Source organism: Leekyejoonella antrihumi (genome assembly GCF_007845645.1).
Classification (GTDB): Bacteria; Actinomycetota; Actinomycetes; order Actinomycetales; family Dermatophilaceae; genus Leekyejoonella; species Leekyejoonella antrihumi.
The window spans coordinates 55,877-112,778 of record NZ_VCQV01000004.1 but is presented as its reverse complement, the minus strand read 5'-3'; the positions used below and the strand labels follow the sequence as shown (position 1 = coordinate 112,778).

Sequence of the window (56,902 nt, the reverse complement as noted above, 5' to 3'; positions counted from 1 at the left end):
CCGGCGCGTTCGCCGACGCTGCCAAGTCACCCGAGTTCGTCAGGCAGGCACTGAGCTCCCATGTGCTGCTGCAGTCCGGCGGCACGGTGGTGCCGAACACGAAGATGTTGGCCGGGGTGCAGAACGACTCGGCGATCATCGGCCAGCTGCCGACGATCGTGGCTCACCCGTTCAAGGTCGGCTTCGCGCAGTCGATGGATCTGGTCTTCATCACCGCAGCCGCCCTGATGTTCATCGGATTTCTCATCATGCTGCTGATGCCCAAAGTGACCTTGCGCGAGAAGTCCGCCATGGCCGAGGCCGCCGACGCCAGCGCTGCCGAGGCCTCGGCAGCCGGAACCGGCAGTCCGGCAACCGAAGAGCGCGAACTCGCAATGGCCGGTGCGAGGGTGGGTCGGCACGCGGCCGCCGCCGAGTCGTCCGACGAGGATGGCGAGGTCTGGCGGGACACCCCCAGCGTGATGGACGCGATCACGCACACCAGCGCCGGCATCAGCGCCGGTCATCTCCGCGACGAGGTTCCACCGGAGTCGCGCAGGTCAAACGAGGGCGAGCCCGCCGACTACCGCCCCCGCCACGGCGGCTAGCAGCTGAAGAGAAACGCAAGAGGGGCCGGGTCGGCTGACCCGGCCCCTCTTGGCGCACCGACGTCACTGCCGCGGTGCGGGTGCGTCACCTGGTTGGAGATGGTCGAACACCAGAGTCGTCTGTGTGTTGACGAACGCCTGGTTGGATCCCAGGTGGGCAGCGACGAACTCCCGCAGCGCATCGGTCGTGGGGCAGGCGACATGGATCATCAGGTCGCGGTCGCCGCCGAGCACATAGACGTCCAACACCTGCGGCAAGGCACGCAGCTCATTCGCAAGATCCATCATTCGGTCCCGAGCCTGGGCGTGCACGTTGATGGAGATCAAGGCGAACACGTCCAGCCCGAGCGCACGCAGGTCGAGGTCGGCGTGATAGCCGCGGATCACCCCGGAACGACGCAGCAACCGCACTCTGTTCAGGCAGGTCGATGGCGCCAGACCGGCACGCTGCGCCAGGACGTTGTTCGGGATCCGCCCGTCCGCCGCGAGCTCGCGCAAGATCGTCAGGTCCGCCTCGTCGAGCTGAATCTGGTTCGAACGATGCTGATATTCACGGATCAGCTCCGAATTCTCCATGGCCATTACCCTCTATCACAGAATACAATTCAGCTCGTACCGTCTAGCATGACGCATCCTTCTAGTCTGTGTCGCACATCACTGAGGCGAGTCCGCCCATCCGATAGGCCACAGGAGCAGGCACATGGTCAGCACCACCCAGTCCGTCGATCGTCAGTCGTGCGCAGCCGCCGATGCGCGGGACGACCTGATGCACTTCAAGGACCGTTTCGACCTTCCCTCGGACGTCATCTACCTCGACGGGAACTCGCTCGGAGCGCTGCCGGTCGGAGCCCTCGAACGCGCTCAGGAGGTCATCACTGCCGAGTGGGGCAACGGGCTGATCCGCAGCTGGAACACCGCCGGTTGGTTCGACCTGCCACGTCGGCTCGGCGACAAGCTCGGCAGGCTCATCGGCGCTCGGGCAGGCGAGACGGTGGTCACGGACAGCACCAGCCTCAACCTCTTCAAGACCATCGCAGCCGGCATCCGGATGCAGCAGGTCGACCACCCCGTCCGGCGCGTGATCCTGACCGAACGCGACAACTTCCCGACCGACATCTATGTTGCACAGGGCATCAGCGACTTTCTCAACTCCACCCTCGATGACACCGGCAACCGGTATGAGGTGCGGTTGCTCGATGACGAGCTTCCCCTGGAGGACGCGCTCGACGAGTCGGTCGCGGTGGTCGCCCTGTCGCATGCGAACTATCGGACCGGCAGCCTGTGGGACATGGCCGAGGTCACCGCGATGGCCCACGAGCGGGGCGCCGTCGTCATCTGGGACCTGTGCCATTCGGCCGGTGCCGTGCCGATCGATCTGACCGCGGCGGGCGCCGACTTCGCGATCGGCTGCACCTACAAGTACCTCAACGGCGGACCCGGCTCTCCCGCTTTCATCTGGGTCAACCCGCGTCACCAGGAGCGCTTCTGGCAACCCCTGTCGGGATGGTGGGGACACGCCGACCCGTTCGCCATGGCCGATGCCTACGCACCGGCGGAGGGCATCAGCCGCTTCCTCTGCGGCACCCAGCCGATCACCAGCATGGCGATGATCGAGCCAGGGCTGGACATGTTCCTCGAGGCCGACATGTCTCGGCTGCGGGCCAAGTCGCTGGAGCTGACCGACCTGTTCATCGAGCTGGTCGAGCAGCGGTGCGGCGATCATCCGCTCGAGCTGATCACCCCTCGAGATCACGATCGGCGCGGCAGCCACGTCAGCTTCCGGCATCCCGACGGGTACCCGGTGATGAACGCCCTCATCGCTCGCGGCGTGATCGGTGACTATCGCGAACCCGAGGTGCTCCGGTTCGGCATCACCCCGCTATACCTCTCCCGCACCGACATCTGGGATGCCGTCGAGGCGTTGCGCGACGTGCTGGACTCCTGCGCCTGGGACACCGCGGAGTTCAAGAAGCGGCACGCCGTCACCTGATCGCGACCACCGGCGCAGCGGTATTGGCGCAAAGTCACGCCATAGCGTCACCTTTCGCCAACTCGCCGAAGGGCGAAGGCGGGTGCTGGGCAGAAGTCTCGTTATAGCGAGAGACCTCGCCAACACCGTCAGTCCCCACTACCTCACCTCACCCCGTAGGAGACCCTGATGTCCGACACCTTCGACGACATCCAGCAGCGCGAGCAGGGCCTGAGTCGCCAACTCAGCGCCCGCCAGCTCAGCATGATCGCGCTCGGTGGCGCTATCGGCACCGGGCTGTTTCTCGGCAGCAAGACCGCCATCGGCGAGGCCGGACCCAGCGTGATCATCAGCTACGTCATCGGTGGCTTCATCGCCTTGCTGCTGATGGGTGCCCTTGCCGAGATGACCGTCGCACACAGCACCACCGGATCCTTCGGGGCGTATGCCGAGCACTACCTCGGGTCCTTCGCCGGCTACATGCTCAAGTACCTGTACTGGTCGTGCATCGTGCTCGCCGTCGGCACCGAGATCACCGCCGTTGGTGACTATATGCAGTTTTGGCTTCCCGGCGTGCCATCCATCATCTGGGTGGTTCTATTTTCTGCGGCGCTGATCGGCGTCAACGCTTTCAACGTCAAGGCATTCGGCACGCTGGAGTACTGGTTCTCCACGGTGAAGGTCTTTGCGATCCTGGCATTCATCGTCCTGGCAGCGGGTTTGGTGGTGGGCGATCGCCACGGCGGCTACGGCGTGCACAACTACACCGCAGGCGGGGGCTTCTTCCCGCACGGCGTGTCAGGCATGTGGTTCGCGGTCGTCATCTCGATCTTCAGCTACCTGTCGATCGAGATGATCGCAGTCGCCGCCGGCGAGGCCAAGGATCCCGCAACGTCGGTCAAAAAGGCATTCAAGGTGACGGTGTTCCGCCTGTTCATCTTCTACATCCTGACCCTCGGCCTGATCCTGATGATCGCGCCGGTCAGCCGGATCCTCAAGGGCGGCAGCCCGTTTGTCACGGTAATGGAGATCGTCGGCATCCCCGGAGCGGACTCCGTCATCAACGTGGTGGTCATCGTGGCAGCGCTGTCAGCGATGAACTCACAGCTCTACATCTCCACTCGAATGATGTTCAGCCTGTCGCGCGGTGGTCAGGCGCCCGCAGTGTTCGGCCGTCTGCGAGCCAATGGTGCGCCGATCAACGCCCTGATCCTCTGCTCCGCAGGCATTGCCATCGCGGCCGTCGTCTACGTGCTCAGTCCGGACACGGCATTCACGGTCATGATGGCGCTGTCGATGTTCGGCGCAATGGCCACCTGGGGTCTGATCTTCGTCACCCACGTCGCGTTCCGCCGCGCCCTCAAGAAGGAGGGCACACCACTGGCCTACCGGTTGCCGTTCTACCCGCTCGGCTCCATCATCGGCGCGGTGCTGATGCTGTCGCTGCTCATCACCACGCTGTTCATGGACGACTTCAGGTGGACGCTGATCTATGGTGTTCCCTTCACAGCCGTCCTCGCCGTGCTCTACTTCGTGTTCAAGAGGCGTGACAGGACTCCGGACGCAACCGTGCCCGACCCGCATACGCCTCACGACGCCCTCGTCGAGTGAGCTCTGCGCGGGTGTTGGCGAAACGTCACGCTATAGCGACACTTTTCGCCAACACCCCGACTCGCTATCCCCAGACGAGCGCGCGGGCCGGATCCTCCAGCAGGGCAGCGATATCCGCAAGGAAGCGTGACCCCAGGTCGCCGTCGACCAGGCGGTGGTCGAAGGAGACGCCGAGCTGGGTCACCTGACGCGGCACGATCGTGTCATTGCCGTCGGCATCCGTCACGACCCACGGCATCTTGCGGATCTGCCCGAAGCAGACGATCGCCGACTCACCCGGGTTGATGATCGGGGTGCCGGTGTCGACGCCGAACACTCCGACGTTGGTGATCGTGATCGTGCCACCGGCCATGTCGGCCGGCTGCGTGCGGCCCTCGCGGGCCGTGCCGACGAGATCGCCGAGCGCATCGGCCAGCTCGCGCATCGTCATCCGGTCCGCGTCCTTGATGTTGGGCACCACCAGACCGCGCGGGGTCGACGCCGCGATGCCGAGGTTGACGTAGTGCTTCAGCACGATCTCCTGCGCGGCGTCGTCCCAGGTGGCATTGACGCCCGGGTTGCGCTTGACCGCGATGACCAGGGCCCTCGCGAGCACCAGCAGCGGCGTGACCTTGACGTCGCGGAACTCCCGGTCGGCCTTCAGCCGCTCCACCAGCTCCATCGTGCGCGTCATGTCGACCGCCACGAACTCCGATACGTGTGGCGCCGTGAAGGCGGATCCGACCATGGCCTGCGCAGTCATCTTGCGCACACCCTTGATCGGCACCCGGGTCTCTCGCTCGCCGTATGCCGCAGCGCCCCGAGCGCCCGCGCCCGCGATGTGGGCGTCCAGATCGGCGCGACTGATGACACCGTCCTCTCGGGATGACACGACCTGCGACAGATCGATCCCGTTGTCCTTGGCGAACTTGCGCACTGGAGGCTTCGCGAGCGGACGCCCGGGGGTCTCGATACGGCCCGCGGCAGGGCGCTCGCCTACTCGACCAGCCGGGATTGGGGCGGGCGGAGCGGGCTGGCTGGGCCTGGCGGGCGGGCGAGCCTGGGGGTACCTCCCGCTTGCGGGGGAAGAGCCGGCCCGCGGAGCCGGGCCCCCGGTCGACGCCGGCGCTGAGGTCTTGCGGGCGCGGCGCGTGCTGGAGCCCGCGGACGGACCGTAGCCGACCAGGTTGGCAACTCGCTCACCGTCACCTTCGTCGCTCGCGGGCGCGGGTGCGGCAGCCGGGGCAGCCGGGGCATCGTCCAGGGCACCCTCGACCTCGATCGCCACGATCGGCGCACCGACCTCGACGGTGGTGCCCTCCTGCACGAGCAGCTCCTGCACGGTCCCGCTCCACGGGATCGGCAGCTCCACCAACGACTTTGCCGTCTCGATCTCGACGACGACGTCGTTGGTCTTCACCGTGTCGCCCGGCTTCACCTTCCAGGTGACGATCTCCGCCTCCACGAGTCCCTCACCGGGGTCGGGCAGGTTGAACAGCTTCTTACCCATTGCGTAGGTGTCCTTCCCGGACGGCTCAGAAGGCCAGTGACTTGTCGACGGCGTCGAGCACCCGGTCGAGCCCGGGCAGGAACTCTTCCTCGAACCTGCTCGGCGGGTAGGGAATGTTGTAGCCGCCGACTCGCAGCACCGGCGCCTCCAGGTGGTAGAAGCACTCCTGCTGCACCAGGGCTGCCAGCTCGGCGCCCATCCCGAGGAAGGTGCTCGCCTCGTGCACGACCACCACCCGGCCGGTCTTCTTGGCCGAGGCAAGGATCGTCGGCAGATCGAGCGGCGAAAGCGACCGCAGGTCGACGACCTCCAACGACTTGCCCTCCTGCGCGGCGGCCTCGGCGGACTGCAGACAGGTCTTGACCATCGGGCCGTATGCCAGCAAGGTCACGTCCGTGCCCTGTCGCGCCACCCGCGCGTCGTGCAGTCCGAGCGGCGCTCCCGCGCTCTCGTCCAGCTCCACGACGGACCGCTCGTGGTAGCGACGCTTGGGCTCGTAGAAGATCACCGGGTCGTCGCTGGCGATGGCCTGCTGGATCATCCAGTAGCCGTCGGCCGGATCGGAGCAGGCGACGACCCGCAGGCCGGCGGTGTGCGCGAAGTAGGCTTCGTTGGACTCACTGTGGTGCTCGACGGCACCGATGCCGCCGCCGAACGGCACGCGGATCACGATGGGCACCTTGAGGTTGCCCAGCGACCGGGCGTGCATCTTGGAGACCTGGCTGATGATCTGGTCGAACGCGGGATAGATGAACCCGTCGAACTGGATCTCCACGACCGGACGGTAGCCGCGCAGCGCGAGACCGACTGCGGTGCCGACAATCCCGGCCTCCGCCAGCGGTGTGTCGATGACGCGGTCCTCGCCGAAGTCCTTCTGCAGGCCCTCGGTGATGCGGAAGACGCCGCCGAGCTTGCCGACATCCTCGCCCATCAGCACAACCTTGTCGTCGTGCTCCATCGCGGCCCGCAGACCGGAGTTGAGGCCCTTGGCCAAGCTGAGCTTCTGCTCACTCATGACTGAGCACCCTCCTGCTCGAACGACGCGTGGTAGGCGACGAATTCCGTCCTCTCTGCCTCGATCACCGGATGCGGCTCGACGTAGATGTCGTCGAACATGGTGGGCAGCTCCGGGTTGGGCATCTGCTGACAGGCGACGCGGATGCGCGCAGCCAGCTCGTCGGCCTCCTGGTCGATCTGGTCGAAGAACGTCGCGTCGGCGTAGCCCTTGGTCTCCATGAACCCGCGCATCCGCTTGATCGGGTCCTTCTCGCGCCAGATGTCGACCTCGGCGGCGCTGCGATACTTCGTCGGGTCGTCGGAGGTCGTGTGCGCACCCATGCGATAGGTGAACGCCTCGATCAGGGTCGGGCCCTGCCCGTCGCGGGCCGCGTCGAGCGCGGCCTTGGTCACGGCATACACCGCGAGCACGTCGTTGCCGTCGACGCGCACGCCGGGGAAGCCGAAGCCGCGAGCTCGCTGGTAGGGCGGGATGCGGAACTGCTTGTAGTTCGGCTCGGAGATCGCCCACTGGTTGTTCTGCACGAAGAAGACAAGCGGGGCGTTCGCGACACTCGCGAAGACCAGCGCCTCGTTGTAGTCGCCCTGGGCGGTGCCGCCGTCGCCGGTGAAGGCCATCACGGCAGCGTCCCGCTCGGGGTCGCCGGTGCCGACGTCGCCATCTCGCTGGATGCCCATGGCATACCCGGTGGCGTGCAGCATCTGGTTGCCGATGACGATCGTGTAGAGGTGGAAGTTGTGGGAGTTGGAGTCCCAGCCGCCGTGGTTGACTCCGCGGAACATGCCCAGCAGGTTCTCCGGCGGGACGTCGCGGCACCAGGCCACGCCGTGCTCGCGGTATCCGGGGAAGGCATAGTCCTGCTTGCGCATCGCGCGGCCGGCGCCGACCTGCGCGGCCTCCTGGCCGAGCAGGGACGGCCACAGGCCGAGCTCGCCCTGGCGCTGCAACGCGTGCCCCTCGGCGTCGATCCGCCGCACCAGGACCAGGTCGCGATAAAGCCGCTGAGCGTCGTCGGGCGTCATGTCCTCGACGATCTTGGCGTAGGGCGCGTTGGCCTCGTCGGTCTGCAGGCGGTTGCCCTCGGCGTCAAGGAAGCGCACGGTGTCGGGCCCGCCGTCGGTGAGGACGCCTTCCGCCCGCAGGGGGACTTCATGCTCCGGCCGCGATGCTCCTGCGCGAGCGGCAGGCGTGCCTACCACGGTCTCGTGATGGTGCACGGCATCTGGCTCTCCACTCGCGGCACGCTCGGCGGTGGCCGCATCTTCGAGGTCGCTCACTGGCTCTCCTTCGGTCCAGGGCGAGGGGTGGGCCCCGGAGTTCGTCGTCAGTGCACGGGATCACCGTGCCGGTCACAGTGCGGGCCGCGGACTATGACGCCGCTCACACCGCCAACAAGTCGCAGATTACCCGTGCTGACGGTCACTCCCATAATCGGGCCCCTCCCGCCGAGAGGCATACAAACGCACCGAGAGGCACACCTATTTGGTGGACCTCTCGGCGACATGTATGCCGCTCGGCGCTGCTGCGAGGCCGCTGGCGACCACGACACGGGCAGCCGCGGCAGGCTCAACCAGGCGATGCGCATGATACCGGAGAATGCACAATGACAATCGGAATGAAATCAGAATGAGTTGCGAACAATTGTCGCCATTTGCCGTTAAATCGATCATCCGTAATGTGCTCGATCGTGATTTCCGTGCCATAGAGTAAAACGTCCGATCCAGCCAAGATCTGGTCCGATCGGACTACCGTCAGCACTCGACAACACCTAGGAGCAACCATGATCGTGCTCGGCATTGTCCTTATCCTGCTCGGCCTTCTCGTGGCCAGCCTCAAGATCCTGCTCTGGATCGGCATCGTGCTCTTGGTCGTTGGCGTCGTCGTCAACCTGGTGCCGATCGGGGGCAGCCGGCGCCGAGTTTGGTAACGGCAGTAAAGGCGCCCGTATCCACGAATGGCACGGAATGGACTCGTCGAGCAAAGGATTTCTCTGTGCTCAACGAGTCCATTTCGGCGAGCGGGCCGCTCAGCCGTCGCGGAAGTCGTCGGCCACCTGCAGCAGGCGGTCGTTGGCCTGCGTCTCGGCGATGGTGCAGCGCACCCCGTCCCCGCCGAACGGCCGCACCACCAGGCCGGCCTCCTCGGCGACCTTGGCGAACGAGGTGGCGTCGTCGCCGAGGGGCAGCCAGATGAAGTTGGCGTCGCTGTCGGGCACGTCCCAGCCCTGCGCGCGCAGCCCGGCGAGCACGCGCGTGCGCTCAACGACCAGCGCATCGACCCGCTCCTGCAGCTCGCCGAACGCGGCGAGGCTGGCCACTGCGGCCTCCTGCGCGATCGTGCTGACTCCGAAGGGAACGGCCGCCTTGCGGACGGCCTCGGCAACGGGCTCGTGCGCCACGACATACCCGACGCGCAGGCCGGCAAGGCCGTAGGCCTTGGAGAACGTGCGCAGCACCGCGACGTTCGGGTGCGCGCGGAAGACGTCCATCGCCCGCGGTGCCTCGGTGTCGGTGACGAACTCGAGGTAGGCCTCGTCGATGACGACCAGCACGTCATGCGGCACCTTTGCCAGGAAGGCCTCCAGCTCGCCCGTGTGCACCGCCGGACCCGTGGGATTGTTGGGCGTGCAGACCAGCACCAGCCGCGTGCGGTCCGTGACGGCCGCAGCCATCGCGTCCAGGTCGTGGCGTGCGTCGGCGGTCAGCGGGACCTGTACGGACGTGGCGCCGGCAAGCGCCACGACGATCGGGTAGGCCTCGAACGAGCGCCAGGCGTAGACCACCTCATCACCCGGCTCGCAGGTGATCTGCAGCAGCGAGCCGAGCACGCCGACGCTGCCGGTGCCGGTCGCGATCTCCGCCGGGGTCACGTCGAGCGAGTCGGCCAGCATCCGGGTCAGCCCGGTGACGGCCATGTCGGGGTAGCGGTTCATCCCGGCGGCGGCGTCCTGCACAACCTTCAGCACGGACGGCAGCGGTGGGTAAGGGTTTTCGTTGGAGCTGATCTTGTAGGTCGTGACGCCCTCGCGCCGTGGCGCGGGCTTACCGGGCTTGTAGGCCGGCACGGCGTCGAGAGTGCTCCGCAGCCGAACAGCGTCGGTCGGCACGGTCTGATCTGTCATACCCGTCACTGTAAGGCGTGCCGTCGACGTGGCACAGCGGGCTCTGTCAGGATGGGGCCATGAAGGCCTTTGCGATCAAGACCGGCATCAACGCCGTCGCCCTGTGGGTCGCCGCCATCGTCCTGCAGGGCATCACCCTGACCGAGAGCGGCGCCACCACCTCCAGCAAGGTGCTGACGATCATTGTGATCGCCATCATCTTCGGTCTCATCAACGCGATCGTGCGGCCGATCGTGAAGCTGTTCTCGCTGCCGTTCCTGATCGTGACCCTCGGGCTGTTCACCTTTGTCATCAACGCGATAATGCTGGAGCTGCTGTCGTGGCTCTCGGGCAAGCTCAACCTGGCGTTCCACGTCGACCACTTCTTCTGGAGCGCCGTCCTCGGCGCGCTGATCGTGTCGTTCGTCAGCCTGATCCTGCACATTCTGATCCCGGAGAAGCAGCGCCCCCGTCGCTGAGCCGGCGAGCACCTCCCCGCTGATCGAGTAGCGCGAGGAACGAGCGCGTATCCCTCACCCGCTGATCGAGTAGCGCGAGGAACGAGCGCGTATCCCTCACCCGCTGATCGAGTAGCGCGAGGAACGAGCGCGTATCGAGATCCAGCAACCCGCGCCCCAAGACTCGAATGTCATACTCCTGAGTCATGTCCGCTTGAAGCGCATTACGACAGACCCGGCGATCTGCCATGGGCAGCTGACGGTGCGTGGCCTGCGTTATCCGGTGCAGCTGCTACTCGAGCGGCTGTCGTCAGACATGACGATCGACACCATCCTCGCCGACTACCCGGATCTGGAACGGGACGATCTTCTCGCAGCACTTGAGTTCGGTGCTCTCACGACAGGTGATCATCGGGTAGTCCCCCTCGACGCCGCGTGAAGTTCCTGGTCGACGCGCAGTTATCGGCTAGGTTGGCCGACTTCCTGAACTCTGCTGGCCACGACGCGGTCCACACCAGTTCCCTTCACAACGGAAGCCGATCGTCTGACCGTCAGGTCGCCGCCGCCGCAGATGCCGAGGATCGAGTCGTGGTCACCAAGGACAGCAACTTCCGTGACAGTCATCTCCTGAGGGAAACTCCGAGCAGACTTCTGATCATCGCGACGGGCAACGTCACCAACGAGACGCTGCTCGCGGTATTCGAGCGAAGCCTCACCGCAAATTGCCAACGCCTTTTCCAGCAGTGACATGGTTGAGATTCACAAAGCCTCGATGATCGTTCATGAGAGGCACGCAGACTAGTCCAGCCCGCACCCCTCAACCAGCCCGACGAACACTTTCACCGCTGATTGAGCCGGGCGAGCGCGAAGCGCGAGCGCGCGTCGATACCCACCAAGACACCCAGCGAACCTCACCAGGTTTCGATACGCACGGACTCGTCCCTCGCCGCGCTACTCAACCAGCCGTAATAGTGTCCAGCGCCCACCCCCCGCTGATTGAGCCGGTCGAGCGCGAAGCGCGAGCCCGCGTCGATACCCACCAAACCTCACCAGGTTTCGATACGCACGGACTCGTCCCTCGCCGCGCTACTCAACCAGCCGCAAAAGTGTCCAGCGTTCGCCTACTCAACCAGCCGAGTCGACCTCACCAGTCGGGGTCGCGGCCGTCCTCCAGGTATGCCGTGCCGACGCCTTCGTCGAGCTGCTGCACCGCCCGCCTGACCAGCCGGGTGGTGTAGTCGGCCGCGTGATCGGCGAACTCCCGCTCGTCGCACCAGTGCAGCGCCTTGATCTCGCGTGGTTGCAGGACCGCTTCGCTCAGCTGCTGCGCCGACACCGTCGCCTCGAAGAGGAACAGCGTCGCGTCATCCCAGCCCTGCCAGGGGGGCAACCAGCTGACGACGGCGAGCTCACGGATCACCGCATCCACACCGAGCTCCTCGGCAATCTCCCGGACGACCGCCTGGGCCGGCGACTCGTGCGGGTCGACGACTCCGCCGGGCAGATCCCAGTAGTGCTTGTAGACCAGCTCACAGGCGAGCACCCGGCCGGCCTCGTCGCGGATCAATGCCTGCGCGATCGCGCGCTTGGTGGGCAGTCCGCTGTTCAGGCCGGCGATGAACGCCTCATGGGTTGCAGCGCCCGGGTCGCCGACAACCCGGGCCATGAGCACCACATCACGCCCCGCCGCGTACTCGCGGATCAGTCCCTCCTTGCGCATCCCGGCGCGCGATGCCAGACGCACCGAGGTGCGGTCGCCGACCTCGACATACGCCTCGACTCGGTGGATTCCCAGGTCGTTGAACGCCCGGTCGATCAGCATCCGCACGCCCTGGTGGCCGTACCCCTTGCCGCGGTGCTCGCGGCCGAGTGCCCAGGTCAGCTGTCCCGTGGACTCCCGTCCCGGCACGTGTCGCAGCTCGACCGTGCCGACCTCGACTCCGTCCGCCTCGATCACGAAGGCGGCCGCCCGCCGGCCCTCGGTGTCGTCGGCGGCGCTGGTGGCGCGCAAGGTGAGGGTGGGGACGGCTGCAGACGGCATACCCCGACCCTACGACGCAGCACGCGAGATCGCTGGCCGAGATGCCTGGTGGGACCGCCCGCGCGAATCTGTGCACTTCCTGAACAACCCAATGGGGTCCTCGGGCGTCTATCCCGGTGTAGAGCCTGCTTCGCGCGGGCAGACACAACTAGGGAGGCACACCATGAAGGGGACGCGACGTCACCAGACTAAAGCCACTGTCGCAGCAGGATTCGGCATCGCCGCGGTCGCGCTGCTCGCCGGATGCGGTAGTGGAGGTTCGGGGTCTGCCACCGGCGCCGCGGGAAGCAGCACGCCTCTGCCCAGCGCGGCAACATCGCAGACAACCACGGCCGGCGGAGCATCAAGCAGTCCGTCGTCCAGCACTGCCGGACCATCCGCATCATCGTCCAGTGCACCCAGCTCGAGCCCCGCGGCCGGCGGCACCGGGACCAGCAGCGCCGGCGCCGGTGCAGGCTCGGGTATGCCGCGGTGCACGACGGCGCATCTGCGGATCACCGTGCAGGGCAACAATGCCGACATGCAGGGGTCGCACTCGTCGCTGCGGTTCACCAACATCGGCAGCAGTGCGTGCGAGCTGACCGGTGCGCCCGGCGTCTCCTACGTCACCGGCAACAGCGGCACCCAGGTCGGCGACCCCGCCACCCGGGTGCTCGGCCATCAGGTGGTCACGATCAAGCCGGGTGCCACCGCGTCCGCCGGGCTGTTCCGCTCCAGCGCGCCGGAAAAGACCCCGAGCTGCCACCAGGTCTCCGTGCGCGGCCTGCGCGTCTATCCGCCGGACAGCAAGACGGCGGCCTTTGTGCCCAGCGCGGGCACGGCCTGCAAGGCGCCGATGAACGGCCCCTACCTCAAGGTGGGCCCGGTCCTGCCGGGTGCGAACAACACCATGTGATCCGGTGCGAGCCGACCGTCAATGTGCTGAGTCTGCGGCGTTGCCGTCGCCGTCTCGCCCTGACGGGTCGGCCTCCCCGGTCTTGGTCAGACTCAGGTCGGTCGTCTCCGGAGCCCACAGATGGGTGACGACCAAACCGACCACGCAGATCGCAGCCCCTGCCAGGAGGCTCGGGCCGATCCCGAAGTGGTCGATACCGATGGGCAGCAGGAAGGTCCCGGCCGTCGCACCGATGCGGCTCGCCGCGGCGGCGAGGCCGACCCCGCTGCCGCGCAGCTCGGACGGGAAGATCTCGGCGGGATACACCCCGGTGAGGTCGTCGGAGACCGCGTTGAAGAAGGCGAATCCGGCGAAGCACGCGAGCAGGATGACTGCCGGTGCGGTCCCCCAGATGCCCAGCACCGCCAACGTGACGACCATGACATAGAACGACGTGAGCAGCAGCGATCGGCGGCCGACCTTCTCGATGACCAGCATCCCAGCCAGCGCACCGAGGAAGGCCACCGAGTTGGTGCCGATGATGCTGGCCTTGGCGTCGTGGATGCCAATTGACGCGAACACCGTCGGCGCGAAGGTGAAGATGGCGAAGTAGGGCGTGACCAGGCAGGTGAAGAACACGCACGCGAAGGTCGTGCCCCGCCACATGTCGGCCCTGAACAGGTCCGCGAACCGGGTTTCGCTCTCGGTCTCGCCGCCCAGGTCCTCGTCCTCGTAGTAGTCCTCGCCGAGGTGCTCCGCCACGATCTCGCGCGCCTCGTCCTCCTTGCCCTGGCTGGCCAGCCAGCGCGGCGACTCCGGCAGCCCCTGCCGCAGCAACAAGGTGGCAAGGCCGGGGATGGCGCTCGTCGCCAGGATCCAGCGCCAGTCCAGCCCGGCCGAGTGCAGCACGTAGGCGATGATCACGGACAGGAGGAACCCGCCATACCAGGCAACCTGAAGGCTCGAGAGACGACGGCCCCGGCCCTCGCGTGGCACCATCTCGGCGAGCATGGTCTGGCCGATGGCGTATTCGGCCCCGATGGCCAGACCGAGCAGCAGTCGGAGGATGAGCAGCTGGGTGACGTTGGTGACGAACCCTTGCAGCAGCCCGATGACGACGAAGGCGATCAGGTCGAGGATGAAGATCTTGCGCCGGCCGAACCGGTCGGTGAGGTAGCCGAAGATCGGGGCGCCGAAGAAGATGCCGGCCAGGGTCGACGCCGCGATCAGGCCCTGCTGCACCGCCGAGAGCCCGAAGTCCTTGGTGATGAACGGAAGCACGACGCTGATGGCGCCCAGGTCATATCCGTCCAGGCCCTCCCCGAAGGCCGTGGCCGACGTCAGCCTGGTCAGGAATCCCTTGTCGGCGCTGCCGGACTTCTGCGCGCTCATATGGCCCCCCTCGTGTCGCCCGGGGCCCCGTGCCGATCCCCGACGATCTTTGCGCCGGATCAGCTGCACCGCAACCACCTGAGACGGGCAAGTGTGTGCAGACCGCGCTCCCGGACGAGTGGAAAGTCCACCGAACTTCCGAGGTGTTGGCTGAATCTGCCGCTATTACGTGGGCTTCAGCCAACACCGGGTATGCGGGACGCTACGTCACGCGTGGAAACCGGCCGATCGGTCGAGCGCCTCCTCGACCAGGGGTGTGCTGGCGGTGTCATTGCGCACGATGGTGAGCTGCCCGGTCGCTTCGTAGATCAGGTACTTCACCTCGTTGAGGTCACCGATGCCCTGCTGGCGCAGGTGGGAGGACACGTCGTCCTCGTTGATCCCGCAGCGACGAAGCTCGCCGTCCCGCAGCGCCCCGTCATGCACCAGGATGCGAAGGGGATGATCGAAGACCCTGCGCATGGTCGGGAAGCGTCGCAGTCCGCTCGCCAGCCGATGCATCACGAGGAGTGCCACCAGCGCGACCGCGCCGGTGATGAACGACTGCGTCGAGGCAATGGCTGTCCGACCGACGACGGCGCCAATGGCGACGGCCGCGACGAAGTCGATGATGCGCCACTGAGCCAGCGTGCGCCGCTCCCCGGCGCGAAGGCCAACCATGGCCACGGCATACATGAGGACGGCCTTGCCCACCACGCCGCCGAGGTGCTGCCAGTTGCCAATGAACCAGTTCACGATCAGCTCCCTACTTGGGGCGCCGAACCCGAGTCAGTACGAACTGGCTCACGACCGACGCCACGTGTGCGTCATCGTCAACTGTGCACCCTTGCCCACCCCCAGCACGTGGTAGGCACGGTGAGTTCGGCCACGACCCAATCACCGCCGAAGGCGCGTCAGAGCCAAATTTGAGGCGGGCGCCTGCCCCATCAACTCACGTAGCTGTCCCGTTACTCAGCGATCACGCAGTAGTCATTCGTGAGCGGTTGTAATACACTACCGGTGTGGACAGGTTCGATGTCGACCGGCTCGATGCTGACTGGCCGTTCGAGATCGACCAGCAGGCCAGCCACCTCTTCAAACATCCCTACCTGGGTTTGGATGACGTCAGCGACGTCTGGGGCAGCGAACCGTTGTTCTATCCCGCCAAGCCACCCGCCCACCGGCTCATGGTCGCCGAGGTCTCCGGACAGGTCCTGACGGTGCCGCTGGCACCATCGAACGCCGGCAACCCGAGCACATGCCGCCCCATCGGTTGCTACATCGCAGCCGACCACCTCGCCCGCCGCTACCGGGAGGACCGATGACAAACACGAATATGACCCCCGAACAAGAAAACGCCTACTACGCAGACCCGGACAACCAGACACCCCAGGGGCCCCCGGTTCGCCGTAGGGCCAAGCTCAGCCAACCTGTGCCAGTGCGGTTTCCAGAGGATCTCCTTAGCGAGGTCCGTAGCCGAGCCGCCGCGGACGACCGTTCGGTCTCCAACTGGATCCGACGAGCCGTCGAGCACGAACTCACACGCGGTGCGAGTTGATCATCGCCGCCACTCCTGGTCCGCGTCATACGTGTACGTCGTCTTCGACCACCATTAATCGTGCGGGAGGTCATGTTCCCGCCAGGTCATACGTGTAGTCCACCCGCTGGAGATCATCGGCCCGGGCTCGGCCCTGGGTCTCCTCGGAATCGCATGGTTCAGGTCGTGGCCTTGCTGCTCTGGTCCTTGACCGCTTGCTTCGCAGTGACCGCACCCTTGGGTGCCGAGATGTGTTGGGTCTTGCCGTAGTCGGTGAAGTCAAGCTGTCCCTTGCTGGACTTCGTGTTGACGATGCGCAGCGGGACCGGTGGCTTGGCGTCGGCGACGTAGAGCTCGCTCCCGTCCCCTTGGGTCAGCACCAGCGCCTTCTTCCCTTGCAATGACTCATGCCTCACGCCGGGTTTCAGCGGTGAGTCGCTGGCGTCGATACTCGCCGCGAGCCCCTGCAGAGTCAGAGAGCTCAGATTGCCCGACGTGCCAGGAGACTTGATCCACTTGCCTGCCAGCACTGCAGCCTTGGGGCCGGCCGTCTTCTTCCAGAAAGCCGATGGCGCCTTGAGATACGCCGTTCCACCAACCTTGACGATGTGCAGAACCATGCCGTTGATCGTCTCGGTGCCAGCCGAATCTGTCCCCTGAAACTGCAGATCCAGTTTCTCGTGCTGCGCGCCGTCGGTGACAGTGCCGGTCACGTGCACCGCCTTGGCATTGAACAACGCAGACTTCGCGTCAGCGAGCACCTGCTTGGCAGACTTGCTCCCCTCCCCGCCGCCGCTACTGGCCGACGATGGCGCGGATACGTGTGTGCTGCTTGAGTCGTTGTTGCTCGACCCCGCGCTGCTCGCCCCGGACGAGCCGCACCCGGCCAGTCCGCCGGCCAACAGGACCGTGACCCCGCAGACAAACGTGTTCCGTTTCGTGCTCATCAATCTCCTCCCCACTGACCCCCTCCACCGGGACCACTAGTTCGGACGCTACCAGCGTTGACCGGTGGCACGCGGGATTAGAGGCGGGGCCAACTTGGGCCGCAAGCGATGGCGTACATCTGTGAATCAGGCTCCATCGCACTACATCCCGCACGAGTGGCATGCGCATTCAATTTGGTGGCGAGGATCTCTCGCACCCCCTTGCAGTGCAAGGACAGAGGGTGTGCGCCCGTGTCGCTTCTGTCATCCGTGAGGACCGGTGTCTCGCGATCTATGCGCCTGTCCTGGACGGGCTGGGTGGTCTCGATACGCCCTCGGCTAGCGCCTCGGACTACTCGACCAGCGGAACGGGCCGGCACCCCGGACTACTCGACCAGCAGAGCGGGCTGGGTGGTCTCGGACTACTCGACCAGCGTGGAGACTTGAGGTCTCGATACGCCCTCGGCTAGCGCCTCGGACTACTCGACCAGCGTTGAGTGGTGGAGGTCGATGCGTGCGTCGAGCGCGATGAGTCCGTCATCGGTGACGGCGAGTGGATTCATCTCGACCGACATCGCATCTCCATCCACGCTGCGCCCAAGCACAACCATCAGGTCGGCGGCCTGCTCAAAGCTGGCGTGGTGACGTTTCTCCAGGAACCTGCCGATCGCGGTCCGGCGCAGCGCCGCACGCGCACTCGACGGATTCAGGAAGCGCACCGGGCAGACCGCAGCGTCCTTGAGCTCCTCGGCCGCGCCCCCGCCGCTGCCGACCACGACCACGGACCCGGCCTGTGGGTCGTCGATCGTTCCGATGATGAGCAGCGCCGCCGCCAGGACGGCCCGCTCCACGACGATCGACTCGGTGTGCTCGAAAAGTTCCCTCACCGCCGCGGACACGTCTTCGTCGTCGCGCAGCCCCAGCCGGATCAGCCCGGCTGCGGCCTTGTGCACGGTGCTCTCCACGTTCGCCTTGAGCACCACGGGATATCCGACGTCCCGTGCGGCGCGAACGGCATCCTCGGGGCTGGTGGCAAGCTCGGCCGCACCGAATCGGACACCGAGGCTTTCGAGCCACTGGCGCGCCTCCCAGTATCCGATCGAAGTGCTCAGGTGGGCACGGTTCGAGGAGGCGCAGGGAGACTCAAGGATCGACTCGAGCACCGGACGGGTGCGCGACCAGGCACCGATTGCCGCAACCACGCGATGCGACCCCGGCAGGATCGGGCCAGGGAAGTCTGCCAGGACGTCAACCAAACCATCGGAATATCCTGGGATATCCCAGTAGGACAGTGCGATCCGTCCGCCCGCACCCCGAAGCGTCGCGACGATCCCATCCAGCAGCCCACCCTCCGTTGGGGCGCTCTGGGCATTGAGCGACACCAGATGGGCGTCGAAGTCGTTGGTCGTGACGAACCCTTCGATGGCGGCCATACCGTTCTCGGGCCGCCCCATCGCCTCGCCGGTCGGGTCGAACGGATTGCCGGCCCCGGCGAGTTCGAGGTTGGCAGCGACCAGGCGCTCGAAGCGGTCCGACACCGGCGGCAAGTGCATCCCGGCATCCGTGGCCTGGTCGGCGATCAACGCCCCCTCCCCACCGGACAGCCCAATGACTCCGAGCCGCAGCACGTTATCCGGCGGCCGTCCCCAGTGGGTGGCAACGCTGGCGACCTCCCACAGCTGGTCCAGGTCGGACACGACCGTTGCGCCGAGCGACCGCAACATCTCCTCTTCGACAACCCAGTTGCCGGCCAGGGAGCCCGTGTGTGTGCGGATCGCGCGGCCCCCGACGTCGCTACGCCCGGTGCGCAGGATGACAACGGGTTTGCCGTGCGCAGCGGCCGACCGCAGCACCGACTCGTACTGAGCGGGCCCGCCCAACTCCTCCACCAGCAACGCGATGACCGTGATGCGGGGATCCGGCAGCACAGCGGCGACGACGTCCCACACGTTCAGGTTCGCCTGTATGCCGGTCGCGACCGCCAGACCGATTGGCACACCGTGTGACTGGGCGCGGTTGAAGACGGCGTTGTTGGCGGCGCCGGACTGCGAGATCAACGCGATCGGCCCGCTGTGCAGCCGTTCGGGCGGCAGGTGATTGGTCACCGCGCGGGGCACGTAGCCGTCGTTCAGGTTGACCAGCCCCGTCGTCGACGGGCCGAGGATCGGGATCGGCTGCTCGGACAGGAAGTCCGTCAGCTCTCGCGCGCGACGCCGGCCGGCGTCGCTCGTCGCGCCCTCACCGAAGCCGGACGAGACGACGATTGCCGAGGTCGCGCCTGCCCCGACACAGTCGTGGAGCATCGGGACCACCAGGTCGGCCGGCACGACGATCACCGCGGTGTCGATCGCGGTGGGCAGTGAGCGCACATCGGGAAACGCGCGCAGGCCACCGACCCGGTCACGGCGCGGGTTGACCGGATACACCTCACCCTCGAACCCGTGGCGCACGAGGTTGACGATGGTGCCGCCGGTGAACGCGGCGGTGCGATCGTTGGCACCGACCACCGCCACCCGGGTCGGTCGCAGCAGGCTGCTCAGGTCCCAGGTTTGCCTGCCCTGATCCATGGTTTGGTCGGCAATCACAGCTCACCAATTCCGTTCCGTCTCAATGGACGTCCCGGATTCCCGCGTAGGACAGGCGGGCCGCTAGGACTTGGGTGGGTCGTCACGTGACGCCCCCACGCCGCTGTCATCTTCTCCCATGCCGGTGTCGAGGTCGCGTGCGACGGGCCGTCTGGGTCAGCGGGGATTTCGCCGGGTCTCGATACGACCTCGGCCAGCGCCTCGCTCTACTCGACCAGCGGACGGGGCGGACGCGCCTTAGGTTCAGTTTTTAATGTCGACCGGGGTGCCGTTGGGAACGTTGCGCAGCGCATCCAGGGCGCCGCCGGGCACCCGCACGCAGCCGTGCGAGACGCCGCCGTGCCGGCCCGCATACGTCGGCCAGCCGTGGATGGCAATCGTGCCCGGCCCGCCCTCGAACGACGCCATCGCATCCGAGTGCGCGCCGAGCGCGAAGATCACCGGGCTGAACGACTGCTTCGGGTCGTGGAAGCGGGTCATCACAAATGTGCGGGCCGTCGGCGTCGGCAGGCCGGGCCGCCCGTGGCCCACGATCCAGCCACCGACGACGTGCCTGCCGCGGTAGATCGTCATCACGCCGGCGTGCAGCGACACGACGATCCGATAGCTCGTGCTCTTGGTGGGTATGCCGGGTGCCGGCACCCAGGCCACCACGCCGTTGGGACGGCTCGGCAGTCGCACTTCAAGCCACCCCGGCCTGACGGCAAGCACCGGCAACCAGGTGGCGACCCCGACCTCCTCGTGCGGAATCATCGCGACCGGTGTGCCACCCGGCGCACGGAAGGCGACAGTGTCACGTGCGATGTGCGCCAACTGGCCCGTGGGCTCCGCGTGGACGTCGATGCCTGCATGGCGAAGGCGAGCGTAGGTATCCGCGACCGGCAGCGCCCTGAGCTGCGCAGCGGTAACCTTCGGCACCGCAACCCGCTTGGGCGCGGTGGACGACGGCGATGGATGCGCAGTGCTGTGAGTCGGCGACGGGGCCGAAGATGTGGCCGGTGGTTTGGCCGCAGTTCGGGCGGTAGTCGGTGGGACCGTCTTGACCGAGCCGGGCTGCAGAGTCGCGAGCGCGACGGGCGCGTCACCATCCGCGCGCAGTGCCGTTGGCGCCGGGGCGGAACAGCCCACGAGGAGCACGGACCCGGCGGCAAGCACTGCAATTGCCCGACGAGGTGACGAACCCAGTCGATCTCTGAGCTCGCGGATCAGCAGCTGCATGAGGTCAAGTCGGCGCGTGTCGTCTCGAGCCCTCGCGAACGAGTGAACAAGGCGAGGACATCGAGCGGCGACAAGGCCCCCGGCTGCGGGCGCAACCGGGGGGCTTGCTCGTGCTCAGTCGACGATCAGATCAGCCGGTGACGGGCAGCGTCGTGGTCGTCGGAGTCGCGGTCGGCGGCTCCGTCGGCGTTGCCGTCGATGTCGGGCTACCGGTCGGCGTCTGCGTCGGCGTGCTCGTGCCGGTCGAGGTCGGCGGGGTCGAGGTCGGCGGGGTCGAGGTCGGCGGGGTCGAGGTCGGCGGCGACGTGGTCGCAGCAGCACAGTTCGCACCAGTCAGCGCGACGTAGTTGATGCTCCCGGAAGCACTCTGGTCGAGGTAGGCGCCGACGGTGAACCCACCAAGGGTCTTCGAGCCGAATGTGACGGTCCCTATGGCGTTGGGTGAGCCGAGGAATGTCGCCGCCGAAACCGACGTGCCGGCCGTGTGAGTGCCCGCGGCGCCGCCGCCGGTCACGGTGACCGAGGGCATACCGGCGACACAGGTCGTGGTGACAGAGACCGATGCCGAATGGATGCTCGACTCCTGGAAGCCGCTGACCGTGCCGGGCGACGCGGACGCGATCGAGGCGATCATCCCGCCCTCGCCATCATTCAGGGCCGTGCCCCAGCTGCTGCTAGCGCTCGTCACCGGAATGTTGTAGGCGATGCCGGCGAACGTGTTGCCGGGAGCAGCGGAACTGCCCGCGCTGGTCATGATCAGGCCAGCGGCGCCAAGAGCACCTGCCGCAAGCGAGGCTCCGAAGAGCGCAGCATTGCGCTTCATTGTTTGTCCCTTCCTTGGGTTCATGCGGTGATATCAATCGGTGTGCCCGAGGGCAGCTTCTTGAAGGTGGATAACGCACCAGCCGGGACTCGGACACAGCCATGAGAGACCTTGCCCTCGCGGCCCGCCTTCGTGGGCCAGCCATGCACGGCGACGGTCCCGGGCCCGCCGCCGAAAGTGTCGAGTGTGCGCGAGTGGGTGCCGAGGGCGTAGATCACCGGTGAGAACGTCTGCGTGGGGTCGACGAACCCGGCGAGGAGGAAGGTCTGTCCGGTGGGGGTCGGTGTGGCGCTCTGACCCTGACCGACGGTCCACTCACCCATGATCTTTCCCCCCTTTGTCACAGTCATCGTGCCTTGCTTCAGCGCGATCTTGACAGCCCAATCGGTCCGTGCCGTGCGCAGACCGTCCCCCGGAATCCATGCAGTGGCGCCATCGGGACGTGATGGCAGCCGCACGTGGATCCAGTTTGCATCACGCCCGATGATTGGCAGCCAGGTCTGGTCGCCAATCTGCTTGCTCGGGATCACTGTAATGGGATTTGCGCCAGGTTTGGCGAATCCGGCAATATTTGTTTGAATCTGCACCACTTCGCCGCCGCTTGGTGCGCTCTCGTTCACCGGCGCGCCCTTGACGGTCGTCATCGTTGTCGCACGGGGGAGCTTGGCCAGAGTTGCCACACTGACGGATGGTATGGCGATGTGCCGCGCTGCCGGTGCCGGTGCCGAGAGCCTGGTCTGCGCCGCCTCCGGGTGCGAGCTGCCTCCGCCGAAGAACTTGATGGCCAGCACGACGCCGAGTGCGATCAATAGGAATCCGCACGCCACGCCGAGCACCGTGGTGCCGATGCTTCGGGCAAGGCCCCGCCCGTTGAGCCGGTGTGCTGGCATAGCTCCTCAACTGCATTACCGACCCGGTGGCCGCGCATCCCCTGAACGGCCAAGCATAGCGAACGCGGTGACGAACCTCACGACCCCGGCACCGTCGCCTTGCCGACCGAAGTGATCGTCACCTTGCTGGCCACCAGCACGGTGTAACCGCAGGTGCTCATCGCGTGCGGAGCCACGTGCCCCACCACGGTCACCTCCGCCTGCAACGGCAGACGGTTGCCCTCCTGGAACCCCGAGTGCGCCACCTGGCTCAGCTTTGCGGGAATCGTGTTACCAGTCAGCGCGTAGCGATCCCCGTCGGTGGTCGTGAACCCGATGCAGGTCAGACCATGTCCCAACACCGTGCCGTGGAAGGTCCGGTCGGCTGGGGTGCTGCTGGCGCCGGCCGAGGTCGACGGTGTGGGCCGGCTACTGGTCGCGGGTGTGGACGGCTGCCCGCTTGGGGCGGCACTGGTCGGGCCGGCCACATTCGACGAGCTTCCTGCTCCGGATGTCGTGCTGGAACCACAACCCACGATCGTCACCATCCCCAGTGTCATCACCGCTATTGCCCCGAGCCGTGCTCGCATCAGCCCTCTCCTCTTGTGCGCGCCTGGACTCTCAGACTACGTCGCTCCCCCGGGGCGAGGTGGCTCGCGCACTGTCGGATACGGCTCTGCCCCCAGTCGCAGCTGTGACTGGGGGCAGAGTGTTGGGCGTCTGCGCCTGATGACTACTTGATGGCCTGGATGAAGGCTGCGCCGTGCGGCGTGCCGACACCGGTCACGTTGTCCCAGCCCGCCTTGGTGACCAGCGACTGGTGGTGGGTGTCAAAGCCGATGACCAGACCACTGGTGGTGGTCATCGGGTAGTAGACACCCGCCTTGTTCGGGCCGTTGACATCCGTGATCGCCGAGGTGCCCGCAAGCTGGTAGAGCTTCGGCGCGATGTTGCCGACCTTGTACTTGTTGGCCGTCTTGCCGAGGCCGACCAGCGCCGCCGTCACCGGTGTCGCCAGGCTGGTGCCACCGATCGGCTCGTAGGTCAGGCCGCCGTCGTTCGTGTAGATCGTGTAGCCGGTGAACGGGTCGGCAACGGCTGCAATGTCCGGCACCACGCGCATCGTGCTGGAGTAGCCGCCGACCTTGCCCTTCTGCCATGCCGGCATGGACCAGGTCTCACTGATGCCGCCGCCGGCGCCGTAGGGCGGGTAACTGTTCGTCACATCAGGGAAGGTCGTGGCTCCCGGACTGGCCTGCGAGTAGAAGCCGTCCTCCCAGCCGGTCAGGGCCGAGAGCGAGCCTGTCGACTTCATCCCCACGGACGTGCCACCGACCGCGGCGACGTAGTAACTGGTGGCCGGGTAGCCGATGTGCGGCTTGCCATCGTTGGTCTTCGTCTTCCGGGAGTTGTCGCCCGAGTCACCGGTTGCGGCAAAGACCGACATGCCGGTCAGCGATGCCTGCAGCAGCGGACGATCCCACGAGTTCTTGTCCGCCGTGGTCAGGCCCTGGTCCGATGACGTGCCGAACGACATCGAGATCGTGGTCACCTTGTGCGCGTCCACGGCCTTCTGCAGCATCGCGGTCAGATCGCTGTCGTTGCAGCTGGCCGCGCCGTAATACGTGATCGACGCGCCCGGGGCGATGGCATGGCTCGACTGGACGTCGAGGTCCTGCTCGCTCTGGGCTCCGGCGCAGGCCGGGTCGTTGGTGTACGGGTTTGTGACCGCGGTGTAGCTGGCCAGCGTCGGGTAGCCGGCCTTCTTCATGTAGGTGTTGGTCTGGGCCAGCTCGTTCTTGTTGTTGTCCCACAGCAGAATGCCCAGCGAGGCCTTGGTGGTCTTGTAGGCCGCGGACCCGTACATCTTTTGCAGGTCGGCCGGCATGTAGCCGCACATCACGTTGGACTCGTTGCTGTACTTCTTGGATTTGGGGTAGAGGTGGTCGCCCCAGTACGCGGAACAACTCGTGCTGCCATCCGACGCACCGTTGGCAAGCGGCTTCATGTTCTGGCCGAGCCCACCTGTGTGCACCATGCCCTTGGCGGACGCTGACTTCTTCCAGTTCGGCTGCACCACGTGGTCGGTGGTCATGTGGTGCACCGAGTTGAGTCCGGCGATCCCGCTCAGGCCAAGACTGGCTGGCACCGAGGGAGAGGCATTGGTGGTCAGCCCACTCTTGCCGTCCAGCGTGGCGCGGTGCATCTGCACCTTGAACGCCTTGTTGACGTGGCTGACGGTGCCGCTGACCGTGACCTGGCCGGAGTCCCGGCTGATCTGGGTCACGGTGAAGCCCTGCGACTTCGCCCACTTCGACACCTTCGTCAGCTGCGCCGCGCTCGGCGCGAAGTAGGTGCGGTACTGAGCCGGCGACAGCACGACGCTCTTCTGGACGAGCCTGTTCGCCAGGTCCTGGTTGCGCAGTGGCAACTGGAAGGTGAAACTCATCGGCTGCGTGCTCGCGGCCGCCCCCTTCACCGATAGCCCGCTGGCGTGGACAACGCCAGAGTTGGGCAGCACGGTCCTACCATCATTGCCTGCGGAAGCTGCCAACGCACCCGCGGCGGGGATCACCGCCACGGCCGTTGCAGCTGCCGTGAGGGCAGCGAGGTTTCGACGCTTCATCCGAGTCGCTCCTTGGTCTGGTCACATCTGTGTGATGCACGGGATGCTCCGTAGCCGAACGACAGTCACCCTTCCGACTGACACCAGCACTCCTGATAAACCCCTGTGCGTGCTACACCCTAGCCGGACGATCGGACCAGGGCGAGGGGATGGGACAAGAATTTGTGCGGCTATCCCCCGTACGGACGTCAGACGTGTCGGCGCGAGGTGATGACCCGGAACCGGCCGGCGACGAAGGCGGCATCGGCATACGCCGCGTTGGCTGCGGGGTTGGCGCCGGTGCCGTGGTAGTCGCTGAACGCCGCGGTCTGGTTGACGAACACTCCGCCGGTCAGGTTCTCCGAGAGCGCCACGCCCGCATCGGCCGCCGCATCACGGGCGTCCTCCAGCACCGGGTAGGACGTGGAGTAGACCGACGCCGTCATCGCACCGTGCTCGGTGATGGTGTCGCGCAGCCGTTGCAGCGACTGGTCGGTGGAGTCTGTCGCGATCAGGAAGGCCACCGGCCCGAAGCACTCCTTCGTGTAGGTCGCACTGTCCGTCACGTCCAGGGCAACCAGGCCGGGAGTGCGCACCACGGCGTCCGGGAAGGACGGGTGCTCGACCTTGCGGCTGTCCAGCACGAGCCGCCCGCCCGCATCCTGCGCCAGCTGTGCAAGGGAGGCCGCTCGCTGCCGGACGCCGGGGTTGACGGTCGCACCGAGGACCTCGACGGCCTTCGCATCGTCGGCGGTGAACTTGCGGATCGCCTCGGCCAGAGACGATCCGAATTCCTCGAAGCCGAGATGGCCCTGGTCGGTGTCCAGTCCGTCACGCGGCACATAGACGTTCTGCGGCGCGGTGCACATCTGACCGGAGTAGAGCGAGAAGGAGAACGCCAGGTTGCCGAGCAGCCCCAAAAGGTCATCAGTGGAGTCGATGACGATCGTGTTGACGCCGGCCTTCTCGGTGTAGACCTGCTTGCCGGCGGCGGCCCCTGCCTGCTCCAGCCAGTTGCCGAACGTCGGACCGCCGGTGTAGTCGATGATGCGGACCTCGGGTCGCTCCGCGAGCACCTTGGCCAGGCCCTCGCCGTCGGCCTCGGCGGCGAGCTGCACCAGGGCCGGGTCGAAACCGGCCTCCGCGAGCGCCTCGCGCAGCACCTTCACGGTGATCGCCAGCGGCAGCGTGGCGTGCGGGTGCGGCTTGACGACCACCGGGTTGCCGGTGGCCAGCGACGCGAAGATGCCCGGGTAGGCGTTCCAGGTCGGGAAGGTGTTGCAGCCGACGACCAGCGCCACCCCGCGCGGCACGATCCGGTAGTCCTTGCGCATCCGCAGCGGCTCACGCTTCGCCGGCTTCTCCCACACGACGGATGACGGGATACGCTCCTGCTCGACCAGCGCCGTTACGACCGCCTCCAGCCCGCGGTCCTGCGCCTGCGGCCCGCCGGCCTGGAAAGCCATCACGAACGGCTGACCCGAGGTGTGCTGCACGGCGTTCGCCAGCTCGAACGAGCGCACGCCCAGCCGGTCCAGCCCCTCGACCAGCGCCGCTGCCCGCACCAGCGCACCGGCATCGCGCCAGGCGGGCAGCGCCTGCTGGGCCGCGGTCATCGCCGCGTCGACGTCGAGGTGTGGGTAGGTCACACCGAGCTCCGGGCCGTAGGGCGAGACCTCCGCGCCGACCCGGGTGCCGTCACCCGGCTGGTCGGCGAGGTCGAACGGCCGACCCAGACGCGCGTCATACGCTGCCTTGCCCTCGGCCGCCGCGTGCTCGCCATAGACCCGCGGGGACGGTGACTCCGGGTAGCGGGAGTAGTAGCTGCGGGCAGCCAGCGCCTCGCGAGCCTCCTGCAGCGCCTGCGCGTGCTTGCCGACGAGTGGGTGGTCCTGGTGCAGATCTGTGGTCGTCACACGACCAATGGTAACCATCCGTGTTACACCGAGGCGACACATCTGCAAGCATGTGTCACATGACCGATGATGCACTCGAGCACGTGAGACGTATGTGGGACGCCGACGGCGCCTCCCAGGCCTTGGGTATCGAGCTGCTCGACGTCGGAGTCGACGAAGGCCTCGGCCACGCGACGACCCGGATGACCGTCACCGACACCCAGGTGAACGGTCATGCGATCCAGCACGGGGGGTACATCTTCACCCTGGCGGACTCGACCTTCGCCCTGGCGTGCAACGCGACCGGCCACACCACGGTCGCCTCGGGCGCAGAGATCAACTTCATCAGCTCCGGACGCCTCGGCGACACGCTGGTCGCCACAGGCCACGAACGAGCACGCTATGGCCGCAACGGAATCACCGACGTCACGGTCACTCGGCAAAGTGACGGCGGCGTCGTTGCCGAGTTCCGCGGTCGGTCCCGCACCCTGCCACCGCGCTGACCAGCGCCGTCCTCACCACGCTCGAGACTCGCCACGCAAGAAAAGAGAAGCTCATGACCACCCCCCTCCCGCAGATCCCCGACGGCAGCCACCTGCTCGACGACGCCGAGCGCTGGTCGGTCGACGAGCTGCGCAGCCGCCAGCTGGAGCGGCTGCAGACCACCGTCACGTCGGCCTATGACAACGTGCCGCACTATCGCGCGGCCCTGGACAACATCGGCGTCCATCCACGCGACATCCACGCGCTCGAGGACGTGCGGCACCTGCCGTTCACCACGAAGGCGGACCTGCGCGACAACTACCCCTTCGGCATGTTTGCCGTGCCTCGCGAGCAGGTCGTGCGGGTCCACGCGTCCAGCGGCACCACCGGCAAGCCCACCGTGGTCGGCTACACCCGCGCGGACATCGACACCTGGGCATCGCTGGTCGCCCGCTCACTGCGCGCAGCGGGTGCCCGACCCGGCGACGTGGTGCACGTGGCCTACGGCTATGGGCTGTTCACCGGCGGTCTCGGAGCGCACTACGGCGCGGAGAAGCTGGGCTGCACCGTCGTGCCGATGTCCGGCGGGCAGACCGAGAAGCAGGCGCAGCTGCTGCGGGACTTCGGCGCCCGGGTGATCATGGTGACCCCGTCCTACTTCCTGTCGATCCTGGACGAGCTGGACCGCCAGGGTGTGGATGCGCGCGAGCTGCCGCTGTCGGTCGGGGTCTTCGGTGCGGAACCGTGGACCGACCTGATGCGCCGGGAGATCGAGGAGCGGGCCGGGATGCACGGCACCGACATCTATGGGCTGTCCGAGGTGATGGGGCCCGGCGTCGCGCAGGAGTGCGTGGAGACCAAGGACGGCCTGCACATCTGGGAGGACCACTTCTATCCCGAAATCGTCGACCCGATCACCGGCGAACCGCTGCCCGACGGTGAGGTGGGCGAGCTGGTGTTCACCTCGCTGACCAAGCAGGCGATGCCGGTGCTGCGCTATCGCACCCGTGACCTGACTCGGCTGCTGCCCGGCACCGCCCGCCCCGGCATGCGGCGCATGGAGAAGGTCACCGGACGCTCCGACGACCTGATGATCGTGCGCGGCGTCAACGTGTTCCCGACCCAGATCGAGGAGCTGGTGCTCGGGCTGCCCGGCCTCACGCCCTACTTCCAGTGCGTGCTGTCTCGGCCGGGTCGCCTCGATGAGCTGACCGTCAACGTCGAGGCGCAGGACGGCGTCGGCGATGAGCGGCGCACGGCGCTGGCAGCCGAGCTCACGCACGAGATCAAGAGCCGCATCGGCACCAGCGCCCGGGTCGTCGTCATGGATCCCGGTGGCATCGAGCGGTCGGTCGGCAAGGCCCGCCGGATCATCGACCAGCGCACATAGCGCCCCGCGAGCAGCCCCCGCCCGCTACTCCCGCCCGGGCGAGGTTCGGGGGCTGTTCAGAGGGCGGGGCGGAGGCTGCCCAGCTGGTCGAGGAACTCATCGACCACGACCGCGTCATACCCGCTCGTGCCGAATCTCGGCGGGTAGAACTGCACGGATGCGATCTCGGGCAAAGGCTCCCCCTTGGCCATCGCGACGAGCACCTTGTCGAGGAAGTCGTCCACCTCGGCCGTGACGTAGGCACGTGAGCCACTGCGCTTCGTGAACGTCGACTCGCGCACCCACTCCTGTTGCTGTCGGGTCCATTTCAGCCCACCGCCCTGCGCGACGGGCGCCGCGCTCTGCGTGCCTGCCGCGGGCCGCACTCCCGGGGCCGACGGCTCCGGGAGCTGTATCGCATCGAACTTGTGCTGCCAGGACACGACCTGGTCGAACACCGCCTCGACCCTCGCCGGGACGTAACCCTCCCGCAGACGGGTGCGCCGCAGGGCGGTCGCCGCCACCTGCGGCACCGGTTTGCCGGCCCGCATCAGCGTGACGACGCGGCGCAGCTGCCGGTCGACGTCGTCCGCGAGATAGCCACCACGCTGCCGCGCCAGATCGACATGCTCGACGTATTCGATGTGCTGCTGCGTCCATGGCGTCTGCGTCATAGCCTCATTGTCACGCACCGTAGGGTTGGGCCATGCGCGTACTCGTCTCCGGCGGCGCCGGATACATCGGCTCACACACTGCGGTGGCGCTGCTGGCGCACGGCCACGACGTGGTGGTCGTCGATGACTTCAGCAACAGCAAGCCGACCGTGCTGGGCCGGATGGAGTCGCTGTCGGGCAAGCACATCCCGATGCACTCGTTCGACCTGTGCGATGCCGACAAGACCGAGCACCTCTTCGCGAGTGAGCAGATCGATGCGGTGATCCACTTCGCCGGGCTCAAGGCCGTCGGCGAGAGCGTGGCCAAACCCCTCGCCTACTACCGCAACAACCTCGAGACGACTTTCTCCCTGCTGCGGGCGATGAACCGCACCGGTGTGCGGCGCCTGGTCTTCTCATCCTCAGCGACGGTGTATGGCGACCACGCACCAGTGCCCTATCAGGAGGACTACCAGCCGCTTTCGGCCGCGAGCCCCTACGGACGCACGAAGGTTATGAACGAGCAGATCCTGACCGATGTGGCCGCGGTGACGGACGGCCTCAAGATCGCGATGCTGCGCTACTTCAACCCGGTCGGCGCCCACCCGTCGGGGCGGCTGGGCGAGGACCCGCAGGGAATCCCCAACAACCTGATGCCGTTCATCGCGCAGGTGGCCGTCGGGCGACGTGAGCGCCTCCAGATCTTCGGCAACGACTACCCCACCGACGACGGCACCTGCGAACGCGACTACATCCACGTCGAAGACCTTGCGGCCGGTCACGTGGCCGCGGTCGAGCACCTGGATGACCTGCGAGAGCCGGTGCGCCCCTTCAACCTCGGCACAGGCACCGGCACCTCGGTGCTCGAGCTCTTCCACGCGTTCGAGCGCGCGGTCGGGCACGCCCTGCCGTATGAGGTGGTCGGCCGCCGCGCCGGGGACCTGCCGGCCTACTGGGCGGACCCGGCCCGCGCTCATCGAGAGCTGCGCTGGCAGGCGACCAAGACCATCGACGACATGTGCGCCGACACCTGGCGCTGGCAGTCGCAGAACCCGCAGGGCTACCCCGACGCGTGATCTGCGCGTCGCGTGCTCAGGTGCGGTGGACGGGACGGCGAGCGGTCGGCATACGACCGCTCTCATGTGCCTCGTCCGGGTCGTGACCCTTGACGTAGGCCGCGCACTGGGTCCGCGTGGCCGGCCCGAAGGCGACCCGCCAGTCCTGTGGGCGACCAACGCTGATCGGCCAGATGCTGAAACCTTGGGCCCGATTCACCATCACGAAAAACAGTCCCCCGTCGTCCTCGAACGGGTTGCCCATGGCGATGCGCCTCCAGCGGCTGCAGTGTGCCCGACCAGTCGGCCGTGCACCACGCGACTGGTGCCCCCGCACAGGAGTTGCGATGCCTTCATTGTTGCGCTCATCAGCTCCATCCGTCACTCATGCAGCCACCCTGTGGACAACCGTGTCGCGCCTTGAGACGGACGAGTGGGACGGCCACCGGAAGGTGCCCGCCCCACCGCGTCAGGAGGCGACTTCGTCCCAGGTCAGGACAGTGTCACCGAGCCGTCATCGACCACGAACGACGTCTGCAGCGACGAGTCCTCGGTGCCGGTGAACTTCAGCTTCACCGTCTGACCGGCAAATGCCGACAGGTTGACCGTGTGCTTGACGTAGCCACTGCCCTGGTTCTCGTTGCTGGCCGTCGAGACCGTCTTGCTGCCCGCGGTGACCGCGAAGGTGTCGTACGGGTAGTACGTGCCCTCACTGGAGTCGACGTGCAGGTAGTAGGTCAGGGTCGCCTTGCAGCCGGCCGGGATGGTCACGCTCTGCGCCAGCGTGTCGGTGTGCGACTGACCGTATCCGTCGAGCCACGCGTCATACGACCCGGACCGCGGCGTCTCATACGGCGCCCACTGGCCGATGATCTGGTCGTTGCTCGCGGTCCAGCCGGTCGAGCCCTGCTCGAACCCGCCGTTCTTGAGCACGTTGCCGGAGCAACCGCTGGGCGGAGGCGTGGTGCTGGTGACTGCCCAGCTGAAGGTGACCGATCCCTTCGCGCCGGCCGCGTCAGTCGCCGTGACCGTCACGCTCGAGGTCGCGGCCGTGGTCGGCGTGCCGGTGATCAAACCCGAGCTGCTGATCGACAGACCGGTCGGCAGGCCGGACGCGCTCCAGGTGTAGGGCGCCGTGCCACCACTGGCCGCCATCTGCAGCGAAACCGGTGTATTCACCTGGCTGCTCTTGGAGCCCGGGTTGGTGACAGCCACAGTGCCGGTGCTGCCGGCGCCGAACATGGCCAGTCCCTCGGGCGTGCCGTTGCCGGTCGGCCCGTCCCAGCCGACGCCCGCGGTGCACAAGACGCTGGGGCTGCAGGTGCCGTTGTTGCCCTGGGTCACATCGTTGAGGTCGCCGGGGTGCGAATAGGACAGGTCGTTGCCGTAGGGGGTTGTGCCGGCCGCCGAGGCCAGCGCGGCAGTCGCGGCATACATCGGCGACGAGGCGCTCGTGCCGCCGTAGACGGACCACCCACTGCCGCCATAGGTCTGGTAGACCGCAACGCCGGTGGCCGGGTCGGCGTCCATCGACACGTCCGCCTCCGCGCGCCCGGAGCAGCCGGTCGTCACGTTGCTCTGGAAGGCCGGCTTGGCGATGTAGGTCGAGCAGCCCGAGGACCCGCCCTCGGTCGAGCTGGTGTGCCAGACCGACTCGGACCAGCCACGGCTCGTGCTCGAGTCACGGGTCAACGAGGTGCCGCCGACGGCCGTGACGTAGGCCGACGTCGCTGGGTACTCGGCGCCGTAGTCACTGTCACCGGTGCTCGCCGTGATGAAGACACCCGAGTGCTTGTAGTACTGCGAGTCGGTGCTCGCGTCTCCGCTGGAGATGCTGCCGCCGTAGCTGTTGGAGACGTACTTCGCGCCCATCGACACCGCCGTGTTGACCGAGGCGCCCAGGTTGGCCATGCTCGCGGAGCTGGCCTCCACCAGCACGATGTGGCAGTTGGGGCACACGGCAGAGACCGTGTCGAGATCCAGCGAGATCTCGCCCGCCCAGCCGGTGTTGGCCGCCGGCAGGCTGCTGGTCGAACCGTTCTGGCCGACCTTCGTGAAGCAGCCGTTGGCCGTGGTGCAGGCGGGTAGGCCGTACTGCGAGCGGTAGGCGGCAAGGTCGGACTCGGCATTCGGGTCGTCGTAGGCATCGACGATGCCGATCGTCTGGCCCGACCCCTTGGTCGCGGAGGGCAGGCTGTAGGCGGCCTGCAGGTCGCTCGGGCCGTATCCGTTCGGGGTGGCATCGGGGGTGATGGCCTGCGGCTTGATGCGGGCCGGCTCGACGTTGTTGGTCTGGCGCATCGCGAAGCAGGTGGCGATGCCGGTCGGTGCGTGCTCGGCACAGACATGCGCGACCTTGAGGTGCGACGGTTGCACGGGTGCGCCTAGGGACACCCGCGGGGTCGTGACGTGCGCGGCGGTCGAGCCGGGGTGCATGATCCGGGACTTCGCCTTGACGGCGGCCGCGTGTGGAGAGGTCACGGGAGCCGAGGAGGCGAAGGCCGGGCTGGAGGCAAGTGCCAGCGGCACGGCCGCGCTCATGGCGAGCAACGTCATACCGGTGCGTCTGGCATGCCGGCCACCGAGGCGACGTGTTGATCCGGGCATAGGGAGTCCTTTCTAGGGCACTCGACGGCGTGCTGCCGCCAGCGGCCGCTCGAGGAAGTCCTCGCGCGACCGCTGCCACCACCTCGTTGTGGTGACAGCGGAACGCTAGCGGCGGATCGCCCAGCGTTTGCCCTGCTCGAGGTAAAGAACGTTCCAGTTGGGTATGCGAATCGTCAGTATTTCCTGACTAACTCACACCCGACGTCGCAGATGATAACTGCAGCGCTCGCTTGAGCGGCCGCGCTCGAGCGCCAAGGGGTGGGCACACATAAAGGCCACAGGCTCCGGATACCGGCTCGGAGCGCCCCCGAGGGTTATGGTGCGCACGTGCCAGAACTCTCGTCGGCCCAGGCGGTGCTGGGCGAGTTGGGCCTGACCTCCTACGAGGCCAAGGCCTACCTGGCGCTGCTCCAGCGCGAGTCGTTCACCGCCGCCGAACTGGCCCGGCAGGCGCACATCCCGCGTCAGCGGATCTATGACGTGGTGGCCGGGCTGATGCAGCAGGGCCTGGCCATGCAGCGCCCGGGCGTCTCGGTCACTTACGCCGCGGTGAGTCCCGATGTGGCCCTGGACGGCCTGATGATGCGGCACCGTCAGGCGCTGGACTCCCTGTCCGAACGCGCGGGCGGCGCCGTCGGAGACCTGCGATCGCTGTGGTCCCAGGGGCAGGTCGAGAAGGCGCCCATGGCCTACATCGAGATGTTGCGGGACACCAGTGTGCTGTCTGCCCGGTTCCATGACCTGCAGATCAGCGCAACAACGTCGATGCTTGTCATGTCGAAGCCGCCGTATGTCGCCACCGACAACGCGATCGGGCTCGATGCGACGCGCCGGATCGCCGCAGGTGGCGGCGAGGTGCGCTGCTGCTACGAGTCGTCACTGCTCGAGAACGAGAAGATGGTCAAGGAGACAGTCGAGTTCGTCGCGGCCGGGGAGGACGCACGGATCGTCGACGACATCCCCTTGAAGATGGTGCTGGTCGACCACTCGCGCGCGCTCTTCTCGCTCACCGACCCGGTCGCCGGCGCCCTCACGTCGACCAACATCCTCGTCGAGCACCCGGAGCTGACCGCCGCTCTCACCCTGGCGTTCGACACGGTCTTCGCCAAGGGCCGCCCGCTGCTCGAGGCCGCCCGCGAGGCCGGCTACGACGTCTGAACCAGCCCATTCGCCCAACTACGGGTCACATCTGGTCGGGGGCCTGTATGCCGAGCAGGCCAAGACCCCGCACGAGGACCTTGCGGGTCAGCGTGCAGAGCGCCAGACGCGAGTCGCGGACCTCCGCATCCTCGGCCTTGAGGACCGGGCACTGGTCGTAGAACGTGGTGAAGGTCTGCGCCAGGTCGAACAGGTAGGCGCACAGCCGGTGCGGCTCCAGCGTCTCGCCGACCTGACCGACCACGTCGCCGAAGTCCAAAAGCCGCAGTGCCAGGGCCCGCTCGGCCGGCTCGGTCAGCGTGATCGGACCACTCGGATCCACCACGTCCGCACGTCCGAGGATCGAGCGGATCCGGGCCGCGGCGTACTGCAGGTAGGGGCCGGTGTTGCCCTGCAGCGCAAGCATCCGCTCCAGGTCGAAGGAGTAGCCGCTGTCGTGCGAGACGGACAGATCGGCATACTTGATCGCGCCGATTCCGACCTGCTGCGCGATGGTCGCTCGCACCTGCTCGTCGAGATCGCCGCGTGACTGCCCCACGACTTCCGTGGCCTTCTGCAGGGCCGCATCCACCAGGGACTGCAGCGACACGAGGTCACCGGACCGCGTCTTGAGGATCTTGCCGTCCGCCCCGACCACGTTGCCGATCTGCACGTGGATCGGCTCGGTGCCCTGGATCCAGCCGGCCTTGTCCGCCGCGTCCCAACACATCCGAAAGTGCAGATTCTGCGGGGCACCGACGACGTATAGCGCGCGGTTGGCCTTGAGGTCGAGCGACGACTGCTTGATGGTCGCAATGTCGGTGGTTGCGTAGCCGTAGCCGCCGTCCGACTTGCGGATGATCAGCGGCACCGGCTTGTCATCACGGCCGATATATCCGTCGAGGAAGATGCACAGGGCGCCGTCACTCATCGTGGCGATGCCCTTGGCCTCGAGGTCATCGCAGATTCCGGGAAGCATGTCGTTGTAGGACGACTCGCCCACTATGTCGTCGTCGGTGAGCGTGATGTCGAGCTCCCGGTAGACCCTGTTCAGGTAGCCCTTGGTGAGGTCAAGGATCTCGCCCCACAGGCGCATGCTCTCCTGCTCACCGCTCTGCAACGTGGCTACTCGGGCACGGGAACGCACTGCGAAATCGCCTGCGCTACCTGCAGGCTCAGCCTTGTCGGCAGTGTCGAACTTGGTGCGCGCCGCCCGGTAGAACGTGTTCGGGTCGGTCTTGAGCAGCCGTGCGTCGGTGCTGTCCTCGCCGACCTCCAGCAGGTGCTCGATCAGCATCCCGAAGGCCGTGCCCCAGTCGCCCAGGTGGTTCTGCCGGATCACGGTGTGGCCCAGGGCCTCCAGCGTGCGAGCCAGTGAGTCCCCGACGACGGTTGTGCGCAGGTGCGCGACGTGCATCTCCTTGGCGGCGTTCGGGGACGAGTAGTCGATGACGATGCGCTCGTGCTCCGGCCGCGGCATACCCAGCCGCTCGTCGGCGAGCTGCTCGGTTGCCGCGCGGGCGATCCAGTCATCGCGCAACGTCACGTTGATGAAGCCCGGGCCGGCAACCTCCGCCTTGGCCACCACGTCATCGGCAGCCAGGTGGTCGATGACGCCCTGCGCGACCTCCCGTGGCGGCCTGCCGATCCGCTTGCCCGCGGCCATCGCGGCGTTCACCTGCAGGTCCGCGCTGGTCTGACGCTTGTTGGCCGGTCGGATCACCGGGTCCGCCTCCCGCCACTGCGGCCCGAAGGCCGCAGCCATCGCCGCCTGGACATAGGGAGTGAGCACGATTGTCGGATCAGCCATGACGCTAAGGATACGGGGAGCTGGCGACCGGGCTCGCACCCCTACTGGACGCACGGTTCCTACGCGACGTAGTATCTACGACGTTACGTAGTACTACGCAGATCGTAGGGGCACGCATGGAGCATCTCGACCTGGCCCGGTGGCAGTTCGCCATCACGACCGTCTACCACTACTTCTTCGTGCCGGTCACGATCGGGCTGTCCTTCATGGTCGCCTCCTTCGAGACCCAGTGGCTGCGCAAGCGCAATCCGCAGATGCTCCGGCTGGCGAAGTTCTTCGGCAAGCTGTTCACGATCAACTTCGCCCTCGGCCTCGCGACCGGGCTCGTCCAGGAGTTCCAGTTCGGGATGAACTGGTCGGCCTACTCCCGCTTCGTCGGAGACATCTTCGGCGCACCACTGGCGATCGAGGCACTGCTCGCGTTCTTTCTTGAGTCGACCTTCCTCGGGCTGTGGATCTTCGGCTGGGGACGCATCCCGGAGCGACTGCACGCGGCCTGTATGTGGATCGTGCATGCCGGCACGCTGCTGTCGGCCTACTTCATCCTGGCCGCCAACTCGTTCATGCAGAACCCTGTCGGCTATCGGAACAACCCCGTCACCGGCCGCGCGGAACTCACCGACTTCTGGGCGGTGCTGACCAACAAGGTGCAGCTGGCGACATTCCCGCACACCATCCTCGCGGCATACATGACCGGCGCGGCCTTTGTGCTCGGCATCTGCCTCTGGCACGTCCACCGCCGCAGCGTCCCCCAGGACCAGTCGATGTATCGCAAGGGCGCAAAGTTCGGTGCCTGGATGCTGCTGCTCAGCGGGCTCGGCGTCGCGGTCTCCGGCGACTTCGCCGGCAAGATCATGACCGAGGTGCAACCGATGAAGATGGCATCGGCTGAGGCCCTCTACAACACGCAGGCGGGCGCGCCCTTCTCCATCCTGACTGTGTCCAGTCTCGACGGTCAGCACGAAAAGGTTGCAATCACAGTGCCAAAGCTGCTGTCCTTCCTTGGAACCGGCGACTTCAACGGCACAGTGCACGGGATCAACCAGCTCGAGGCGCAGTACAAGCACAAGTACGCCACCGACCCGCACACCCGGGCGCAGACCTACGTCCCGACACTGCCACTGACCTACTGGTCCTTCCGCGTCATGATCGGGCTCGGCACGGCAGCCGCCGCGATCGGCGCAGCCTCCCTCTGGACGCTTCGTCGCCGCGACAGCGAACCGGCACGGTCCCGGTGGTGGCCGTGGGCTGCGATCTCGGTCGTGCTGCTGCCGATCTTTGCCAACTCGTTCGGCTGGATCTTCACCGAAGCCGGGCGCCAACCCTGGCTGGTATTCGGGCTCTTCACCACGCAGTCCGGTGTGAGTCCAGGGGTTTCGGGCGCCGAAGTGGCGACATCGCTCACCATCTTCACCGCGCTGTATGCCGTGCTGGCCGTGATCGAGGTCAAGCTCACGCTGCGATATGTGCGGGCCGGCGCTCAGGAGCTCGAGGAGCCTTCGGCGGGCGCCGACGACGATGCCGACGACAAGCTCGCGTTCGCGTACTGACCTGGCAACCACACTGCATACCAAGGAAACTCATCATGGAACTCACCACCGTATGGTTCGTCCTGATCGGCATCCTGTGGGCCGGATACTTCGTGCTCGAGGGTTTCGACTTCGGCGTGGGCATGCTCTTTCCGGTGCTCGGACGTGGGGCCGATCGAGAACGGCGGCGCCGCGTCCTGCTCAACACGATCGGCCCGACCTGGGACGGCAATGAGGTATGGCTGGTGACTGCGGCCGGTGCAACCTTCGCCGCCTTCCCCGAGTGGTACGCCACGCTGTTCAGCGGGTTCTATCTGATCCTGCTGGTCATCCTGGTCGCTCTCATCCTGCGGGTGCTTGCCTTCGACTACCGCGGTAAGCGGGATGACCCGTCATGGCGCAAGAGGTGGGATGCCGCGATCGTCTTCGGCTCTGTCGTACCGGCTTTCGCCTGGGGGTTGGTCTTCACCAACATGATCCACGGCCTGCCGATCAACTCACAGGGCGTATACACCGGCGGCCTGCTCACGCTCCTCAACCCGCTGGCGCTGCTCGGTGGCCTGACCACGCTCGCGCTGTTCCTGCTGCACGGCAGCATCTTCGTCGCGCTGAAGACCGACGGCACGATCAGGAGGGAGGCCCGTCACGTTGCGACACGAGTGGGGGTCGTCGCCGCGGTCCTGGCGATCGCGCTCCTCGTGGTCCTCAATCTGCAGACGGGCAACGACATCTCGTGGATCTGCTTCGTGGCAGCAGTCATTGCGCTCGTCGTCGGGCTCGTCTTCAACGTGCGAGGCCGTGAGGGCTGGGCCTTCTCCGGGACGTTCGTCGCCATCGGCCTGACCGTCGCAGCACTCTTCACAATGCTCTTCCCGGACGTCATGCCATCGACCAGCAACGCCGCATGGTCGCTGACCACCGACAACGCTTCGAGCTCGCACCTCACCCTGGCGATCATGAGCTGGGTTGCCCTGCTGTTCACCCCGATCGTCGTGCTCTACCAGGGGTGGGCCTACTGGATCTTCCGTCGCCGGATCAGCACGGACCAGATCCCACCGGCAACCGAGCCTCGGCTGGCCAGTGAACAGGTTGTGCACTGATGCGTCCCCTCGAACCTCGCGTGCTGCGACTTCTGCCCAGCTGCCGCCGGGCCGTGTTCGTCCTCGGCGCCCTCGGCGTGGTGAACGGCACGCTGGCCATTGCGCAAGCCTTCGCCCTGTCCCTGCTGCTCGTGCGAGCCGTGCAAGGGCACGACATCACGACCGCTGCGATGTGGACACTCGGCGTGCTGCTCGCCCGCGGAATCTGCAGCGCCGTCATCCAGCTGGTGGCCGACCGCGCCGGCGCGGACACCGCCGCCCAGGTGCGTTCGCTCGTCATACGTCGGTGGCTTGGTCAGGCTGCGGACGACCGACCTGACTCGGCACGAATGCTCACGGGAGCCACCAGTGGAGCCACCAGCGTCGAGCCGTATGTCGCGCGCTACCTGCCCGCGCTCGTCTCGGCCGCGGTGCTGCCACCGGTGGCGATCCTGGCACTGCTGCTGACCGACTGGCCCAGCGCGCTGATCGTCCTGCTGACCGTGCCTCTGCTGCCGCTCTTCGCCGCACTCATCGGCAAGCACACGCAGGAGGCGACACAGAAACGGTGGCATGCGCTCACGGCGCTCGCCGGTCACTTCCTCGACGTCATGCGCGGTCTGCCCACGCTCGCCGGCTATCAGCGGGCGGATGCGCAGGTCGATGTCGTCGACGAGGTGGGTCAGAAGCACCGGCGGGCAACTCTGGAAACGCTGCGCATCGCGTTCTTGAGCAGCGCAGCGCTCGAGCTGCTCGCCACGATCGCCGTCGCCATGGTGGCGGTGTGCGTCGGCCTTCGGCTGGCCTACGGCACCATGTCACTGCAGGTTGCGCTCACCGCGATCTTGCTGACCCCTGAGGCGTACTGGCCGATCCGACGGGTCGGCCAGGAGTTCCACGCCGCCGCGGACGGCGCCGCCGCCCTCCAAGACCTCCTGCCCCCCGAGAGGTCACAAATCACACCCGAGAGGTCACTCCCAACACCCGAGAGGTCACAAATGGCACCCGTGGACCGGCGTGACGATGACCCACCTTGCGATATCCGCGACCATGCCACCCTGACCTATCGCTACCCGGGAAGCGACCATGATGTCTTGCACGACCTGCGCGTGCCGCTCAGTCGCGGGCTGACGGCGTTGGTCGGCCCCTCCGGCTGCGGCAAGACGACCGCCCTCGAACTGCTCGCCGGCCTACGAGCCATCCCGAGCACCCACGAGCGAGCCGAACTCACGGCTCATCTCGTGCGGCAGCGACCGTTTCTTGCTCCACTGAGCGTGCGGGACAACGTTGCCCTCGGCGTGCGCGATCTGACGGACGTCCCGCTGCGGGATGCCATGCAGGTCACCGGGCTGGACCAGGTGGTACGGGGTCTGGGCGTGCGGAGTGACCTGTCGGGGGCTGGGAGTGACCTGTCGGGGGCTGGGAGTGACCTCTCGGGGGCTGGGAGTGACCTCTCGGGGGGTTTGGGGTTGGGGGTGGTGCTGGGGGATGACGGGTTCGGCCTGTCCGCCGGCCAGCGTGCGCTGGTCGCGCTCACCCGCGCCGTGCTCTCCGGCGCCGACCTGCTGCTGCTCGACGAGCCGACGGCGCACCTCGACAACGCGGTGGCGGAGCACCTGCGGGCGCTCATCACCGACCTCGGTCAGGATCACCCGGTGATCGTCGCGACCCATGACCGGGCGCTGATCGAGCGCGCCGACCACATCGTCGCGCTCGAAGGAGCACCGGCATGAGCACCGACGGGAGCAGCCTGATCCGGCCCGCACCCGGCGTCATCCGTGCCGCACTGGTCGGTGCACTCGCCAGCATCTGCGGCGTGGCCCTCACCGCAACCTCCGGGTGGCTGATCGTGCAGGCCAGCACCCGCCCCGTCATCCTGACCCTACTGACCGCGATCGTGTGTGTGCGGGCGTTCGGCATCGGCCGGCCCGTCTTCCGGTATGCCGAGCGCGTCCTTGCGCACGACGCGGCTCTGGCCGATCTCGTGCGGCGTCGGGTCGAGACCTACCGGCGGTTGATCCCGCTGACGCCCGTCGGTCTGGGTCGCCGCCGACGCGGTGACCTCATGACCGGCGTCGTGCACGATCTGGATGACGAGGTGGACGTCCAGGTGCGTGCGCTCGTACCATTCATCGGATCCGCCCTCACTGCACTCTCGGTGACCGTGGTCGCCGGCGCATTCCTGCCGACTGCGGGGTTTGTGGTCGCATGCCTCGTGCTCGGCGCCGCAGTGGCCGTGAGCGCCTGCGCGTGGTGGAGCGCACGCGTCTCGCATGACACCCAGCGAGCACGAGCACAGGTGCAAGCCGCAGCTCAGCTTGCGGTGACCAACATTGTTGACCTTCAAGCGATCTCGGCAACAAGCACGGCAATCAGCTGGCTCGACGAAGCGCAGCGCACACTGAAGCAGGCCGTCCACCGGCAGTCGCGCGCGCACGCTGCAAGCACTGCTCTACTGCCGGCCCTGATCGGCGGAGCAACGGCCGCCATGGCTTTCTGCGTGCACTCTGGGGTCCAGTCTCATACCGTCAGCCCACCGTTCGCGGCCATGCTGCTGCTCCTGCCGGTCGCGCTGAGCGACACAGTGAACGTGCTCCCGGACGCGTGCGAGGCGCTGACCCGCGGCAGCGCGGCACGCAGGCGCTTGGAATCGCTTCTGGAGCAGCGTATTTCGCCGATACCTGAGGGTACAGAGGCGATCTCTCGGCATACACCTGTCGTGGAGCTGGACGCCGTGCGGGCCAGCTGGACCGGTGCCCGCGCCGACCTGCCGCCCACGACCGCACGCATCCTGCCCGGCGAGCACGTCGCGCTCGTCGGCCCCAACGGCGCCGGCAAGTCGACGCTCCTGGCCGTCCTGACCCGGCACCTCCACCCATCACACGGGGTGCTGAGGCTCGATGGGCAGGATGTGCGCACGCTGTCGGCACAGTCCATCCGTCGGCTGATGGCGGTTGTCGACGACGAGCCGCACGTGTTCGCCGGATCCGTGCGGGCCAACCTGATCCTCGCGCGGCCGGAGGCATCAGACCCCGAGCTGTATGCAGCGCTGACCCGGGCCGGACTCGACCAGTGGCTGGCGGGCCTGCCGGACGGCCTCGACACCGTCCTCGGCCTCGGCGGGCGGGCGATCTCCGGTGGTGAACGAGTGCGCCTGTCCATCGCACGCGCCCTCCTCTCGAACCGCCCGATCGTCCTGCTGGACGAGCCGGTCGCCCACCTCGACCACCCCACCGCCAACCGGGTCATGACCGACCTGCATGCCGCCACCCGGGGCCGCACCGTCGTGCTGGTCAGTCACCAGCAGGACGGCATCGACGGCTGCGACCGGGTGCTGCGGGTCGGTGACACAGGGACCACCTGCGCGGAAGCCACAACGACTCGGGATACGGTGATGGCGTGACACGTTCATCGCGAAAGCCCGCTGGCAAGGGCGATCTCGAGCGTTCCGTCATGGAGCAGCTGTGGGATCGCCCCGACGGGCTGTCCGTGCGTGAGGTCCTCGACGGACTGGACTCCGGGCTCGCTTACACCACGGTGATGACCGTGCTCGACCGGCTCGCCAAGAAGGGTGTCGTCAGCCGAGAGCGCGACGGTCGAGCGTGGCGCTATCGGCCGTCCGCGTCCCGAGGAGAGCAGACCGCGCAGGTGCTGAGAGACGCTCTCGGTGGGCTGTCCGCGACGGGCCGGCGCGACGCGATGCTGCACTTCCTCGGCGACTCGTCACCCGATGAGCTGGCCGACCTGCGGGCGGCCCTGGCTCAGCTGGAGCAGAACCAGACGCCGTAGTCCGGGTCGGGCCGGTCAGACGAAGCTGTGCAGCGACGCGACCGCCAGGGTCTGCTGCGCGCCGAACTCCTCGAACCTCTCCAGCACGTCGAAGCCGAGGCGCTGCATGAGGGCGACCGACCGAGCGTTGGCCGACTGCGTCACCAGGATCACCGACTCGTCCTCGTGCTCGGACGCGTAGTCGGCGAGCAGGGCGCTGACCGCCTCGTAGGCAAGACCCTCGCCCCAGTAGGCCTTCTTGAAGACGTAGGCGATCTCCAGCTCGTTGCCCTCGTCCCGCACGTGTCCGGGCCGGGCTGGGTCGCGCCGATCCAGCCGGAGCGCCCCCATGAGGGTGCCGTTCCCCCGCCCGGCGACCACGGTCGATCCGCTCTGCGGGTCTCTCAGACAGGCGTCGACGGTCGCTTCGACCTCGGCGCGGCCGCGCGGTCCGCCGAGGTGCGCCCGCACCGATGGGTCCGTATGCAGGTCGATCAGAGCCTCGCGGTCGCGGGGCTCAGCGGTGCGGAGGGTCAGGCGCGCGGTCTCGATCACACCGCATCCTCACACGAAATCCGGCGGCAGTGCATTGTCGGTCCAGCCAGCAAACGGGCGGATCACTCGAGCGGAAGATCACTCGGGTCGCAGTTGGATCCGCAGACGATCACGGTGACACGCTCTCGGTATGCCGGCTCATAGGCGCCGCTGAGCAGCGCCGCGAGGGCGGTGGCGCCGCCGGGCTCCGCAACCAGGCGCGTCTCCCGCCAGAGCAGCTCTCGGGCGGCAGCGATGTCGTCATCGCCGACGAGCACCGAACGGATGCTCGCAGCCTGCAGAGCCTCCCACGCGATCTCCCCCAGCATGCTGGCGCCAAGCGAGTCCGCCGCGACACCAGTCGGGTTGACCTGCACGGGTCCTGAGGCGGCCAGTGCGGCATTCAGCGCGTTGCAGGTCTGCGGTTCGACACCGACAATGCGCGCACCATCTCTGAACCACGACGCCACACCACCGATCAGGCCCCCGCCACCGACGGCAACCAGCACCGTGTCCGGTGAGGTCTGCTCCTCGATCTCGACACCGATGGTGCCCTGCCCCGTGACGGTGCCCATCGCGTCATACGCATGAATGGCCAGAGTCCCCGGGCGGCCCGCCTCCTCCCGGCTCGCCGTCAGCGCCTCCGCGAAGGTGTTGCCCACCTGATGCACCCGAGCGCCATAGGCGTGCAGTCGAGCAACCTTCGTGGCGGGCGCGGTCTCCGGCACGAAAATCGACGCCGGTATGCCGAGCCGCTGGCCGACATACGCGACCGCCATGCCGTGGTTGCCGCCAGACGCTGCGACCAGCGCACTGGGCGGATGCTCCTGTGACAGCACGGTCGTGAAAGCCCCTCTGGGCTTGAAGGATCCGGTGTGCTGCAACAACTCCAGCTTGAGGGCGATGGTCCGGCCGCTCGGCAGCCTCAGGTCCATGCACGGGGTCCGACGGATGTGCGTGCGGATCAGGCCGCGGGCCGCCAGGATGTCATCTCGAGTAGGCCACATGTGACCCATTCTGTCGCCTCGTCGGGCTTTGTGTGCAGGCACCGCTCGATACACCTGTCGAGCGTGCACTCGGCCGGACGGGTCTACCCTGCGAAGATGACGAGGGCGCCGAGCACCATCGGCAGCGCCAGCACGACCAGCGAACCGATCGCGGCAACCAACACAAGCGCTCGGTGTCGCCCGGTGTCACGCAGGATCTCCAGGCGGATGAGGGCCGTGCGGCCCTCATAACCGAGCGCGGCATCCGGGTGGTCGCCTTCGGCCAGCGCCACCAGCGCACGCGCAACCGGGACCTGGCCGACACTGCGCACGGCCGCGCGGTCCGCGAGCAACTCGATCAGCAGTCGGACCTCGACCAGGCCGCGCGCGCTACGCACCCACCCCGGAACCGCCGTGTGCAGCACGGTGAAGAACTCGAGCACGAGGTCGTGTCGCAAGGTCAGGTGCGCCCACTCGTGCGCCAGCACAGCACGCAGCTCATCGGCGGAGAGTGCGTCAATAGTGCTGTCCGACAATACAACCCGATGACTTGCGCCCGGCACACAGTATGCCGTGGGCGTGGGGTGCGCCAAGACCCGCACGACGCCGCCCCCACCGGTCCCACGATCCGGAGTCGCGCGGGCCAACAGGTCGACGAGCTCGCGATGCTCCCGTCGGGCCCGCCGCAACGACGTGCCGATCAGGTGGCCCTGCACCAGCAGCCGGCCGGCAAGCACGGCTGAGATCGCCAGGCCTAGAGCCAGCATCCCCAGGTTGTCCGCCGGTGACGGCACGGCATGCCCTCGGCGCACGGTCGCCAGGATGGCCAACGGTGCCAGCGCGAGGCCCGCAATGACCGCAGCGAGCGACACGGCCTGCCAGAAGAGCAGCGCCGATCCCGGAACCTTGCGCAGCCGGTGCACCGCCGGCAGCCATCGCGGCACCGGCCAGGCCAGCACCACGGCCACGAGAGCGAGAGCCGCGAGGTACATGTCGCCATTCTCCCGTGCACGGGGGTGCCGGACATCCGGCACCCCCGTGGTCACAACTCACGGTTCGATGGGTTGCAAGTCACCTCTCGGAGGGTTGCAACTCACCTCTCGGAGGGGGTGTCAGGCGTTGACGAGCTCATCCTCCGCCGCGGTGTGCTTCGGCTGCCGCTCCAGGTGGATTGCGAGCTTCTCGCCCTCGACATCGACGTGCGGCAGGATCTTGTCAAGCCACTTCGGCAGCCACCAGGCCTTGTCGCCCAGTAGGTTCATCACGGCCGGGATCAGGGTCATCCGCACGATGAAGGCGTCGAAGAAGACCGCGATCGCCAGTGCGAAACCCATGGACTGGATGAGGCTGTTGGACTGCAGCATGAAGGCGGAAAATACCGAGATCATGATGGCTGCTGCCGCTGTCACCACGCGAGCGCCGTGCCTGAACCCATCGACGATCGCTGGCCTCGCCTGTTCGCCGTGCACATAGGCCTCGCGCATCCGGGTGACCAGGAAGACCTGGTAGTCCATCGCGAGCCCGAACACGATGCCGATGAGGATGATCGGCATGAAGCTGACCAGTGGCTGACCGTCGACGAGCCCGAACAGCCCCTGCTGGAAGACCAGCACGGTCGCGCCCAGGGTCGCCAGCACCGACAGCAGGAACCCGACGGTGGCTGTCAGCGGCACCAGGATCGACCGGAAGACCACCATCAGCAGCAAGAACGCCAGCCCGATCACCACGGCGAGGTACTTCGGCAGGGCCGAGGTCAGCGCGGAGGACACGTCGGTCTGAATCGCGGTGACGCCCGTGACCCCGACGGTTGCGCCGGTCTTGTGCTCGACGACGCTCTGCGTGCCCCGCAGGCTGTTCAGCAGGTTGAGGGTCGACTGGTCGTCCTGACCGCCCTTGGGGGTGATGAGCACCTGGGCGCCCGTCCCCGCCTTGTTCGTCGCGATGATCTGCGCGTTGGCCACGTCCTTCTTGTCGGCCGCCCACGCGGTGACCTCGCCGAAGGCCTGCATGCGCGCCTTGGACCCGTGCACGTCACTCGCGTCGACCACCGTGATCAGCGGTGCGTTTCGACCGGCGCCGAAGGCCTGCGTCACCATGTCGGAGGCCTGACGCTGAGTGGTCGTCTTGGCCGCGGTGGAGTCACTGGGCAGAGCCAGGTGCATCTGCGAGATCGGCCCGGCGAGGCAGCCGAGGACCACGATGACCGCGCCCACCACGAGCGCCGGCCGGCGCGCGAGCATCCGCGCCCAGCGGACCCCGTTGTTGACGGACTTGCCCGAGTCGTCGACCTTGTCGGTGCGCCGACGGATGCGGGCGCCGAACGCCTTGGTCTTCAGCATGCCGAGCACCGCCGGCAGCAGGGTCAGTGCGACGAGCACGGCGAAGAACACCGTGCCTGCCGCGGCGAGGCCCATCGAGGTCAGGAAGGGGATGCCGACCACGGAGAGCGCACACAGGGCGATCAGCACCGTGAGACCGGCGAACACGACTGCGCTACCGGCCTTCCCAACAGCAAGACCGGCCGCGTGTGCTCGGTCCTGCGTGTGCTCCAGCTCCGTGCGGTAACGCGAGAGGATGAACAGCGTGTAGTCGATGCCGACCGCGAGCCCGACCATCGACGAGAGGATCGGCGTCGTCGTGCCGATCGTGGTGAATGCGGTCGCGGCGGTGATGCCCAGCGTGCCCATCCCCACGCCGACGAAGGCGGAGACGATCGGCAGGCCCGCGGCAACCAGCGAACCGAAGGTGATCAAGAGGACCACCGCGGCAATCGCCACCCCGATCAGCTCACTGCTGCCACCCTCGGAGACCGTGGCCTGCATACCCGAGCCCTCGACCTGGGCGTTCAGACCGGAGCTGCGGGCCGACTGCAGCGCGCTGACGACGTCGTTCTGGGTCGCCGGCAACACATCGGCAACCGCCTTGACGTCGAAGTTCCAGGTGATGGTGCCGGTGCGCGAGTCGGACGAGAGCGGCAGGCGGGTCTTGACGTTGGCCTGCGCCTTGGCCTTCGGGATGCCGGCCTGCGTCGCGGTAAGAACGCCCTTCTTGTACAACGCATCCGATGCCTCCACCGGGTTGACCAGCGGCTTGGCGGGCATCTGCGGAACCTTCTCCAGGCCCGCAATGAGGTTGTCGACCGCCTTGGCGTACTGCGACTCGCGAAGCGTGTGGCCCTTCGGGGCGGACACGACGACCGTCGCAGTGGCCTGCTCCAGCGCATCGGCCTTCTCGTGGAAGAGCTTCTGCTGCATGGTCTGCGCCTGCAGCGACGGGATGCCCGGGACCGAGAAGGTGTCGACCATCGGCTTGGAGATCGACGTCGCGATGCCGCCGAAGGCGACAAGAACGACGATCCAGACGCCGATGAAGATGGGCCAGCGTCGGTAGGCGGTCCGACCGAGCCGATAGAGCAGAGTTGCCATGTGGTTTTGCTCCTGGTCTGGAGTGATCAGTGAAGTGCGCTGCGTCGCGGAGGGTGCTTCCGGCGGGCCCGTTCCCCCGAGGTACGGGCCCGCCATGCTGTTCCCTCGGGAGTGGCTAGTCGGCCGTGTCCCGAAGCAGCCGGCTGGCAAGTTTGAGGTTGTCCATGTAGGTGTCGGCGACCGTGCGGCGGTCCTCGCTCTCGACGAACTCGTTGATGGACACGTCGAAGAGTCCGGCCAGTAGACCGACGCAGATGCGGGCGCGCGCGCTGTCAGCGGGCACGCCCTCCCGCTTGGCGATCAGCTGCTGCGCCGCGGCGGCGATCTTGTGGAACTTGCCCATGGCGGCGACCAGCAGCTTCGGGTTGCGCTCGAAGCACCGCCGGGTGGTGACCCACTCATCCTTGGCGAGGTCCTCGTCCTGGAGCAGCGCAAGCACCAGCACGCTCAGGTCGTGCATGAGGTTGCCGGTCGGGCGACCTTCGAGGAAGGCCTCGACGTCGGCGAGCGCCAGACGCGGCGGGTTGCCCAGCACGGCCTCGAGCTTGCCCGGGAAGTAGTTGAAAAGGGTCCGGCGGGAGACGCCGGCCTCCTGCGCCAGGTCGTCCAGAGTGAACTCCTCGTAGCCCCGCTCGACCGCGAGCCGCTGGGCGCAATAGGTGACGCGTCGCGCCGCCTGGCGCCGCTTGATCGTGCGGGCGTCCTCCGGCGGAGCCACGAGCACCGTGAGCGCCGACTCGAAGGAGTCCACACTCGCGAGCGTCAGGGTGGGGATCTCGGTCATGAGATCAGTTTTGCCCTCTATTGCCCCAAAGTGCAAATTGAACATCTGTGGTCCTTCTCTCACTGCCCGGCGGGCAGGTGCGCCGGAGCGCTTGGCAACCCCCTACCATGCTTCCGCGAAAACCCTTATTACAAGGCACAGGACGGGGTTTCAGGGTGCCCTCAAGGCTTGCTCAGGGTGAACCCTGACCGGCCACTTGTGCCATCCGTCACAAGGTCTGCACTTTGGCGACGCTCGTGCAGGAACCAGAACTGCATACCGAGGGTGACCGCGAGATAGATCATCACCGTCGAGTTCTCCAGCCCGGACATGCCGTGCACACCCTCGCCGAAGAGGGCGGGTATGCCGATCGCGGCGACCAGGTGGGCGAGCACCGCGGCCAGCCACCAGCCGATGGTCGAGGCCGAACCACGGCACATCCACGTGCCGTCCGCGCCCTGGTAGACCTGCATGGAACGAGACCGTGGCCAGGCGATGACCGCGGCGAGACCCAGCCCGACGACGACACCGGTCACGTCGCCTACGGACAGCGTCGCGTGATCCACCAGATAGCTCTGCGCATTGAACAAGCCGATGGCGCCCAGCACGAGCGGCAGCTTCAACGGGTTGTCTCGAAGGGCACGGGGACGTAGTTGTCGGACCACGACAAACACGAGGACAGCTACGACGGTGACGGCGGTCATCAGTGCGGAGGAGTTCATGCGTCCTACATTTCCAAGATCCGCTGCCCAGGTCGTCAACCCGTGGTTCGAGCGCGGGTTGAACCCGGGTGGAGATGCTGCCGAACCGTCGCCGGCCTCGATACCGTGACTACGTGACCTTGCAGACGACCGTCAGATGCGTGCCCGAGTCGCGCGAGCGGGCATGAGACGCACCCCACGAAGTCCTCGCTGCCGCTCGGTACTTCGCGAGGACCCCGCATGAGCACCCCACGAAGTCCTCGCTGCCGCTCGGTACTTCGCGAGGACCCCGCATGAGCACCCCACGAAGTCCTCGCTGCCGCTCGGTACTTCGCGAGGACCCCGCATGAGCGTCACTCGACTGCTCCTCATGGCCGCCGCAGTCTGGTCGACCGCGAGCGCCACCGGTATCCCACCCTCGACGTCCCTGGACACCTGGCGGGTCGTGGTGGCCTGGCTCCTTGTGGTCGTGCTTCTGCTCGCCGTGACCTTCGGGCAGGGGATGCCCACCGCTCGGCTGAACATGGGCATTCTTCCGCCGCACCTGCGGACGGACGCCCTGCTGGTGATAGTCGCCAGCATCACCGCTCTGGTCGCAGTCCTGCCGAACGCGTCGCTGACCTGGATGCCGTTCGTCGCCGTCGTTCTTGCCGGCAGCTGCGGACGCTCCTGGCGCGCCGCCGCGCTGAGCGTCCCGCCGGCGGTGGCGCTGGGTTATGCGTCCTGGCAGATCAATCACAGCGGGTCCGCCCTGTTCATCAACCTGATCGCGGTCCTTGCGGTCTTTGGCTGGATCTGGCTGCGCAGGGCGGAAAGCGAGGCCCGCGACCTCGCGGAGGCACAGCAGCTGGTCATCGCGCACGAGCGCGCGAAGGCCGCGACCGCGCAGCGCCAGCAGCAGGTGGCCGCTCAGTTGCACGACGTGCTCGCGCACACCCTGTCCGGACTCATCGTCAGCCTGCAGACGGCGACTCTCGAGGCTCGGCAGGAGCAGGCGTCGCCGCAGCTGCAGCATCGCCTGTCGGCGGCGACCGACCTGGCCAAGGAAGGTCTGGGCGGTGCGCGACAGGCAGTCGAGTCGCTGCATGGCGCGACGCAGGCTCCGGTGTCGGACCCGGCCGAGGATCTTGGTCGGTGGTGGAGCGAGACCACTGACCGGCTGCGCAGCACCGTCGATCTGCACATCACGACCCGTGGCGAGCCGGCCGCCGTGCCGGCGCAGTGGACAGCGCTCGCACAAAGCGTGCTGCGTGAGTCGCTGACCAACTCCCTGCGCCACGCGGCCGGGCGGCCGGTGCGAGTCACCTTCTCTCCCAATGGGGTCCAGGTGCTGTCCGAAGGAGAGGCAGCAAGGTTTCCCACGAGCCGTCACCCGAGCGGTGGCTACGGCCTCGCCGGTCTGCAGGAGCGCATTCAGGGCGCCGGTGGCTTCTTCACCGCCGGCATCGACGCGGATGGTTGGTTGGTCACCATGACGTGGCCGCACTCATCGGGAGGTATGCCGTGAGCATCCGTGTCGTGCTCGCCGACGACCAGACCGTCGTGCGCGAAGGTTTGCGCTCGATGCTGTCGCTGATGGACGGCCTGGAGGTGGTCGGTGTGGCCGCCTCCGCCGAGGAGGCGCTCGACCTGGTGACCCAGCTGGATCCGGACGTGCTGCTCACCGACCTGCGGATGCCGGGGATCGGCGGGCTAGAGGGCATCCGCCGAGTGCGCGAGCGAGGTGAACGGCCCGGCATCGTGGCGCTCACGACCTACGACGACGACCGGGTGATCCGGGAGGCGGTCGGGGCCGGCGCGCTCGGCTTCCTCAACAAGGACGCCGACCCGCAGACCATCGCCACCGCGTTGCGCACGGTGTCCGGCGGACGGTCCCTGCTGGATGCCAAGGCCATGCGCGCGCTGCTCGCCGGGCCGTCGACGTCCACCCCGGACCCGCCCGGCTCCCCGACCGCCTTCCCGGACGGCCTGACCGCGCGCGAGGTCGAGGTGCTGCGACTGGTCGCCCAGGGTCTGTCGAACGCTCAGATTGCGCGGTCTCTCGTGGTGTCGATGAGCACGGTCAAGACACATGTCAACCACCTGCTCGCCAAGACCGGCTGCATCGGCCGCGCGGCCCTGGTGACCTACGCCTACCGCCAGAACCTCACCGACGAGTGACGCGCCGCATGCTGGCATCGCCGGCGTCGATATGCGGTCACGGACCGAGACGGCCCGGGAAGTAGCGCCGCCACGTCGGATCGAGCGGCGTGATGCCTGCCGTCGTACTCGATCGCGAGGCGGGCCGGCGGATAGGACAGGTCGATGCGATAGCGAACCCTGCCCTCGTCGTCGCGCAGCTCCAGGTTGAGGACCGGTTCGGGTAGGCCGGCCACCACCATGAGCATGCGCAGCCGTGACTCGTGCGTCGACTCGGCCCCCGTGCGCGTCAGGGCCGCCGCCAGCCGGGCGCGCTTCGCGCCCCGCGCGGTGCTCAGTGAAGCGGCCGCCACCAGCTGTGCGGGGAGCTTCTCGTCGTACCGAGCGAGGGAGTCGGCGAGCACCACGAGATCCACCAGATCCAGCTCCACGGTCCGCACCGGCGACGTCACCCGGACTCCCCGCACGAGCGTCGTCTCGGGACGACTTTCATAGCGATGCACCTGCACCTCGGCACGCTTCGACGTGATCGAACGACCTCCGCCGAGGTGGACGACACAGGAGTCGGGCACGACCCCGCGCAGCAGCCGAGCCGCGGTGTGATGGGTGACGCACCAGGCGTTCGGCATGACCAGCAACGCGGCATCGATCAGAATGCGCTGGGTCACCGGCACATCGGCGCAGGTAGCAGTCGTGCATCAGCCGGTGGTATCCGGCGGACTCCAGGGCCGAGCGGGAGATCCCGGCCTCCCATGCCTGCGCGAGGCTGAAGGGCCGGGTCGGATCCAGAGGTCGCCGAGTGATACGTATGACCGTGCCAGCATCGGGGACGCCTTCCGGAGTTATCCACAGGTCGATGACGCCACCACCCCGCATACGGGCATCGCCGGCGTCGATATGCGACCTCGGCCCACCTCGTCCGGCGGGTGGACCCGGATCGCCGACCGGCCTTCGGTCCGGGACAATGACGGTCATGACTTCGACCACCAATGTCACCTCCATCCTCGACCGCGCACGCGATCGCGTCCTCGTGCAGGGCGAGCGGCTTGGCTACGACGACCTGGTGGAGGTCCTGCAGACCGGCGACGACCAGTTGGAGGACCTGCTGGCGCTGGCCCACGAGGTGCGGCTGAAATACAACGGCGAGGAGATCGAGGTCGAGGGGATCATCTCGCTCAAGACCGGCGGCTGCCCGGAGGACTGCCACTTCTGCAGCCAGTCCGGCCTCTTCAGCTCGCCGGTGCGCTCGGTGTGGCTCAACATCCCCGAGCTCGTGCGCGCCGCGCAGCAGACGGCGGCGACCGGGGCCACCGAGTTCTGCATCGTGGCCGCGGTGCGCGGGCCGGACGACAAGTTGATGACGCAGATGCGCGACGGGGTGAACGCGATCCAGGAAGCCGTCGACATCCAGGTGGCCGCCTCCCTCGGCATGCTGACGCAGGCGCAGGTCGACGACCTGGTCGACATGGGCGTGCACCGCTACAACCACAACCTGGAGGCCGCCGAGTCCTACTTCCCGCAGGTGGTGACCACGCACTCCTACGAGGAGCGACTGAGCACCTGCCAGATGGTCAAGGACTCCGGGATGGAGCTGTGCTGCGGCGGCCTGGTCGGTATGGGTGAGTCGCTCGAGCAGCGTGCGGAGCTCGCCTCCCAGCTCGGCGCGCTGGAACCGCACGAGGTGCCGCTGAACTTCCTCAACCCGCGCCCCGGCACCCCCTTCGGCGACCTGCCGATGATGGACAGCAAGGACGCGCTGCGGACCATCGCGGCCTTCCGGCTGGCTCTGCCGCGCACCATCTTGAGGTATGCGGGCGGCCGTGAGCTCACGCTCGGCGACCTGGGCACCCGCGACGGTCTGCTCGGCGGGATCAACGCGGTCATCGTCGGCAACTACCTGACGACCCTGGGCCGCGACCCGCGCCAGGACCTCGAGCTGCTCGACGACCTGCAGATGCCGATCAAGGCCCTGAACGCGACCCTCTGACCGTGGCCGAGGACACTGCGGGGTACTGCGGGCACTGCGGCGAACCGCTGGACGTCGGCGGCGTCGATCACACCGGCTGCGGGCTGGCCCTACAGCTCGAACCACCGCGCTACTGCGGCCAGTGCCGCCGGCGGATGAAGGTGCAGGTCACCCCGACCGGGTGGGCCGCTACCTGCTCGCGACACGGCCTGACGCATTCGTCGCCGGGTCTCGCATAGCCTAAAGATCAGTCATCGATGCGGCGGATACGGTCGTCCGGCCGCATCCGTGCTGCACAGACCACCGAAGCGGCCGCGGGTCGCCGACAAGGAGGAACCATGTCTCAGCCGACGAACGGCGATTGGAACGAGGGCGACAACGCCCAGGAGGACCAGCCTCAGTACGGCGGGTACCAGCCTCAGCAGGGTCAAGCGCGAAGCCTCGGACAGGGCTACGACCAGCACACCGCTCAGCAGCAGTCCTACGGCGAGACCGCCGACGAGGGCTACACCCAGGCACAGCCGCAGCAGGCAACCTACGGCCAGTCCACCGACCAGTCCTACGGCCAGGCCCAGGACTACGGCCAGCAGCAGCCCCAGCAGCAGGCGTACGGCCAGTCCACCGACCACGCCTACGGCCAGGCCCAGGACTACGGCCAGCAGCAGCCCCAGCAGGCGAACTACGGCCAGTCCACCGACCAGTCCTACGGCCAGGTGCAGCCCCAGCAGGGCGGTTACGGCCAGCAGCAGGCGTACGGCCAGTCCACCGACCACGCCTACGGCCAGGCGCCGCCCCAGCAGCAGCGCGGCTTCGGGTCCCAGTTCACCTCGGGTGCAACCGGTGTTGCCAGCGGTGCCGGCGACGGCCTCGGCGATCTCTTCAGCGACCTGCAGTTCAAGAAGTCACTGACCGAGAAGCTGTCATCACTGGTCTTCCTCGGCGTGATCGTCTGGGCCGTGCTGCACTTCTTGTCGAACCTCTTCTACAACTTCGGCAGCGAAGACCTCGGCGGCGGCGCCAGCATCAAGCACATGGGCACGGGCACCGCGATCGTGAACACCGTCACCGACCTCGTCTGGCTCGTGCTGGTAGTCGGCGTGGTCCGGATCCTGCTCGAGGTGGCGCTCAACATCGCGCGCATCGCTCGGCGCAAGGACTGACATCGCATGCACCGTCTGATGGCCGGAGGCGCTGCCTCCGGCCATCACCGTCGGCAGCCCCTGATTGGATGATGAAGTGCACCAGCCCCTCGCCACGCCGCAGGTGACCGATCTGCTCGACTTCGATCGGGCACACGTCTGGCACCCCTACTCCTCCGCGCTCGCACCCTCGACCACCCGACTGGTCGAGTCCGCCAACGGCATCCGGCTGCGGCTGCGCGAGACCGACGGGACGGTGCGCGAGGTCGTCGACGCGATGTCGTCGTGGTGGTGCGCCGTGCACGGGTATGCCGTGCCGCAGCTGGACGCGGCCGCTCGCGACCAGCTGGAGCGGATGTCGCACGTGATGTTCGGCGGCCTGACCAACGAACCGGCGATCCGGCTGGCGCGGGCCCTCACCGAGCGGGCACCTCGCGCGGACGGCTACGCACCCCTGGAGCAGGTTTTCCTCGCCGACTCCGGCTCCGTGAGCGTCGAGGTGGCACTCAAGCTGGCCTGGCAGGCGCATGCGGCCGCCGGTCGCCCACGCCGCACGATGTTCACCATCCGCGGCGGCTACCACGGCGACACGCTGGCGCCGATGAGCGTCTGCGACCCGCTGGACGGCATGCACACGCTGTTTCGCGGCGTGCTGCCGCAGCAGGTCTTCGCCCCGCGACCGCCGGCCGGGCTGGATGCCGACACGCCCACCTACGCGGAGTGGGAGCGGCAGGTGCGAGCGCTGTATGCGCAGCATGCCGACGACGTGGCCGCGGTCGTCCTGGAGCCGGTGCTGCAGGGCGCCGGCGGCATGCACATCTATCCGCCGCAGGCCGTGGCGCTGCTGGCCGCACTCGCTCGCGAGTCGGGAGCCCTGGTGATCTTCGACGAGATCGCGACCGGTCTCGGGCGCACCGGCACGATGTGGGCCGCCGATCGCTGCGCGGTGGTGCCCGACATCATGTGCACCGGCAAGGCCCTCACCGGCGGATATCTGACCCTTGCCGCAGTGCTGTGCACCCGCGCGGTCGCCGAGGCGGTCAGCTCGGGCAGCGCGGGCGCGCTCATGCACGGGCCGACCTTCATGGGCAACCCGCTGGCCTGTGCCGTCGCCTGCGCCAGCCTCGACCTCATCGGCTCGCACACCCTGCAGCGGACCGAGCGCATGCAAGCCGAGCTGGACGAGGCGCTCGACCCGGCGCGGGCGCTCGACTGCGTCCGGGACGTGCGCACGCTCGGCGCCGTCGGCGTGATCCAGCTGCACGAGCCGGTGGACGTCGAACGCGTGATCGCGGCGGCCCTGCGACGTGGCGTATGGGTGCGCCCGTTCCGCGACCTGGTCTATGCGATGCCACCTTTTGTGAGCGACGCAGATGACATTGCGCTGATCGGCCGTGCAATGGTGGAGGCCATCCAGGAGGTGCACGGGTGAACTCCTTCACGCAGTGGTTGACACAGGCCGCATCGGACCGCGACACCGCGGGACTGACGCGGCGTCTGGTCGTCCACAAGTCACGCAACTTGATCGACCTCGCGGGCAACGACTATCTGGGCCTGCGCCGGGACGAACGCGTGCTCTCCGCATCGATCGCGGCGGCCGAGGAGTTCGGCGCCGGAGCGGGGGCATCGCGCCTGGTCACCGGCACCTGGCGGGTCCACGAGGAGCTCGAGAGGGCGATCGCGTCGCTCACCGGTGCGGCCACCGCGCTCGCCTTCTCGACCGGCTACCACGCCAATCTCGGGGTGCTCACCGCGCTGGCCGACCGCGACACGCTGATCATCTCCGATGCGCACAACCACGCGTCGATCGTCGATGCGGCCCGCCTGGCCCGCGGCACCGTGCAGGTCGTACCGCACAAGGACGTGCAGGCGGTTGCCCACGCGCTCGCCGGCCGCACCCAACCCAGAGCTCTCGTCGTCGTCGAGTCCATCTTCTCGGTGCTGGGCGACCAGGCCCCGCTGCTCGAGCTGCTCGACCTGGTCGAGCGGCATGACGCGCTGCTCATGGTCGACGAGGCGCACGCGATCGGCGTCATCGGCGACCGGGGCGAAGGCATGCTCGGCTCACTCGGGATGGCTGATCACGAGCGGGTGGTCGCCACCACCAGCTTGTCCAAGTCGCTTGCCGCCCAAGGTGGCGCCTTCTTCGGTTCGCACATCGTGCGCGAGCACCTGGTCAACACGGCGCGCCCCTTCATCTACGACACTGGGCTCGCTCCGGCGTCGGCCGGGGCCGCGATCGGCGCCCTTGAGGTGCTGGCGCAGGAGCCCGACCTGGTCAAGCGCGTCCAGATCGCGGCCGACCGCCTGGCCACGGCCTGCGAGGTCGCGCATCCGGATGGCGCCGTGCTGTCGGTGCCGATGGCGAGCCCCCACGCGGCGCTGGCCGCGGTCGATGTCTGCGCCGCACACGGCATACGCATCGGTTGCTTCCGGCCGCCGTCGACCCCCGACGGCATCTCCCGGCTGCGGCTGACCGCCCACGCCAACCTGTCCGAAACCGACCTGGACTTCTGCGCAGCTGCACTGCGCGAGGTCGTGAGGCGATCCCGCCATGACTAGCACCCCGCCGAGCCGGCCCACCGACCCCGTCACGCCCTGCCCGATCATGTGCGTGACCGGCACCAGCACGGAGGTGGGCAAGACCGTGGTCACTGCGGCGCTTGCCGCGGCGCTGCATGCGCGTCACCAACGGGTCGCGGTCGTCAAACCTGCTCAAACCGGCCTGCAGCCGGGCGAACCCGGCGACATGGCCGAAGTCACCCGGTTGGCGGGCCCCGGCA

The 56,902-nt window shown here is 67.4% G+C and carries 54 protein-coding genes (2 of these 54 cut by a window edge); 26 read left to right on the top strand and 28 right to left on the bottom strand.

Annotated elements, in window-relative coordinates; all coding sequences use genetic code 11:
- Positions 1-587 carry the 3' end of an MDR family MFS transporter gene (locus FGL98_RS04370; RefSeq protein ID WP_425460979.1) on the top strand. The gene continues 1,333 nt to the left of window position 1, outside the view, so only the last 587 of its 1,920 coding nucleotides appear in the window; its start codon lies beyond the left edge, outside the window; it ends in the stop codon at positions 585-587.
- Between the two features lie 63 nt (positions 588-650).
- On the opposite strand, the gene FGL98_RS04365 is transcribed toward FGL98_RS04370, so the two are convergent.
- Positions 651-1,163 carry an Lrp/AsnC family transcriptional regulator gene (locus FGL98_RS04365; RefSeq protein WP_146315519.1) on the bottom strand — a complete coding sequence of 171 codons (513 nt, stop codon included), beginning with the start codon at positions 1,161-1,163 and terminating at the stop codon, positions 651-653.
- Between the two features lie 124 nt (positions 1,164-1,287).
- Here FGL98_RS04365 and kynU point away from each other — a divergent pair, with 124 nt between their 5' ends.
- Both kynU and FGL98_RS04355 read left to right on the top strand, forming a co-directional pair.
- Complete coding sequence (gene kynU / locus FGL98_RS04360) at positions 1,288-2,577, top strand: kynureninase (protein WP_146315518.1); 1,290 nt, start codon at positions 1,288-1,290, stop codon at positions 2,575-2,577.
- A gap of 168 nt (positions 2,578-2,745) precedes the next feature.
- Entirely contained in the window at positions 2,746-4,167 is a 1,422-nt protein-coding gene (locus FGL98_RS04355; protein ID WP_146315517.1) for an amino acid permease, read from the top strand.
- A 64-nt stretch (positions 4,168-4,231) separates the two neighbouring features.
- Here FGL98_RS04355 and FGL98_RS04350 read toward each other — a convergent pair whose 3' ends face one another.
- Genes FGL98_RS04350 through pdhA form a run of 3 tightly spaced genes read right to left on the bottom strand, consistent with a single transcriptional unit; the run spans position 4,232 to position 7,951 of the window.
- Entirely contained in the window at positions 4,232-5,656 is a 1,425-nt protein-coding gene (locus tag FGL98_RS04350; RefSeq protein ID WP_146315516.1) for a dihydrolipoamide acetyltransferase family protein, read from the bottom strand.
- Positions 5,657-5,681: 25 nt separating this feature from the next.
- Positions 5,682-6,671 (bottom strand): alpha-ketoacid dehydrogenase subunit beta, encoded by a 990-nt coding sequence (locus tag FGL98_RS04345; protein WP_146315515.1) that lies wholly within the window; start codon positions 6,669-6,671, stop codon positions 5,682-5,684.
- A complete protein-coding gene (pdhA, locus tag FGL98_RS04340; protein ID WP_425460978.1) occupies positions 6,668-7,951 on the bottom strand; it encodes a pyruvate dehydrogenase (acetyl-transferring) E1 component subunit alpha in 1,284 nt (427 codons plus the stop codon). The genes FGL98_RS04345 and pdhA overlap by 4 nt, the downstream gene beginning before the upstream one ends.
- A 503-nt stretch (positions 7,952-8,454) precedes the next feature.
- Here pdhA and FGL98_RS25235 point away from each other — a divergent pair.
- Positions 8,455-8,601 (top strand): hypothetical protein, encoded by a 147-nt coding sequence (locus tag FGL98_RS25235; RefSeq protein WP_186525973.1) that lies wholly within the window; start codon positions 8,455-8,457, stop codon positions 8,599-8,601.
- 99 nt (positions 8,602-8,700) lie between these two features.
- Here the strand turns inward: FGL98_RS25235 and hisC are convergent, their stop codons facing one another.
- Positions 8,701-9,795: a histidinol-phosphate transaminase gene (hisC, locus tag FGL98_RS04335; RefSeq protein ID WP_146315514.1), complete on the bottom strand. Its 1,095-nt coding sequence runs from the start codon at positions 9,793-9,795 to the stop codon at positions 8,701-8,703.
- Positions 9,796-9,854: 59 nt separating this feature from the next.
- Here hisC and FGL98_RS04330 point away from each other — a divergent pair, with 59 nt between their 5' ends.
- The 3 genes from FGL98_RS04330 to FGL98_RS04320 all read left to right on the top strand — a co-directional run bounded on the left by FGL98_RS04330 (position 9,855) and on the right by FGL98_RS04320 (position 10,979).
- Positions 9,855-10,253: a phage holin family protein gene (locus FGL98_RS04330; protein WP_146315513.1), complete on the top strand. Its 399-nt coding sequence runs from the start codon at positions 9,855-9,857 to the stop codon at positions 10,251-10,253.
- A gap of 193 nt (positions 10,254-10,446) precedes the next feature.
- Positions 10,447-10,671: a DUF433 domain-containing protein gene (locus FGL98_RS04325; RefSeq protein WP_246136362.1), complete on the top strand. Its 225-nt coding sequence runs from the start codon at positions 10,447-10,449 to the stop codon at positions 10,669-10,671.
- Positions 10,668-10,979 carry a DUF5615 family PIN-like protein gene (locus FGL98_RS04320; protein WP_146315511.1) on the top strand — a complete coding sequence of 104 codons (312 nt, stop codon included), beginning with the start codon at positions 10,668-10,670 and terminating at the stop codon, positions 10,977-10,979. Before FGL98_RS04325 ends, FGL98_RS04320 begins: the two co-directional genes overlap by 4 nt.
- A 397-nt stretch (positions 10,980-11,376) precedes the next feature.
- Here FGL98_RS04320 and FGL98_RS04315 read toward each other — a convergent pair whose 3' ends face one another.
- On the bottom strand, positions 11,377-12,273 hold the full coding sequence (locus tag FGL98_RS04315) for an NUDIX hydrolase (protein ID WP_146315510.1): 897 nt from the start codon (positions 12,271-12,273) through the stop codon (positions 11,377-11,379).
- A 180-nt stretch (positions 12,274-12,453) separates the two neighbouring features.
- Positions 12,454-12,795 carry a hypothetical protein gene (locus FGL98_RS25230; RefSeq protein WP_186525990.1) on the bottom strand — a complete coding sequence of 114 codons (342 nt, stop codon included), beginning with the start codon at positions 12,793-12,795 and terminating at the stop codon, positions 12,454-12,456.
- Here FGL98_RS25230 and FGL98_RS25225 point away from each other — a divergent pair.
- On the top strand, positions 12,794-13,168 hold the full coding sequence (locus FGL98_RS25225; protein WP_246136361.1) for a DUF4232 domain-containing protein: 375 nt from the start codon (positions 12,794-12,796) through the stop codon (positions 13,166-13,168). The two genes, FGL98_RS25230 and FGL98_RS25225, sit on opposite strands and share 2 nt — an antisense overlap.
- Before the next feature lie 18 nt (positions 13,169-13,186).
- On the opposite strand, the gene FGL98_RS04305 is transcribed toward FGL98_RS25225, so the two are convergent.
- Both FGL98_RS04305 and FGL98_RS04300 read right to left on the bottom strand, forming a co-directional pair.
- Positions 13,187-14,539, bottom strand: coding sequence for an MFS transporter (locus FGL98_RS04305; RefSeq protein ID WP_146315508.1), 1,353 nt, complete (start codon positions 14,537-14,539; stop codon positions 13,187-13,189).
- 207 nt (positions 14,540-14,746) lie between these two features.
- The gene (locus tag FGL98_RS04300) at positions 14,747-15,274 is read right to left on the bottom strand and encodes a DUF421 domain-containing protein (RefSeq protein ID WP_146315507.1); all 528 of its coding nucleotides are present in this window, start codon (positions 15,272-15,274) and stop codon (positions 14,747-14,749) included.
- Positions 15,275-15,540: 266 nt separating this feature from the next.
- Here FGL98_RS04300 and FGL98_RS04295 point away from each other — a divergent pair, with 266 nt between their 5' ends.
- Positions 15,541-15,843 (top strand): hypothetical protein, encoded by a 303-nt coding sequence (locus tag FGL98_RS04295; RefSeq protein WP_146315506.1) that lies wholly within the window; start codon positions 15,541-15,543, stop codon positions 15,841-15,843.
- Positions 15,844-16,234: 391 nt separating this feature from the next.
- On the opposite strand, the gene FGL98_RS04285 is transcribed toward FGL98_RS04295, so the two are convergent.
- The 8 genes from FGL98_RS04285 to paaN form a co-directional block, all read right to left on the bottom strand.
- Positions 16,235-17,002 (bottom strand): hypothetical protein, encoded by a 768-nt coding sequence (locus FGL98_RS04285; RefSeq protein ID WP_146315504.1) that lies wholly within the window; start codon positions 17,000-17,002, stop codon positions 16,235-16,237.
- Positions 17,003-17,460: 458 nt separating this feature from the next.
- Positions 17,461-19,566 (bottom strand): acetate--CoA ligase family protein, encoded by a 2,106-nt coding sequence (locus FGL98_RS04280; protein WP_146315503.1) that lies wholly within the window; start codon positions 19,564-19,566, stop codon positions 17,461-17,463.
- 243 nt (positions 19,567-19,809) lie between these two features.
- Positions 19,810-20,484 carry a L,D-transpeptidase gene (locus FGL98_RS04275; protein ID WP_186525971.1) on the bottom strand — a complete coding sequence of 225 codons (675 nt, stop codon included), beginning with the start codon at positions 20,482-20,484 and terminating at the stop codon, positions 19,810-19,812.
- Positions 20,485-20,914: 430 nt separating this feature from the next.
- Positions 20,915-21,607, bottom strand: a complete 693-nt coding sequence (locus FGL98_RS25220) for a hypothetical protein (protein ID WP_186525970.1) — start codon at positions 21,605-21,607, stop codon at positions 20,915-20,917.
- Between the two features lie 20 nt (positions 21,608-21,627).
- Positions 21,628-22,497 carry a L,D-transpeptidase gene (locus FGL98_RS04260; RefSeq protein ID WP_146315500.1) on the bottom strand — a complete coding sequence of 290 codons (870 nt, stop codon included), beginning with the start codon at positions 22,495-22,497 and terminating at the stop codon, positions 21,628-21,630.
- Positions 22,498-22,574: 77 nt separating this feature from the next.
- Positions 22,575-23,066, bottom strand: coding sequence for a hypothetical protein (locus FGL98_RS04255; protein ID WP_146315499.1), 492 nt, complete (start codon positions 23,064-23,066; stop codon positions 22,575-22,577).
- A gap of 143 nt (positions 23,067-23,209) precedes the next feature.
- On the bottom strand, positions 23,210-25,102 hold the full coding sequence (locus FGL98_RS04250) for a S53 family peptidase (RefSeq protein WP_146315498.1): 1,893 nt from the start codon (positions 25,100-25,102) through the stop codon (positions 23,210-23,212).
- Between the two features lie 188 nt (positions 25,103-25,290).
- On the bottom strand, positions 25,291-26,997 hold the full coding sequence (gene paaN, locus FGL98_RS04245) for a phenylacetic acid degradation protein PaaN (protein WP_246136360.1): 1,707 nt from the start codon (positions 26,995-26,997) through the stop codon (positions 25,291-25,293).
- A 59-nt stretch (positions 26,998-27,056) separates the two neighbouring features.
- Between paaN and paaI the strand changes: the two genes are divergently transcribed.
- Together paaI and paaK are read left to right on the top strand one after the other, a co-directional pair.
- Entirely contained in the window at positions 27,057-27,479 is a 423-nt protein-coding gene (gene paaI / locus FGL98_RS04240) for a hydroxyphenylacetyl-CoA thioesterase PaaI (protein WP_222432011.1), read from the top strand.
- A 53-nt stretch (positions 27,480-27,532) separates the two neighbouring features.
- A complete protein-coding gene (gene paaK / locus FGL98_RS04235; protein WP_146315496.1) occupies positions 27,533-28,849 on the top strand; it encodes a phenylacetate--CoA ligase PaaK in 1,317 nt (438 codons plus the stop codon).
- 56 nt (positions 28,850-28,905) lie between these two features.
- On the opposite strand, the gene FGL98_RS04230 is transcribed toward paaK, so the two are convergent.
- A complete protein-coding gene (locus FGL98_RS04230; RefSeq protein ID WP_146315495.1) occupies positions 28,906-29,502 on the bottom strand; it encodes a DivIVA domain-containing protein in 597 nt (198 codons plus the stop codon).
- A 32-nt stretch (positions 29,503-29,534) separates the two neighbouring features.
- Here FGL98_RS04230 and galE point away from each other — a divergent pair, with 32 nt between their 5' ends.
- The gene (gene galE, locus FGL98_RS04225) at positions 29,535-30,557 is read left to right on the top strand and encodes a UDP-glucose 4-epimerase GalE (protein WP_146315494.1); all 1,023 of its coding nucleotides are present in this window, start codon (positions 29,535-29,537) and stop codon (positions 30,555-30,557) included.
- Positions 30,558-30,573: 16 nt separating this feature from the next.
- Here the strand turns inward: galE and FGL98_RS04220 are convergent, their stop codons facing one another.
- Positions 30,574-30,801 carry an MbtH family NRPS accessory protein gene (locus tag FGL98_RS04220; protein WP_146315493.1) on the bottom strand — a complete coding sequence of 76 codons (228 nt, stop codon included), beginning with the start codon at positions 30,799-30,801 and terminating at the stop codon, positions 30,574-30,576.
- Between the two features lie 227 nt (positions 30,802-31,028).
- Positions 31,029-33,143 carry a putative Ig domain-containing protein gene (locus tag FGL98_RS04215; protein ID WP_186525969.1) on the bottom strand — a complete coding sequence of 705 codons (2,115 nt, stop codon included), beginning with the start codon at positions 33,141-33,143 and terminating at the stop codon, positions 31,029-31,031.
- A gap of 327 nt (positions 33,144-33,470) precedes the next feature.
- On the opposite strand from FGL98_RS04215, the gene FGL98_RS04210 reads away from it, so the two are divergent.
- A complete protein-coding gene (locus tag FGL98_RS04210) occupies positions 33,471-34,301 on the top strand; it encodes a TrmB family transcriptional regulator (RefSeq protein ID WP_186525968.1) in 831 nt (276 codons plus the stop codon).
- 25 nt (positions 34,302-34,326) lie between these two features.
- Here the strand turns inward: FGL98_RS04210 and argS are convergent, their stop codons facing one another.
- Positions 34,327-36,090, bottom strand: a complete 1,764-nt coding sequence (gene argS / locus FGL98_RS04205) for an arginine--tRNA ligase (RefSeq protein WP_146315491.1) — start codon at positions 36,088-36,090, stop codon at positions 34,327-34,329.
- A 116-nt stretch (positions 36,091-36,206) separates the two neighbouring features.
- Here argS and FGL98_RS04200 point away from each other — a divergent pair, with 116 nt between their 5' ends.
- The 5 genes from FGL98_RS04200 to FGL98_RS04180 are packed head-to-tail and all read left to right on the top strand — an operon-like array spanning position 36,207 to position 42,487.
- The gene (locus FGL98_RS04200) at positions 36,207-37,640 is read left to right on the top strand and encodes a cytochrome ubiquinol oxidase subunit I (RefSeq protein WP_146315490.1); all 1,434 of its coding nucleotides are present in this window, start codon (positions 36,207-36,209) and stop codon (positions 37,638-37,640) included.
- 35 nt (positions 37,641-37,675) lie between these two features.
- Complete coding sequence (gene cydB, locus FGL98_RS04195) at positions 37,676-38,719, top strand: cytochrome d ubiquinol oxidase subunit II (protein WP_146315489.1); 1,044 nt, start codon at positions 37,676-37,678, stop codon at positions 38,717-38,719.
- Positions 38,719-40,431 carry an ABC transporter ATP-binding protein/permease gene (locus FGL98_RS04190; protein WP_146315488.1) on the top strand — a complete coding sequence of 571 codons (1,713 nt, stop codon included), beginning with the start codon at positions 38,719-38,721 and terminating at the stop codon, positions 40,429-40,431. Before cydB ends, FGL98_RS04190 begins: the two co-directional genes overlap by 1 nt.
- Entirely contained in the window at positions 40,428-42,101 is a 1,674-nt protein-coding gene (gene cydC, locus FGL98_RS04185; protein ID WP_146315487.1) for a thiol reductant ABC exporter subunit CydC, read from the top strand. The genes FGL98_RS04190 and cydC overlap by 4 nt, the downstream gene beginning before the upstream one ends.
- Positions 42,098-42,487 (top strand): BlaI/MecI/CopY family transcriptional regulator, encoded by a 390-nt coding sequence (locus FGL98_RS04180; protein ID WP_281289147.1) that lies wholly within the window; start codon positions 42,098-42,100, stop codon positions 42,485-42,487. The genes cydC and FGL98_RS04180 overlap by 4 nt, the downstream gene beginning before the upstream one ends.
- Positions 42,488-42,502: 15 nt before the next feature.
- Here FGL98_RS04180 and FGL98_RS04175 read toward each other — a convergent pair whose 3' ends face one another.
- From FGL98_RS04175 to FGL98_RS25215, 6 genes are all read right to left on the bottom strand, one after another.
- A complete protein-coding gene (locus tag FGL98_RS04175) occupies positions 42,503-43,021 on the bottom strand; it encodes a GNAT family N-acetyltransferase (protein ID WP_146315486.1) in 519 nt (172 codons plus the stop codon).
- A gap of 62 nt (positions 43,022-43,083) precedes the next feature.
- A complete protein-coding gene (locus tag FGL98_RS04170) occupies positions 43,084-44,007 on the bottom strand; it encodes a threonine/serine dehydratase (protein ID WP_146315485.1) in 924 nt (307 codons plus the stop codon).
- Positions 44,008-44,090: 83 nt separating this feature from the next.
- Positions 44,091-44,978, bottom strand: a complete 888-nt coding sequence (locus FGL98_RS04165) for a M56 family metallopeptidase (protein ID WP_146315484.1) — start codon at positions 44,976-44,978, stop codon at positions 44,091-44,093.
- A 120-nt stretch (positions 44,979-45,098) separates the two neighbouring features.
- Positions 45,099-47,411: an MMPL family transporter gene (locus FGL98_RS04160; RefSeq protein WP_146315483.1), complete on the bottom strand. Its 2,313-nt coding sequence runs from the start codon at positions 47,409-47,411 to the stop codon at positions 45,099-45,101.
- Positions 47,412-47,526: 115 nt separating this feature from the next.
- Positions 47,527-48,195 (bottom strand): TetR/AcrR family transcriptional regulator, encoded by a 669-nt coding sequence (locus FGL98_RS04155; protein WP_186525967.1) that lies wholly within the window; start codon positions 48,193-48,195, stop codon positions 47,527-47,529.
- 161 nt (positions 48,196-48,356) lie between these two features.
- Positions 48,357-48,896, bottom strand: coding sequence for a hypothetical protein (locus FGL98_RS25215; protein WP_186525966.1), 540 nt, complete (start codon positions 48,894-48,896; stop codon positions 48,357-48,359).
- A 325-nt stretch (positions 48,897-49,221) separates the two neighbouring features.
- Here FGL98_RS25215 and FGL98_RS04145 point away from each other — a divergent pair, with 325 nt between their 5' ends.
- Positions 49,222-50,382: a sensor histidine kinase gene (locus FGL98_RS04145; protein ID WP_146315481.1), complete on the top strand. Its 1,161-nt coding sequence runs from the start codon at positions 49,222-49,224 to the stop codon at positions 50,380-50,382.
- A complete protein-coding gene (locus FGL98_RS04140) occupies positions 50,379-51,035 on the top strand; it encodes a response regulator (RefSeq protein WP_146315480.1) in 657 nt (218 codons plus the stop codon). The genes FGL98_RS04145 and FGL98_RS04140 overlap by 4 nt, the downstream gene beginning before the upstream one ends.
- Here FGL98_RS04140 and FGL98_RS04135 read toward each other — a convergent pair.
- Complete coding sequence (locus tag FGL98_RS04135; protein WP_146315479.1) at positions 51,008-51,682, bottom strand: hypothetical protein; 675 nt, start codon at positions 51,680-51,682, stop codon at positions 51,008-51,010. The two genes, FGL98_RS04140 and FGL98_RS04135, sit on opposite strands and share 28 nt — an antisense overlap.
- A 305-nt stretch (positions 51,683-51,987) precedes the next feature.
- Here FGL98_RS04135 and bioB point away from each other — a divergent pair, with 305 nt between their 5' ends.
- The 6 genes from bioB to bioD all read left to right on the top strand — a co-directional run.
- Complete coding sequence (gene bioB, locus FGL98_RS04130; protein WP_146315478.1) at positions 51,988-53,001, top strand: biotin synthase BioB; 1,014 nt, start codon at positions 51,988-51,990, stop codon at positions 52,999-53,001.
- A gap of 2 nt (positions 53,002-53,003) precedes the next feature.
- Positions 53,004-53,219 (top strand): biotin synthase auxiliary protein BsaP, encoded by a 216-nt coding sequence (gene bsaP, locus FGL98_RS04125; protein ID WP_246136359.1) that lies wholly within the window; start codon positions 53,004-53,006, stop codon positions 53,217-53,219.
- A 99-nt stretch (positions 53,220-53,318) separates the two neighbouring features.
- Entirely contained in the window at positions 53,319-54,140 is an 822-nt protein-coding gene (locus FGL98_RS26180) for a DUF4282 domain-containing protein (RefSeq protein ID WP_146315476.1), read from the top strand.
- A 76-nt stretch (positions 54,141-54,216) separates the two neighbouring features.
- Complete coding sequence (locus FGL98_RS04115) at positions 54,217-55,551, top strand: adenosylmethionine--8-amino-7-oxononanoate transaminase (RefSeq protein WP_146315475.1); 1,335 nt, start codon at positions 54,217-54,219, stop codon at positions 55,549-55,551.
- Positions 55,548-56,681, top strand: coding sequence for an 8-amino-7-oxononanoate synthase (locus FGL98_RS04110; protein WP_146315474.1), 1,134 nt, complete (start codon positions 55,548-55,550; stop codon positions 56,679-56,681). Before FGL98_RS04115 ends, FGL98_RS04110 begins: the two co-directional genes overlap by 4 nt.
- On the top strand, positions 56,674-56,902 hold the beginning of the coding sequence (bioD, locus tag FGL98_RS04105; protein WP_146315473.1) for a dethiobiotin synthase. It continues 506 nt past the right edge of the window; the window shows 229 of its 735 coding nt (coding positions 1-229); the start codon lies at positions 56,674-56,676; its stop codon lies off the right edge, out of view. The genes FGL98_RS04110 and bioD overlap by 8 nt, the downstream gene beginning before the upstream one ends.

Bases quoted from the DNA above. Each gene is read 5' to 3' on its own strand.
- FGL98_RS04365 (WP_146315519.1), bottom strand. From the start codon at position 1,163: ATGGAGAATTCGGAGCTGATCCGTGAATATCAGCATCGTTCGAACCAG.
- kynU (WP_146315518.1), top strand. From the start codon at position 1,288: ATGGTCAGCACCACCCAGTCCGTCGATCGTCAGTCGTGCGCAGCCGCC.
- FGL98_RS04355 (WP_146315517.1), top strand. From the start codon at position 2,746: ATGTCCGACACCTTCGACGACATCCAGCAGCGCGAGCAGGGCCTGAGT.
- FGL98_RS04350 (WP_146315516.1), bottom strand. From the start codon at position 5,656: ATGGGTAAGAAGCTGTTCAACCTGCCCGACCCCGGTGAGGGACTCGTG.
- FGL98_RS04345 (WP_146315515.1), bottom strand. From the start codon at position 6,671: ATGAGTGAGCAGAAGCTCAGCTTGGCCAAGGGCCTCAACTCCGGTCTG.
- FGL98_RS25235 (WP_186525973.1), top strand. From the start codon at position 8,455: ATGATCGTGCTCGGCATTGTCCTTATCCTGCTCGGCCTTCTCGTGGCC.
- hisC (WP_146315514.1), bottom strand. From the start codon at position 9,795: ATGACAGATCAGACCGTGCCGACCGACGCTGTTCGGCTGCGGAGCACT.
- FGL98_RS04330 (WP_146315513.1), top strand. From the start codon at position 9,855: ATGAAGGCCTTTGCGATCAAGACCGGCATCAACGCCGTCGCCCTGTGG.
- FGL98_RS04315 (WP_146315510.1), bottom strand. From the start codon at position 12,273: ATGCCGTCTGCAGCCGTCCCCACCCTCACCTTGCGCGCCACCAGCGCC.
- FGL98_RS25225 (WP_246136361.1), top strand. From the start codon at position 12,794: ATGCAGGGGTCGCACTCGTCGCTGCGGTTCACCAACATCGGCAGCAGT.
- FGL98_RS25230 (WP_186525990.1), bottom strand. From the start codon at position 12,795: ATGTCGGCATTGTTGCCCTGCACGGTGATCCGCAGATGCGCCGTCGTG.
- FGL98_RS04305 (WP_146315508.1), bottom strand. From the start codon at position 14,539: ATGAGCGCGCAGAAGTCCGGCAGCGCCGACAAGGGATTCCTGACCAGG.
- FGL98_RS04285 (WP_146315504.1), bottom strand. From the start codon at position 17,002: ATGAGCACGAAACGGAACACGTTTGTCTGCGGGGTCACGGTCCTGTTG.
- FGL98_RS25220 (WP_186525970.1), bottom strand. From the start codon at position 21,607: ATGAAGCGCAATGCTGCGCTCTTCGGAGCCTCGCTTGCGGCAGGTGCT.
- FGL98_RS04260 (WP_146315500.1), bottom strand. From the start codon at position 22,497: ATGCCAGCACACCGGCTCAACGGGCGGGGCCTTGCCCGAAGCATCGGC.
- FGL98_RS04255 (WP_146315499.1), bottom strand. From the start codon at position 23,066: ATGCGAGCACGGCTCGGGGCAATAGCGGTGATGACACTGGGGATGGTG.
- FGL98_RS04250 (WP_146315498.1), bottom strand. From the start codon at position 25,102: ATGAAGCGTCGAAACCTCGCTGCCCTCACGGCAGCTGCAACGGCCGTG.
- paaI (WP_222432011.1), top strand. From the start codon at position 27,057: ATGACCGATGATGCACTCGAGCACGTGAGACGTATGTGGGACGCCGAC.
- paaK (WP_146315496.1), top strand. From the start codon at position 27,533: ATGACCACCCCCCTCCCGCAGATCCCCGACGGCAGCCACCTGCTCGAC.
- FGL98_RS04230 (WP_146315495.1), bottom strand. From the start codon at position 29,502: ATGACGCAGACGCCATGGACGCAGCAGCACATCGAATACGTCGAGCAT.
- galE (WP_146315494.1), top strand. From the start codon at position 29,535: ATGCGCGTACTCGTCTCCGGCGGCGCCGGATACATCGGCTCACACACT.
- FGL98_RS04220 (WP_146315493.1), bottom strand. From the start codon at position 30,801: ATGGGCAACCCGTTCGAGGACGACGGGGGACTGTTTTTCGTGATGGTG.
- FGL98_RS04215 (WP_186525969.1), bottom strand. From the start codon at position 33,143: ATGCCCGGATCAACACGTCGCCTCGGTGGCCGGCATGCCAGACGCACC.
- argS (WP_146315491.1), bottom strand. From the start codon at position 36,090: ATGGCTGATCCGACAATCGTGCTCACTCCCTATGTCCAGGCGGCGATG.
- FGL98_RS04200 (WP_146315490.1), top strand. From the start codon at position 36,207: ATGGAGCATCTCGACCTGGCCCGGTGGCAGTTCGCCATCACGACCGTC.
- cydB (WP_146315489.1), top strand. From the start codon at position 37,676: ATGGAACTCACCACCGTATGGTTCGTCCTGATCGGCATCCTGTGGGCC.
- FGL98_RS04190 (WP_146315488.1), top strand. From the start codon at position 38,719: ATGCGTCCCCTCGAACCTCGCGTGCTGCGACTTCTGCCCAGCTGCCGC.
- cydC (WP_146315487.1), top strand. From the start codon at position 40,428: ATGAGCACCGACGGGAGCAGCCTGATCCGGCCCGCACCCGGCGTCATC.
- FGL98_RS04170 (WP_146315485.1), bottom strand. From the start codon at position 44,007: ATGTGGCCTACTCGAGATGACATCCTGGCGGCCCGCGGCCTGATCCGC.
- FGL98_RS04165 (WP_146315484.1), bottom strand. From the start codon at position 44,978: ATGTACCTCGCGGCTCTCGCTCTCGTGGCCGTGGTGCTGGCCTGGCCG.
- FGL98_RS04160 (WP_146315483.1), bottom strand. From the start codon at position 47,411: ATGGCAACTCTGCTCTATCGGCTCGGTCGGACCGCCTACCGACGCTGG.
- FGL98_RS04155 (WP_186525967.1), bottom strand. From the start codon at position 48,195: ATGACCGAGATCCCCACCCTGACGCTCGCGAGTGTGGACTCCTTCGAG.
- FGL98_RS25215 (WP_186525966.1), bottom strand. From the start codon at position 48,896: ATGAACTCCTCCGCACTGATGACCGCCGTCACCGTCGTAGCTGTCCTC.
- FGL98_RS04145 (WP_146315481.1), top strand. From the start codon at position 49,222: ATGAGCGTCACTCGACTGCTCCTCATGGCCGCCGCAGTCTGGTCGACC.
- bioB (WP_146315478.1), top strand. From the start codon at position 51,988: ATGACTTCGACCACCAATGTCACCTCCATCCTCGACCGCGCACGCGAT.
- FGL98_RS26180 (WP_146315476.1), top strand. From the start codon at position 53,319: ATGTCTCAGCCGACGAACGGCGATTGGAACGAGGGCGACAACGCCCAG.